Source organism: Halopelagius fulvigenes, from assembly GCF_055398025.1.
The window spans coordinates 224,552-277,431 of record NZ_AP043846.1 but is presented as its reverse complement, the minus strand read 5'-3'; the positions used below and the strand labels follow the sequence as shown (position 1 = coordinate 277,431).

Here is a 52,880-nt window from a genome sequence, read left to right as displayed (position 1 = left end):
CCCTCCTCGAAGTCGTCGAGGGGGGTCGTGAGCGGAACAAGGCCGAGTCGAAGCCCGATCATCTCGTCGAACATCACCGACGAGTTCTCGACGAACCGGACGGTGTCGACGCTGAACGTCGGCACGTCCGCGATCATTGCTCGGCGGATGCCGTTCGCGACCGCCGGGGTGAGACCCCGAACGAGGAAGCGGGCCGCTCGCTCGTCGCGTTCGATGAACTCGACCTCGAAGTCGTTTGCCATGGATTATCTTAGAGTCGGCTGTTTTTCGGCGCTCGGGTCCCGTCGTGCGGGATGGGCGTCACGTCCTCGATGCGCCCGATTTCGAGTCCGGCGCGGGCCAGCGCGCGAATCGTCGCCTGCGCGCCGGGGCCGGGGCTCTTGTTACCGTTGCCGCCGGGGCCGCGCACGCGAACGTGGAGACCCTCGATGCCGGCGGCTTTGACTTCCTCGGCCACCGTCTCGGCCATCTGCATCGCGGCGTACGGAGACGCCTCGTCTCGGTTCTGCTTCACCACGGTACCGCCGGACGACTTCGCGATCGTCTCCGCGCCCGTCTGGTCGGTGATGGTGATGAGCGTGTTGTTGAACGATGCGTGGACGTGGGCGATACCCCACTTGTCTTGGGTGTTCTCAGATTCGCTCATGTGTTACTCCTGTCCCTCCGCGCGTGCGGGGTGAAGGTCGTCCGAGAGCGGACTCGTCTCGTCGAACGCCACTCGGTCCTCTTCGACGGCCTCGACCTTCTTCGAGGGCGCGGTGACGCGGGCGTCGCCGACGACCACGTGGCCGTGGGTGATGAACTGCCGCGCCTGCTGGGGCGTCTGCGCGAGGCCCTTGCGGTACGCGACGGTCTGGAGGCGGCGTTCGAGGATGTCGGTCACGTCCAGTCGCAGGACGCGGTTGATGTTGTCGTCCTCCGAGAGGATGCCGAGGCGGCGGAGGCGGTCGAGGAAGTCCTCGCCCTCCTCCTCCGCGACGTCTAAGTCACCCTGCGCGTCGCCGATGAGGCGTCGCGCCTCGCGGCGGTAGTCGCGCAGTTCGGACTGCGCGCGCCAGAGTTCCTCTTTGTTCTTCAGGCCGTAGCGGCCCAGAAGGTCGGACTCCTGAGCGATACGCTCGCCCTGCCACGGATGGTTCGGCGTCTCGTAGAACTTGGTGTTGTTACCAGTCGCCATTATTCCTCGTCACCCGCTGCTTCCTCTGCCTGTTCTTCTTTGATAGCCTCGACGTTGACGCCGATGGTCCCCTCGGAACGTCCGGTGGACTTCGTTCGCTGTCCGCGAACCTTCTGTCCGCGCTTGTGACGGACGCCCCTGTAGGAGCTTATCATCTTCATGCGGTTGATGTCGTGGCGGCGTGCCTGTTCGAGGTCCGACCCGGTTTCGTGGCTGGTCTCTCCGCTGTAGAAGTCTTCGCGGCGGTTGACCATCCACTCGGGGGCGTGGTTATCGTAGTTCTCGACGGCATCGACGACCGAGTCGATTTCCTCTTCGTCGAGAAGACCGAAGGTCGCCGTTCGGTCCACACCCGCGGCGTCGACAATGATACGCGCCGTGCGCTTGCCGATACCCTTCATGTCTGTCAGACTCCGCTCTACCGATTTCGTTCCGTCAAGGTCCGTCTGACCTATTCGGACGAAGTATCGGAGGTTTTCCTCCTCGTCGGGAGCGTCGTCCTGTGGTTCTTCTGCACTCATGACTGGAAAGTCGCGATGAGCGTTGCGGCGGGGATTCGAACCCCGGAGGCATTAACGCCACTGAGTTAGCAACCCAGCGCCTTGGGCCATGCTTGGCTACCGCAACACGGTCATTCACTTTCGCCCGTACGGACTCGGGGCGTCCGCCCCTACAGTGTATCTATCGCAGTCGAAACAAAACGTGGTGATTACTTAAGCATCACGATACCCCGCCGGGGGTGGCACCGGGCGACGGACCCGCCGCGGCGACGGCGTTCCCGCCTCTCGTCCCCGTGCGCCGCGCTACCTCGACGCGGGCGTGCGCCGGGTTCGACGGACCGCAGAACCGCTTTACCCTTCGCGGGCGTATATAAGGCGATGAGCACGGACACCGCCCCCTCGAACGCCGAGACGCCGACGAAGCCCGTCCACGTCGAGAGCGAAGCTGAACTCGACGCCCTCGTTTCGGAGCACGAACTCGTCCTCGTGGACTTCTACACGAAGGGCTGTACGCTCTGTCAGAGCATCGAACCCGTCTTGGGGAACGTCGCGCGCGCGAAGGAGGTAGTCGTCTCGTTGTGCAACCCGCGCGAGGACCTGTCGCTGGTGGAGCGATTCTCCATTCGGAGCGTCCCGACGCTGGTTCTGTTCGAGGACGGCGAGGAAGTCGGGCGACTCGCGGAGGGGTTCCAGGGCGCGCAGGCCATCGTGGACTTCATCGACGAAGGGACGTCGGCGGACCACGGGGCCCGGCCCGGCGACGTCGAGGACGGTCGGTCGGAGCGACGGTAGTCGGAACGACGGTTTCTTCGTTCGCGTGACGTGCGAACCGAAACGCCAGATTCGTCACCCCCACCAATGTTATGTTTTAACACACCACACACCGTAGTTCGAACGTGATGAGCTACGAGAACGACCAGTCCTATCTGGACAACCTGACGGACGGCAACAAGGACGAGACCGAGGTCCCGATAGGCGACGTACAGGACATCGAAGCGCGGAGTAACGCCATGTGGCGGTGCGGCGAGTGCGGTGAGATGGGGAGAATCCGAGACGCCCTCCCGGAACGGTGTCCGGGGTGTGACACCGCGAAGGAGGAACTGTTCTACTGGGTGGAGGATTGAACCTCGCCCCGCACTCGCCGTAATTTTCACGGACGGCTTCGACCGGAGATGCTGCGCTACTGCCTACCGACAACGGGGACGGAGAGACGCATCAGGCCCCGATGTACTCCTCGTTTACGACCCACCCGTCCTCCTCGTCCTCGACGAGGTACTCGCCGTAGTAGGGGACGCGGTTCGATACGACTTCGCGGAACGCGTCTCTAACTTCGGGCTTCGTCATCTCGCCCATCGGCCGCAGGTCGTCGTTTCGGTTCAGACAGCCCTTGAGGTAGCCCTCGTGGGTGACGCGCACGCGGTGGCAGTTCGCGCAGAAGTCGGCGTTGCCCACGGGGTCTACGATCTCGACCATCCCTTCTCCCACGTAGTAGCGGCGTCGGTGGTGCATCTCCCGCCGTTCCACCCTGTCGGCCTTCTCCTCCAACCAGTCGTGGACGCGTCCGATGTCGATGTTCCACTCCGGCTTGCCCGTCAGTTCGGGCATGTACTCGATGAGTTGCAGTTGGAGGCCGGGGTTCTCGGCGACGTGGTCCACCATCCCCTCGACGTAGCCGGCGGTGTGTTCGAAGACGACCATGTTCAGTTTCACCGGGTCCAGACCGGCGTCGAGTGCCGCCTCCACCCCTTCGATGACCTTCTCGTACGCGCCCGATTTGGTTATCTCCGCGAACGCGTCGGGGTCTAAGGCGTCTTGGGAGACGTTCACCCGCGAGAGGCCCGCTTCCTTCAACGATTCCGCGCGGCCGGGGAGGAACGTCCCGTTCGTCGTCAGCGACGTCTCCATCGAGTCGGGGGTGCGTTCGATGATCTCTTCGAGGTCCTGTCGGAGCATCGGTTCCCCGCCGGTGAACTTCACCTTCTCGACGTCGAACTCCTCGGCGACTTCGAGGAAGCGCACCACGTCGTCGGTCCCCATCTCGTCGTCGCTCGGTTCCATCGGTCCCCGCGTGTCCCCCAGTCCCTCGTTGTGGCAGTAGACGCAGTCGAAGTTACACCGGTCGGTGAGGGAGATGCGGACGCCCGTAACCTCTCGTCCGAAGTCGTCCACGAGCATATGCGGAGTCTGGCCGGCGTCGTTGATAAGTTCGCCGTCGCTCGGGGTGCGGACGTAACTGCGACCGGTTACGAACGTCCCCGATTCGGCGACCACCCGGCAGTCGTGCGAGTTGTACCGCAGACTCACTCAGTACCTTCTTCGTCCCGTTCTTCGAATACTTCCTTTGCAGCATTCATTCCGTTGAGTGCCGCAGGGAATCCCGCGTACACTGCCATCTGGATGATAACTTCGATGATCTCCTCGCGCGTGCATCCGACGTTCAGTGCCCCGTGGATGTGGACCCTGAGTTGATCCTGGGCGTTTCCGAGCGTCGTCAGGGAAGCCACCGTCGCGATTTCGCGCGATCGGAGGTCGAGGCTGGATCGCGAGTAGACGTCCCCGAACGGGAACTCGATCGTGTACCGCCCTAAGTCCGGAGCGATTTCGTCGAGACTCTCGATGACCCGTTCGCCCGCCTTCCCGTCGATTTCCTGAAGTTTCCGCCACCCGCGCTCGTATCGTTCCGAGTCCGTGTTTGAACTGGGTTTCATAGTCTATCGGTCCGCTGATTGACGGTCACGCCCGTCGTTCCACTGGTCGTACACTCCATCGTCGGCTGAACAAACGAGCGCTGTGTAGATATGGTGTCGAGACCGAAACGGGGAATCAAGGCCGAACGTTCGGTGTTACTCCCTTCTTCGCACCGACATCTGTATTAGCTATCCTCACCGTAGCCACGACATGGAACGTACCGAGGCCGAACGAGCTGAGTTCTTCGGAACGCTATTCGAGGAGTTACCGGCGCCGGAGGTCGATGTCGATGCGAAGGCCGATTTTTTCGAGTTCCTCGGGAGGGCACATATGATAGCGATTCTTCATTTCTTCGCAGTTGATCCCGGGCCGTGGCGGTTTACGGAGCTACGCGAGCATCTCACCGTCCCACCGACAACGCTGACAGACAGACTTCGGGAGTTAACGGCCGCGGGTCTTTTGAACCGTCGGTCGTACGACGAAATTCCGCCGCGGGTGGAGTATAGCGCGACCGAGAGCGCGATCGCCCTCAGGCCGACGTTCAGGTGTTTGAGCCTCTGGGTGGAACAGTACGAGTGGGAGTACTGAGAGCAGGTCCCCTCCCGTCGTCTCGTTCGACAGCGGTTCCTCGTGGTGGCTGGACTGAGAGCGGAGTGTCTGACCCTCCCCCTTCAAAACCCTTATCGGGATTTCACCCGGACGTAGAACCATGGACGACGAAGCGGTACGCGACCGTCTCAGGGGCGTCGAGGACCCGGACCTCGGCGACGATATCGTCTCGCTCGGACTCGTCAACGCCGTCGAGGTGGACGAGGAGGCGGGCGTCGCCCGCATCTCGCTCGCCCTCGGCGCGCCGTACTCGCCGACCGAGAGCGAAATCGCCGCGGACGTTCGTGAGGCGCTCGCAGACACCGGTCTCGACGTGGAACTCACCGCCGCCGTCCCGTCCGACCTCTCGGCGGACGAGACAGTGTTGCCGGGCGTGAAGAACGTCATCGCCGTCGCCTCCGGCAAGGGCGGCGTCGGCAAGTCCACCGTCGCCGTCAACCTCGCGGCCGGACTCTCGCAGTTGGGCGCGAGGGTCGGCCTGTTCGACGCCGACGTGTACGGGCCGAACGTCCCCCGGATGGTCGCCGCCGACGAGGCGCCGCAGGCCACCGAATCCGAGAGCATCATCCCCCCGGAGCGGTACGGCGTGAAACTCATGTCGATGGCCTTCCTCGTCGGCGAGGACGACCCGGTCATCTGGCGCGGCCCGATGGTCCACAAGATTCTGACCCAACTCGTCGAGGACGTGGAGTGGGGCGAACTCGACTACATGGTGCTGGACTTACCGCCGGGGACGGGCGACACGCAGTTGACCATCCTCCAGACCCTCCCGCTTACGGGCGCGGTCATCGTCACGACGCCGCAGGACGTGGCCGTGGACGACGCCCGCAAGGGACTCCGCATGTTCGGCAAACACGACACCAACGTCCTCGGCATCGTCGAGAACATGTCCACGTTCGTCTGCCCGGACTGCGGGGGCGAACACGACATCTTCGGGACGGGCGGCGGCGAGGCGTTCGCCGCGGAGAACCAGATGCCGTTCCTCGGATCGCTTCCGTTGGACCCGGCGGTGCGAACCGGCGGCGACGGCGGCGAACCCGTCGTCTTAGACGACGACAGCGACACCGCGGACGCCTTCCGGCGGATGACCGAGAACGTCGCGGACATGGCCGGCGTCGTCCGCCGGCGCGAGGCCACGAGACGATGAGCGGAACGCACGACTCCGAGGAGGGCGAGCATCCGGAGGCGGATGACGCCCTCCCCGAGGAAGTCGCCGAGGAGGAACCCGACTGGGAGATGGCCCCCGACTCCGACGCCGAGTTCGAACCGGACGCGGAACGGCGCGCCGTCCTCCGCGAGGTGGCCGACGACGTGTACGGCGACACCTCCGAGAGCAAGCAGGTGGCGGCCATCCTCTACCGCGTCAGCGACCTGTACGACCCCGACGAGGACACCTCGCCCGAGGAGATTTACCTCAACGTCCGTCACATCATGGACATCAAAGAGCAGGGCGGCCTCCGGAAGGACTGACGCCTCCCCCCGCTTCACTTTCACCGCTCGTCCGACGCCCTCGGATGCTCCGTAGCGATTCTCCGACCGAAATTGTATCGTTTCGGGACTGAACCGCCGGATTTCACATTCACTACGCACTGCCGACGCGCATGCCGCGCCGGGCGGCCCGGAGAGGGACGCTTTTCCCCGTCGCGCCCCAGGGCCGAACGTGGACGCAGAACAGGACACGCTCGAAAATCCGTTCAACATGGACGCCGAGTGCACGAACTGCCCGGAACTCTGCGAGACTCGGACGTCTATCGCCCACGGGTACGGCGACGTGGGCGCGGAGTTCCTCTTCGTCGGGGAACACCCGAGCGAGGGGGCGGACCGCACGGGAATACCCTTCACCGGCGACGCGGAGGGCGAGAGGCTCCAAGGAGTCCTCGGGGAGTTGGGCTTCTCGCGTTCCCCGCCGGACGCCGATGAACCCGACCTCCAGAACGTCTTTCTGACGTACCTGACGCGGTGTCGGCACCCGGAACGCCCGCCGACCGACGAGGAGATACGGACGTGCGAACCGTACCTCAACGCCGAGGTGCGGATGATAAACCCCGAGATTATCGTCCCCGTCGGGCAACGCGCCCTCGAAGCGCTTGCCATCGACTACACGACGCGCCGCCCCGACAGTTTCGACGTCGACGAGGAACACGCGACGACCATCCGGGGCCGGGGCTTCGAACTCGTGCCGATGGTCGGACTCGACAGACAGACCGACGACCAGACCGACGAGTTCGTCGAACACCTCGTGGAGAACGTCTTCTCGCGGGACTACCGGCAGACGAAGGGTCGCCGCGGTCGGTAACGTCAGTTCCGCATTCGATTGCGGAGGCGGAGTCCGCCGGTGCCGGTCAAGAGAATCCCTCCGAGGACCGTCAGGTACCATCCGACTGCGGGGACGAACGTGGCGTCGAACCCGACGAGGGGAGAGAACGTCCGCAGGTAGAACGCGCAGAGAAACATCGCCGTACCTCCCGAAAGAAACGTGATGGCGGACTGCAACCGCGTTCGCGGGCGGAAAGCGAGTGCGAAGAGGGCGAGACTCGTCGCGCCGAGTACGACGAAGTCCCAACTTTCGATTCCGGTACCCATACCGGGGTAGTGTACCGTCGGGATCTCGGCGTCGGGCGGAAGCGCGGGGTTCGTTCCCAACCACCGGAGGTACGCACCTACTGCGACGAGCGTCGTTCCCACGAGTATCGGGAGGGCGTTTCGGACGGCGTGATGGGGCATTTCCGCTCGTTCAGCGAAGCATCGGTAAATCCCTTCTGTAAGCCCGCGCCGCGGTAGGTCGGTGACTGCGGTCGAAAATCAGTCGGGGACGAGGCTCACTCCGCCGACTTCTCGTCGCCCATCTCGTCGGTCGAATCGGTCGTTCCACCGGACGAATCGGTCGTTTCGTCCGGAGAGTCGGTCATCTCGTCGGACTCCTCCGCCGCCGACGATTGGACCTCGTCCATATCGACGGGGGTGTTCAACTTCTCCTCGTCTATGGCGGTGTTGAGCGTCTCCTTGTCGGTCACCGCACCGAGGCCCCTCTCGTCCACCGCGCTCTTTATCTTCCCCGCGTCGATGGCCGACGCGACGTTCTCGTCCTTCGAGTTCGTGGAGGACTTCAACGCCCGTCGCACGGCCACGTACCCGGCGAGTGCCGCCCCGCCCGACGCCACCGCCCCGGGGATGCCGTACCGTTTGTAGCCGAACTTCACCGCTTTCTTCCCTATCGTGTACGCGCCGAACATGACTCACGGTTCGTCCGTAAGACGCAAGAGGCTGGTTGCCCCCGAAGTCTACTGTCTTCGTCGCCTACCTCTTCCGGAGTGCGTGCTCTCCCGGTGGATGACCGACCGCTCGAAGTCTAGGGCGACGGAACCGTCGCGGCTCTCAGTCCACGCTGTCGGTGACGCGGATGTCGACTCCGCCGTCGCTCCAGAGGCTCACGGTGACGTTCGTGAGGTGAATCCGGACGCTCACGTCGACGCCGGACGTATCTTTGAACAGCATGTCGATGGCGTCGGGGTGGATGTGGTCGTAGAGGGGGAACTCGTCGTCCTGAAACGACGCGTTCTCGTGCGCTTGGACGGCTTCGAGTACGGCCTCGCTGAGCGAGATATCCTCGTTCTCGGGGTAGTACCGTCGGCGTTCGGGGTGGTCGTCCATGCTGCGTCTTCCCTAGGGTTCATCGCTCCACCGCCAAATTCTTCTCGGCAGATGAGATGAGCCTTCTACGGCACCGTTCGTGCTACGACCGCCAGTACGGCGTCTCCGTGCGTCGGGCCTTTCGGGTCGCGTACAGTCCGAGCGCACAGACGCCCCCGAGGACGGCGGCGGCGACGGCCAGCGTCGAACTGTCGGGCGCGCCGAGGAGTAGCGTGGCGACGGCCCCGACGCCGAGGACGGCGACGGCCGCCACGGAGACGACGGCGACGAGTCGCAGGGCGACCCCGCCGGATGTCGCGTCGCGGTTGGACATACGGTGCCTTGGCCCCGGGGAGACTTGAAGCGGCGGCTTGAAGGGCGCGCCACACCGAGGGGCGGGTATGACAGTCGTCGCCGTTCTCGCGGACCCCCCGCGGCCGGGCCTCGTCCTGCCGGAACTCGCAGAGACGAGTCCGCTGACCGAGGCCGAGGCCGCCGAACTCTACGCCGCGTTGCTGAAGGACACGATGAGCGCCGTCGAACGCTCCGGCGGCGACCTGCTGGTGAACTACCGCCCCGAGGACCTCCTGCCCGAGGCACACGCGGGGACGGGCGACTCCGACGCCGAGGCGGAGGTTCGAGCGCTCGCCGCCGACGCGCTCGAAGACCCGACCGCCGTCCGGTACGAGGTGCAGGTCGGGTCCTCCTTCTCAGCGCGCGCGGGCAACACGGCGACGCACCTCCTCCGCGAGGAGGGCGTTCAGTCCGTCGCCATCGTCCGCGGCACCGCCCCGTTCCTCTTCCGTTCGACCGTCGACTCCGCGGCGATGAAACTGCGGAGCAACTCGGTCGTCCTCGGTCCGTCGCCGCGCGGTCGGACGTACTACGCGGGGTTCTCCGAACCCGTGGACTACGCCGAGGCGTTCCGGACGCCCGAACTGGAGACGTTGGTCGCCCGCGCGAACGACGCCGGCTTGGACGCGGGGTTCATGGAGATGCAACCGTCGGTCGAACGCGGCGAGGACCTCCTGTCGGTCGTCCCGATGGTCCGCGCCCGGTGGCAGGCGAGTCGCATCGTCCCCGCCCACACCGCGGAGTTCGTCGTCGAACGCGGCCTCCGCGTCGTCGAGGAGGACGGCGCCCCGACGCTCGTCGCGGAGTGAGTCGGGCGCGCGCCGCCGAGTCCGGGACGCGTCCGTCGGTCCTCTAGGCCGACTAACGCGTCCGTTCGGGGGCCACATCGACTTTCCGCGTTCCTTCCGAACGTCCCGTATGGTCAGCTTCGGCGGCGCAAAACGGACGGGGAAACACATCGCGTCGGACTTCTCGAACAAGAACGTGACGTTCATGGCGGCGGGCATCGCCTACAACGCGTTCGTCTCGCTCGTCCCGATGTTGCTCCTCTTGCTCCTGATAGTCTCGACGTTCGGCGGCGGTCTGGAGGAGCGACTCGTCACGCTCGCACAGACATCGCTTCCGGGTCCCATCGCGGACGTCATCACCAGCGTGTTCAGCGGCGGGTCGAGCGCCGCCGGCGCGTCGGCCATCGGGCTGGTCGTGCTCGTGTGGGGGACGCTGAAGATATTCCGCGGCCTCGACACCGCCTTCTCGGAGATTTACGAGACCGAGGGGCAGAACTCCATCGTGGACCAACTGAAGGACGGACTCGTCGTCCTCGTGGCCCTCCTCGTCGCCATCGTGGCGACGGCGGGAGCGAGCATCGCCTTCGCCTGGCTCTCGGATCAGATTCCGTACATCGGCGTCCTGACACCGTTAGTGCTCGTCGGCGGACTGCTCATCGCGTTCCTCCCGATGTACGTCCGCTTCCCCGACGCGAACCTCGGGTGGAAGGAAGCCCTCCCCGGCGCGGCGTTCGCGGCGGTCGGATGGGCGGCGCTGCAGGCGCTGTTTCAGGTGTACCTCTCGTTCAAAGGCGGCGGGTCGGAGGGCTTCTTCGGCGGCGTCATCGTCGTCGTCACGTGGCTGTACTTCTCGGGGATGGTCCTGCTCCTCGGCGCGGTGATAAACTCCGTGCTCACCGGGCAGTCGTCGGGGCGCGCCGGCGGCGTCGGCACGGGTGCGTCCGGGTACCGAACGCGGCGCGAGGAGGAGCTCGACCCCGACGAGTTCGCCCGGTACCTCACCGAACTCCGGGAGGACGTGACCGGCCACTACGAGGAGATGCGGCCGACAATCGGCGGCGAGGACGACGAGCGACGCCCCCGCCCGCGCGGCGAAGTGAAGCTGATAGAGCAGTCCAAGCGCGACGGCGACGACGAGGAGTGGTCCGTCGCGTTCCGTTGGCGGAGCCCGGCCGACGGGTCGGACCGGGAACGGACGCCCGCGCCCGCGGACGACTGAGGAAGTCGCCGTGACAGTCCGACCGAAGACGGGGGAGGAGGGCCTCGAAGAGAGGTATCGGGGACCACCTATCCCGATCGGATTTCCGTCGTGCGATATCCGCAGAACGAACCCGGTCAGTACGGCTCGAAAGAAAAGACGTCCGATATCACCGTTTCAGACACCGCTTATGGAACTTCCTCGACGCGCGTCTCGCACGTTGAGCAGGTGTCTTTGTCGATGGCGACGTACACCGACTCGCAGTCCGGACAGCGAAACAACGATACCGCTGACTCCTCTTGCGGTGCTTCCGGGGTACTTCCCGGGGTCGCTCGTTCCCCGGGGCCTCCGAACCATCCGCCGACCGAGTCCACCCACTTGGAGATGGCCTTCACGGTCACTCACCGCCCGGTACCGTCGGCCGGAGGTGCGCCCGAAGCTCGTCCGTTCGGTCCCCGAGCGTCACAGTTCGATCCTCGGCGTCGTACTCGACGAACTCCGAATCGGCCATCTTCGGGAGGTGGTTGTGCACGAGGGAGATTTCGACGGCGTCCCTCTCGCCACCCCGACGGTCGAGGTCGGTGAGGGAAGCCTCCCACTCGACGAGTTCCGTCGCCAACGTTTCGACGGGTACCGGCATCTCGACGGTCAGTAGGTTATCGAGCACGAACCGGCGTCGCGGGTTGGACAGGACGTCGAAGAGTTCGTCCTGATGGTCGCCGCCCGCATCGAACTCCGATAGGTCCCTGTCTGAGAGCTCAGTAGTCACGTCTAACCGGAGTGCCCTCGTCCGGATAACTGTTATTCTGCGTATATATTGAATGTTGCTAAAATAGCAGTCCGTGGTGCTCAGATCAGGTTTACCACAGTCTTCTGTGCGGCGACTCGCATTTTCGAACCTCGAAGAGGCGCTTTCCACAGGGGCGGATCGGGGGTGGGTGTTCACTCGCCCTCGTCGTCGCCCTGCCCGTCGTCGTAGGGGTCGGTGAAGAAGAAGTGGTTGAACGGTTGTACTCGTCGCTGACGGAGGAGTTCCGAACTCTCTATCGAGAGTCCGATTTCGTGCATCGCGTCGGTCATGCGGACGGTGTCAGACGTGTTGACTCCGACGGCTTCGACGAACAGGTTCCGCCGGCCGGTCAACGTCTCTCGAACGTCCACGACGCCCCGGATGTTGAGTACCTGTTCGACCATCTCCGACCGGTCCGTCGGCGGTGCCGAGCAGACGAAGAGTATCTGAAGGGGGAGATTCGCCTTCTCGTAGTCGATTTTCGGGTGGTAGCCTTCGATGATTCCGTCGGATTCGAGTTCGTTGATTCGATTCCGAACGGTGCTGGCGGAGACGTCCACCTTGTCGGCGATCTCCTGGGCCGTCCGATTCCGGGCGTCGAGTTGGAGTTCGTGCAGGATACCCCTATCCACGTTGTCAAGTTCGACCATGCCGGAGTCATCGACTGCCACGCTAATAGAGCCTCGCCGTAAACCGTATCAGGCCGTATCGTCGGTTCAGCGGCGGATTCTCCGCTCGATCCGGTACCTCACTCGCTCGTCGGGGTACTCCCGCGTCGGGGATGAGAACGACACCTTCAACTTTTTCGGGCTTAGACATGAGTACACACCTCGACGGTGGCGATTCCTCGACTTTCGAGGCCGTCCAATCGTGCCTCGATGGTCCGAGCGGTCGTCACCGGTGTCGTGGTTTGAAGCCGCGAAATCGCATGACAGTGCCGAGGTGCGAACATATCAACCCGGTGGGATGGCGGAGTGGACTAACGCGCCTGCCTTGAAAGCAGGTGGCCTTCGGCCTCCTGGGTTCAAATCCCAGTCCCACCGCATTCTAACGCGAACTATCCAGCGATCACCTCGTGTGCTCGCCTCCCCGTGAGCGTCTGACTGCTTGTACGACTGGATTCGACGCAGGGAGCGACGCGGTCCGAGAGGGCCGCGCTTCGCGTGACACTCTCCCGCAGATGCGTAACGGCTTTGAGTTGGCCTTCCAACAGGGAGGTATGGACTGGCCACACGACCCGGACGGCGAAGCGGGGTCAGAGGGAATGCGGAAGTTCGGCCACGCGATAATCGCGAAGAAGATAGACGAAGAGGAGGACTTCCCCCTCTCGCGTGACGAGTTCGTCGCCGAGTACGGCGACGACCCCATTCGCATCGACTACGAACGAGTCGTCCCGATGCGCGAAATCTTCGACCACGTCGAGGAGGAGGAGTTCGACGACTTCGTGGAGTTCCATCAGGCGCTGGGCCGCGCGATGCGACGCGAGGGGTACTGGTTCTACGAGGGTTCCGAGGCGTTCGTCTGAAGCGCGACGGGCGCGCGACCCTCGACTGCGTCGCCGAACCGCCGTGAGCGACGGGTGTCGGCGGACGACGCTCGCGCCGCGTCTGCGGTACGGACGCTCACTCTTCGTCGAGGGAGACGCGGTCCGCAATCTCCCTCTCGGGCGACGTGCGCTCCCAGTTGCGGGGAGCGTCGCCGCCGACTTCGGCCTGCACCTTCTCCTCTAGGAGGTTGACGGCGACGCTGTTTGCCCCCTCGGGGATGATGAGGTCGGCGTGCTTCTTCGAGGGTTCGATGAACTGTTCGTGCATCGGTTTGACCGTCGAGAGGTACTGGTCGATGACGCCCTCCAGATCGCGGCCCCTGTCGATGACGTCGCGTTGGATGCGCCGGAGGATGCGGACGTCGGCGTCCGTCTCGACGTACAGGCGGAGGTCGAGCATCTCGTTTATCTCCTCGTCGTAGAGCGCGAGGATGCCTTCGAGGATGACGACGTCCGTCGGTTCGACCCGAACCGTCTCGTCTCTCCGGTTGTGTATCTCGAAGTCGTACTGCGGCATCTCTATCGCTCTGCCTTCGAGGAGCGTCGATAACTGCTCGCGGAGCAGTTCCCACTCGAACGCCGAGGGGTGGTCGTAGTTGACCGACTCGCGTTCTCGGACGTCGAGGTGGCTCTGGTCCTCGTAGTAGTTGTCGAGCGGAATTCGCGTGACCGACTCACCGACGTTCTCGGTGATGAGTCGCGCCACCGTCGTCTTCCCCGCACCGGTCCCGCCGGCGATACCGATGACGAACGAGGGGATGGTCATCGGTGGAGAACGCGCGGCGAGCGGTTTGAACGTGGTGGTTCGCCGCCCGTCCGAGGCGTGCGGACACGCGACCCGGGGACGAAATGATAACGTATAGTCATTTTGGCCGGATGCCCACTATTCCCTCCGAGAAGGGTAGAATCGCCCGATCTAGGTACATCAAGGGGTAATTTTATAAACGGGTAATGCCTTTGCGTGCCACATGGCACGTGATATCGTACGACGAGATTTCCTGAAACGAGTCGGCGCGGCGGGCGCCGTGGGAGCAGCGGGGCTATCGGGCTGTATCGGAAGCCCGGGCGGAAGCGGCGGTGGCGGCGGTGGCGGCGGTAGCGGCGACGGCCCGAACGGCCTCGTCGTCATCGGCTACCCCGAGAGTGGTATCCAACTGTTCCGCGACTATTACAGCGCGAGCGACGGAGACGAGAAGATTCTGGTCCCCGACGGGCTTCGCGACGGCGCGATGCCCGGTCAGGTCGGCAACGACATGGCGAACGTCACGGGTACCGCACCCGCAGCGGGCGGCCCGAAGCAGGAGGCGTTCACCTCGATGTTCGAAGAGGAGTACGGAAGTGCGCCGGGCGTGTTCACGGCGCAGTCGTACGACTCGGTCGCAATCCTGTTGCTGGCGAACGCCGCCGCGGGGGAGAACAGCGGTTCGAAACTGAAAGAACAGATGCGGCGTATCGCCAACCCCGGCGGGATGGAAGTCGGTCCGGACAACTTCGTCGAGGGGATGGAGGCGGCCGCGAACGGCGAAGATATCAACTATCAGGGCGCATCCTCGTCGACCAACTTCGACCAGAACGGCGACCCGGCGTCTGCGGCGTACTCCATCTGGAAGTTCGCTCCGGACGAGAACAGCACGAAGACCGTCGAGACGCAGAACTTCGAAGGCGAGAACCCCGAAGGCAAGGGCCCGTCCGCCGACAGCGGACCCGGCGGCTCCGACCGCCAACTCTCCGTCGGCATCCTCCTGCCCGAAACGGGTGACCTCGCATCCGTGGGCCAGCCGATGATTCGGGCCGCGCAGTTGCCGGTCAAGCAGGTTAACGACGCGAATCCCGCGGGCCTCTCCGCGAACGCCAAAATCGAGGACACGCAGACGTCGCCCGACGCCGGCATCTCGGCGGCGCAGTCGCTCGTGAGCGCCGGCGTCCCGGGCGTCTGTGGGTCGGCGTCCTCCGGCGTGAACGTCCCCGTCTCACAGGAGGCGTTCATCCCGAACGAAGTCGTGGGCTGTTCGCCGTCCTCGACGGCGCTGTCGGTGTCGAACCTCGACGACAACGACTACATCTTCCGGACGGCGCCGTCGGACTTCCTGCAGGGCCGCGTCATGGCGCAGGTCATGTCCGAACGCCTCGGAGCGAGTTCCGTCTCGACGCTGTACGTCAACAACGACTACGGCCAGCAACTCTCGGAACGCTTCGCCAGCGTGTTCAAAGACCAGTTCGACGGCGAGGTGTACCACCAAGTCGCGTTCAACATCGGCGAGTCCTCCTACTCGTCGGTCATCGAGAAGGCCCTGTCGCCGCCGGAGAACTGAGCGGCGAATCGAATCCGATCTTCTTTCGACGTACCGCACCCAGCGACGGCTACGTCCGAGTTTTCGACCTCACTCGACATCGGGTGCGAGACGAACGGAGGCGCGGAACCGACCGAGAAAGAGCGAACGCGACGGACGCGCTTACCCGCCGAGGAAGTCCCTGCGGACCCGTTCGTCGCCGAGCAACGCGTCGCCGGTATCGACGTAGCGGTTCCGCCCGTTCGCGAGGACGTAGCCGCGGTCACAGCGCCGAAGCGCCTCCTTCGCGTTCTGCTCGACCATCAGGATGGCCGTACCGTCGTCGTTGATGGCGTCGATGCGGTCGAACATGTCGTCCACCAGGTCGGGTGCGAGGCCCGCCGACGGTTCGTCGAGCAAGAGCAGGTCGGGTTGGAGCATCAACGCGCGCCCCATCGCCAGCATCTGCTGTTGCCCGCCGGACATCGTGCCCGCCTTCTGGTCGCTCCGTTCTTCGAGGATGGGGAAGCGGTCGTACACCGCCCGCACGGCGTCCCGCGGCACCTCGTCGAGGATGTACGCGCCCATCTCCAAGTTCTCCTCGACCGTCAGCGAGGAGAACACGTTGTCGTTCTGCGGGACGTAGCCGATTCCCTTGTGGATGATGTCCTCCGGTTCGAGGCCGGTGACGTCCTCGCCGTCGAACGTGACCGTCCCGCCCATGTGGGTGGTGAGTCCGAAGACGGACTTCATCATCGTCGATTTGCCCGCGCCGTTCGGACCGACGATGGTGACGTACTCGCCGTCGTAGACGTCCATGTCCACGTCGGTGAGAATCTGTAAGTCGCCGTAGCCGGCGTCCAGGTTTCGGACTTCGAGGAGGGCTTCCTCCTCCCGCGGCGTCGCCTCCGTCTCGACGGCGACGTCGTCTGCGCTCATACGTCCCCTCCGAGGTACGCCTCGATGACGTCTTCGTTCGCTTTGACCGCCTCGGGGTCGCCCTCCGTGAGGACGCGCCCCTGGTGGAGGACGATGACGTGTTCGCAGTTCTCCATGATGAGGTCCATGTCGTGTTCGACCAGGAGGAAGGTGTAGCCCCGTTCGCGGAGTTCGTGGATGTGGTCGAGGAGTCGCCGTTCCAACGTCGGATTGACCCCCGCGAACGGTTCGTCCAAGAGCAGCATGTCCGGGTCCGTCAGCAACGCGCGCGCCATCTCCAGCAGTTTGCGCTGCCCGCCGGAGAGGTTCTCCGCGTACTCCTCGGCGATGTGGTCGATGTCGAAGAAGTCCAACACCTTCCAGACGCGTTCGAGGAGCTCTTCCTCCTGTTCGATCACGTCGTCGCGCACGCCGGGCGTGACCGACCGCCACAGTTTCTCGCCCCGTTGGGCCTTCGGCGCGAGCATCATGTTCTCCAAGACGGTCATCTCGCCGAGTTCGCGGGCGATTTGGAACGTCCGGACCATCCCGCGGTTCGCTATCCGGTGCGGTTCGAGTCCCGTCACGTTCTCGCCGTTGAACGTGACCGTTCCCGAGTCGGGCTTCAGCATGCCCGTGATGAGGTTGAACGTCGTGGACTTGCCCGCGCCGTTCGGGCCGATGAGGCCGGTGAGGGTCCCGCGTTCGACCTCGAAGGACGCGCCGTCCACGGCGGTGATGCCGCCGAAGGACTTCCGCAGACCTTCGACTTTCAGCGGGTACTCGGTCGTGACGTCCGGGCCGGTTCCGAGGTCGAGGGACGCCGACCCGGTCGCCGCCGCGGCGTCGTCGGGGTCGGCTTCGCGCCCGCGTTCGGTCTCACTCATCGCTCTCACCCCCATCCGATACGGCCGTCCGAGACGTCTTCGGCCTGCTGAGCGGGATGCTCGCGGCCGTCTCCTTGCGGTGGCCCATGAGGCCTTCGGGGCGGTTGTGCATCAGCCAGATGAGGACGAGACCCATGATGACGAGTTGGAGCTGTCGGATGCTGTCGATGGTGTAGAGGACGAACGGAAGCGGGTCGAGGTTCGAGGCGAGGGGTGCGACCGCCGGCCCAAACCCGTTCGGCGCGTTCGACGCCGGGAGCACCATCTCGACGAGGTTCTTGAAGTAGCGCGGCCCCTGATAGAGGACGGCCGCGAATATCGCGCCGCCGAGGACGCTGCCGGTGTTCGACCCCGCGCCGCCGATGATGAGCGCTATCCAGACGAAGAACGTCACGCGCGGGCGGAAGAAGTTCGGCGTCACCGCGCCCTGCGTCATCAGCCAGAAGATGCCGGCCAACCCCATCAGGGCGCACCCGAGCATGAACGACTTGATTTTGAACTGGTCGGTGTCCTTCCCGAGGGAGTTCGCCACGTCCTCGTCCTCGCGGATGGCCTTGAGGACGCGGCCGAACGGCGACTCCCCGGTCCGCTTCAGGAGCCAGTAGTACCCCGCGACCATCGCCAAGAGCACCGCGCCGTAGACGAGTCCGTCCACGACCGGTTTCGGGTTATTCAGGCCGAGCGCGGTTCCGAACGCGCCGACGAAGCCGAGGTACGCGTCCCACAGGCCGAAGAACGAGAAGAACGCCCGGATCGGGCCGGTGTAGTTCAGGATGAGCCCCGACCCGCCCCCGAAGCCGACGCGGTTGCCGAACAGTTGGAACTGCTGGAACTCGCCGGAGAGAAACGAGAAGCGGACGATTTCCGACATGGCGATGGTGACTATCGCGAGGTAGTCCGCGCGCAACCGAAGCGCCGGTAAGGCGACCACCAACCCGAGAAGCGCGGCGGCGAGCATGCCGGCGAGGACGCCGACGATAAGCGGTAGGCCGAGTCCGCCCACCTGCGCCGCGCCGCCGCCCTCGTACACCGGCTTCGAGACGAGAGCCATCACGTAGACGCCGACGGCCATGAAGCCGACGATGCCGATGTTGAACTGCCCGGTGTACCCCCAGTGGAGGTTCAACGCGAGGCTCAGCATGGCGAACACGCCGACGTAGAACGTCAGCACGGCGATGGTGTTGAGTTGGCCGCGGAGCGAGTAACCGAGAGCCACCCCCACGGCGACGTACGCGGCGTAGACGACCGCCAGCGACGCGAGGATGAGGCCCGCGTCGCCGCCGGGCACCCGGTCGGTGAAGTCCGCTCGGACGCTCATGCCGTCGACCTCCCGCTAAAGAGACCTTCGGGCTTCACGAGCAGGATGAGGATCATCACGACGAACGCCGCCGCCCGGGCGAAGGCGGAGGGTATCCAGATGACCGACAGCGACGCCGTGAGACCGATGACGAGTCCGCCGGTGATGGCCCCGTAGACGGAGCCGATGCCGCCGAGGATGACCGCGGCGAAGATGAGAAGCAAGAGTAACCAGCCGTCGTTGAAGCCGAGCGTCCCCTTCCAGAGGATGAACGTGTAGCCCGCGACGCCGGTGAGGGCACCGCCGATAATCCACACCGAACGGACGACCCGTTCGGTCGGGATGCCGGTGACGCGCGCGAGGTCCTCGTTGTCGGACATCGCCCGCATCGCCTTCCCGAGTTTCGTCCGCTGGAGGAGCAGATGCACGGCGAGCATCAGTCCGCCCGCGACGACGGCCAGCGTCAGGTCGTGCATGTTGATCCTGACCGCGCCGTCCACGAAGTACAGCGAGAACGACGGCGGTTGAGCGGTCGTGCCCCGCACGTCGGACCCGAAGACGAACTGTATCAGGTAGCGGAGCGCGAACGCGACGCCGATACTGGTGATGAGAAGGGTGATTCCGTCCTCGTCTCGAATCGGTCGGAAGACGGTTCGGTCGACGAACAACGAGAGCGCGACGGTGAAAACGCCCGCCACGAGCAGTCCGAGAACGATGGCCAGCGGCGTAGAGACGATGCCGATGTCGAGTGTTCCGCCGTAGACGGACCCCCCGGCCCCGACGAGGAGGAGTGCGCCGACGTCGGCGCGTCCGAGTCCGGCGACGAGGTACGTCGTCGCCCACCCGGAGAACGCCCCGGCGGTGATGTAGTCGCCGTGAGCGAAGTTCGCGAAGTTCAGGATGCTGTACGTCATCGACAGTCCGATACCCGCCAGACCGATAACCAGTCCGCGCATCACCCCGTCCCAGACGAGAGACCCCACGTCGCTGAATGCGGTTCGGCCAGTCGCCAGGCCGACAAGTAGGTCCAGCGCCAACAGAACGGCGACGAACCCCACTGCGAGGGCGAACGGGCGGTCCACCGCGAACCGGCGTCCGCGCGAGTATGTTTCAGCAATCCCCATTGATAACTATCCTCACGCTATGTGCGAACGTGATTGAGTGATAAGTCTTTCTTCACACGTTGGAAATTCGCGGTAAAATGTGACAGCAGCGAGCGAGGAACGCGGAAATCGCCGCACTCGCGGGCGGCAACAGGGAGTAGTTCTATCGCACCCGCGCACCAACCGGGGACCGATGAGGGAAGCCGACGAGGGGTCCGCGCCGAGCTCCGCAGTCGTCGACCGGCCGTCGATGGAGGAGGTAGACGCCGTCGCCGACATGTGGGTGGACCTCGCCGCGAGTCAGCGGGCGTACCGGTCGCACATCCGCGGCCCGGAGAACAGAGGGACGATTCGGGACGCGATGGCGCGGCACGTCGTCACCGACGGCCTGCGGGTCGCCCGAATCGACGACGAGATAGTCGGCTTCGTCATGTTCGGCCTCGAACGCGGCGAGTACGTGCAGGACGTGACCCGCGGCGTCGTCCGAAACATCTACGTCGAACCGTCGGCGCGGAACCGCGGCGTCGGGTCGAAGCTGCTCTCGACAGCAGAGCGGGAACTCCGCGACGCGGACGCCGACGCGATAACGCTGGACGTGATGGCCGGAAACGAGGAGGCGCGGCGCTTCTACGAACAGCACGGTTACAGCCCCCACCGCGTAGAAATCGAGAAACGGGTCGAAAGCGATACACACTCAAAGGAGGACTGACTATTCGGAGTCGCGCCAGGGGAGCATGGGCGGTTCATGCACTCGACTTGTAATCGAGACTTCGCGGGTTCGAATCCCGCCCCTGGCTCTTCTGTCCGAGCGACAGCGAGGACGAAACGTCAGACGCGGATTCGTGACCCGACGAGACGTGCCTCGCTCGTCTCCTCGCACCTTCGCTTCGGACGGAACCTTCTCGACCGGTGTGCCGCCTCCGTAGCCTGCGCGACGCCCTCGAAACGGGATTCGCCGAACGAGGTCGCCTTCGATGCGTTCGCACGCGTCGGCGAGCAGTTGCTCGCAGAGAGCAGTATACTAGTGGTACCACCTATCGCTTTAGTCCGCCGGTTTATGTGCGTGCATCGAAACGACACGGGAGACGGAAGATGGACGAGACTGACGTCTCCGAGGACACCCTCGTAGCGTACTTTACCGTCCTCGGCCGCGAGCGTCGCAGGGCCATCGTGAAAGTGGTCGCGGAGGAGGACCGTCCGCTGGACCTCGTTCTTCTCGCGGGGTGGATCGCCGGAACGGAGGACGTCGAACGGGTGAAGAAAGAACTGCACCACCTTCATCTCCCGGAGTTGGACGCGGCGGGACTGGTCGACTACTCCTCGGAGGAGCCCTCATCAGACCGACGGACGGAACGTCGGTGGCTTACAGCCTCCTAGAGTGCTTCTCGTGAAGTCGCGGCGTGTACGCCCACGCAGACCGGGAGGACGTCTCTCCGAACACCGTGCGCAACAGCGTTCCGAATCGAGCCCTCACACCCCCCAGAACGCGACGATTCCGACCACCGTCACCACCGAGAGGAGGAGTTGAAGCGGCAGGCCGACGCGGAGGTAGTCGGTGAACTTGTAGCCGCCGGGACCGAAGACGAAGAGGTTCGTCTGATAGCCGATGGGCGAGAGGAACGCCGTCGAGGCGGCGAACGTCACCGCGAGGACGAACGCGAACGGGTTCGCGCCGATGCGGGCGGCCACGTCGGCGGCGACGGGAATCATGAGGACGACGCTCGCGTTGTTCGAGATGAGTTCCGTGATGAGTCCGGTGGCGAGGTAGAACGTCCAGAGGACGCCGATTATCGGAAGGAACCCCGCGGTGGACGCGACGAGAGCGCCGACGAACGCCGCGCCGCCGGTCTGTTCGAGAGCGATGCCGAGGGGGATGACGCCCGCCAAGAGGAAGATGACGTTCCAATCGACGGCGTCGTACAGTTCGTTCGGCTGGAGGACGCCGAGAGCCACCATGGCGACGACGCCCGCGAGTGCGGCGATGACGATGGGTAGAATCTCGGCCGCCGCGAGGACGACGACGGCGAGGACGACGGCGACGGCGTGCGGAATCTTCTCCGTCTCGTACTGGGGGTCCTCGGCTTCGAGCGCGAGGATGAAGTCGCGGTTGCGCGAGAGGCGGTCCACGCTGTCCGGTAGCGCCTGCACGAGGAGCGTGTCGCCGGGTCTGATGGTCGTCTCCTCCAGCCGTTCGTGGACGAGTTCTCCCCGCGTGCGGAAGGCGAGCACCGTCGCGTCGTACCGCTCCGCGAAGGAGGAACTGCTGAGCGTCTCGCCGACGAGCGCCGACCGCGAGGGGATGACGACCTCGAACAGCGTCGATTCGCCGCTCGCGGTGTCGAAGTCGACGGCCGTGGGCGTTTCGGCCAGAGAGAGGCCGTCCATCGACATGAGGCGGCGGAGCGTGTCGCGGTCGGTGCGGAGGCGGAGGCGGTCGCCCGACCGAATCGTCTTCCGGGCGAGGGGGTCGCCGAACCACCGGCCGCCGCGGACGAGTTGCAGGACGTCGGCGTCGGCGAGGGTCTCCTCGGTCGCTTCGGCGACGGTGCGGCCCGCGACCGGAGCGTCCTCGCCGACGACGACGGCGACGAGGTAGTCCGCCACCTCGTACTCCTCGATGTAGCTCTCCTCGGGCGGGACGCGTTCCGGGAGGAGTCGGTGGCCGACCGTCACGAGGTACGTTCCGCCGACGAGGAGGACGATGGCTCCGAGGCCCGTGAACTCGAACATCGAGAACTCGTGCAGTCGGGGGTACTGCGCGGAGAGTCGCCCGGCCACGTCGCTGGCGAGGATGTTCGTCGAGGTGCCGATGAGCGTGAGCATCCCGCCGAGTTGGGAGGCGAACGAGAGGGGGATGAGCAGTTTCGACGGGGACGTTCGGCCGCCGTGCGCGATGTCGGAGACGACGGGGACGAGCATCGCCACCACGGGCGTGTTGTTGATGAACCCGGAGGGGACGCTCCCCACGGCGACGGTGGCGAGGACCTGCCGAAACCGGTCGCTCCCGGCGAAACCGGAGAGTCGCCGACCGAGTCGCTGGACCGCACCCGACCGGGAGACGCCGGCGCTGAGGATGAGCATCGCGAGGACGGTGATGGTCGCCTCGTTGGAGAACCCCGAGAGTCCCTCCTCCACGGAGATTCGGGTCCACGGCTCCAACACGACGAGCGAGACCAACACGAGAATCGCGGTAACGTCAACAGGGAGCAGTTCCGTCGTGAAGAGCACCAACGCCCCGAGGACGACGGCGAACACCACCACCGTGCCGACGGTCACGTCCGGCGTCGGTTGGAGGGGGAAAACCGCGGTCAGAAACACACAGAGTGGACGCCGCCCGGACGCAACAGCGTTATTGCGAATTTCGCTGACGGTAGCGAAACGCGACTGAAACGGGACGGAAACGCGACGATTCCGGCCGCGGGTCAGCGGTTCGAGTGGTCCCTGTCCCGCGGGGCCAGAAGGATGAGCGCGCCCGGAATCGAGAGCGCCATCAGTTTCATCGGGTTCTGCCGGATGTCGAAGTTCGGGTCGAGCGGTTCGCTCTGGAGGTCCGTGATGCGGAGACAGGAGTAGTAGACGACCACGTGCGTGATGACGTACGCGAAGACGCACGGGACGATGATGGGGTAGCGCACGCCGAACTGGCCGGCCAGCACGTCGAACAGTATCGCGGTGACCGAAGAGACGGCGACGAAGTCGCCGATTTGGAGGGTGACGCCGGTGAAGGCGGTCACCACGCTATCGACGAGAGAAGTCGTGTACGGTGTGTAGACGAACGCCGTCACGACGCTCAGTCCTACGAGACAAGCGCCGGCGACGAGGCCTACTATCGGATACACGTACTCCATTCTCACAGTGTCGAACTATTCGACAGAATATAGTGTTTCCTCTCTGCTATCAGAACTGAATTTCGGGCTCATTCGTCAGGGTCGCTCATCGTCGACTGCGTCTCAGAACAGTTCGCCGGGGCCGTACAGTCCACTACCGTCACCTGAGTCTCCCTTCTGACCGATCAGGTAGCCGTCGTCGGACCATCCGTTTCTGGTGCCGTTCGCGCCGTCCGTCTCGTTCGTCTCGGTCGTCTGAGTCGCCTCGGTCGTCTCGGTCGTCTGAGTCGCCTCGGTCGTCTCGGTCGTCTGAGTCGCCTCGGTCGTCTCGGTCGTCTGAGTCGCCTCGGTCGTCTTGGTCGTCTGATTCACCTCAGTCGCCTCGGTCGTTTGAATCGCCTCAGTCGCCTCGGTCGTCTGATTCACTTCAGTCACCTCGGTCGTCTGAGCCGCCTCAGTCACCTCGGTCGTCTGATTCACTTCAATCGTCTCGGTCGTCTGAGTCGCCTCGGTCGTCTGGTTCACCTCAGTCGTCTCGGTTGTACCGTTCGTTTTGATCGTCTCGGTCGGCCGGCCGGGTACGCTGTGGTTTCCTCGGCGGCTATGGTTAGCGGGTGTCTCGCCTGATAAATCCGGCGCCTCGACCGTCAGGTTGTCGCTGTCGTTTTCGCCGTCGAACCGGCCGGGAACGGCGTCGGTACTCGAACCGCGGTCGGATTCGTTCGTTGAGGGCTGTCCGCGTTCACCCGAACGGCCGGGCGCGCCGTCATGACCGTTACGGTTACCGTTGCCGGTTCGCTGCTCCTTCTTGTCTTCGTCGTCCGCGAGTCCGTTACCGACGTTCGATCCGGCGACGCGCTTTGCGATGTCGGACACCTCGTCCCCGGAGAGGTTGCGCGCCTCGGTTCGCAGTCGTTCGACCTCCTCGGAGCCGATGCCGTTCGCCCGCTTCACGTCCGCGGGCAGTTCCTGCGCCGCGTCGGACGACCGGTTCAGGAGGCGCTGAAGCGACCGTATCTCCGCAGTCAGTCGGGCCGCCTGCGCCTGGTACCGTCCCCGCGAGAGGTTCCCCGCCTCGCGGGCCTCGCGGAGTTCGCTCCGCCGTTCTCGAAGCGTCTCGAGACGCTCTCGGCTCTCGTTCAACTGGTCTGCGACGACGCGAGCCTTCGAGTCGTTGCTCGCCGCACTCGCCACGCGGTGGTCGAACGACCGAGAGTCGAGTTCGCCGTCGATTTCAGCCCGCTGGACGGCGAGGATGCCCGCGAGTTGCTCGCCGGGCGCGATGCCGTCGGACCCGTTCTCGCCCGCCGAGTCGTTCGCCGTCGTCATCTCGTTCGCGCCGGTGTCTGTCATCGCGTTCCCCGTCTCCGTCGTCTCCGTCGTCGTCGCACTCGTCTGCGTCGAAGTCGCTTGGGTTCCGGCGGCGGCGACGCCGGCCGGAACGGTTGCGACGACGACGAGTACGGCCACGAGGAGCGCAGTCACTCGCCTCATCTCGTCTCTCCGTACTAGCCGGACGGACATATACACCGACTATCTTCGTCCGGATTTAGCCCCAATCAAGCGGAGTTGAAGGTCGCCGCCGTCGCGCGATTTCCGGGTGTTAAAATCAGGCTGTTGACGTAAACAGTCGAAAGGTTTTTACCTGGGCCCGGGGCCGGCGTCCTCGTCGTCCGCCTCGTCGCCGTCGTCGTCCGGCAACACGAGGACGTTCTCGCGGCCGAGTCGGAACGCGTCGAGCGTCCCCTCGTCTCGCATCTTCCGGACGACTTGGCTCGTCTTGGCGTCGGTCCAATCCAACGTCTGTGCGACCTCCTGCTGTTTCAGCCGACCGTCCTCGTGTTCGATGAGCGCCAGCACGCACTCCTCGTTGCTCAGCAGTTCGTCCTCCCACGGCATCTGTCTCTCGTCGCTCCCGCCCTCGTCGCCTTCGGAGGCGTCGTCGCTCTCGCGGGCGCCCCCGTCGTCCTCGTCGGACGAATCGTCCGCCGCGGGGGGAACGTCGGCGTCGGTACCGGCGCGTCCGCCGACGGCCCCGCCGTCGTCCGTCGCGCCGCCGGGCGTCGCGCGCGTGCGCGAACTATCCGCTTCGGCACCGTCCTCGCGTCGGCGATACAGCATCCACCCGCCCCCGGCGACGACGCCGACGACGAGGAGCGCGAATCCGCCGATGACGGCGATATCGTTCCCGGAGGACGCGCCGTCGCCGCCGCCGGTCGGCGTCTCCGAGGGCGACGGGGACCCGGCCGACGGCGACTCGGCGAGGAGAAGCGTCGGTTCGCCCGGGCCGAAGTCGAGGGGACCGTTCCAGGCGACGGTCCGCGTCCGCCGGTCGTTCGGGTTGGGCGACACCGACTCGACTTCGTACCCCTCGGGCCACGTCATGAGCAGCGACGTTTCGCCGTCGAGGAAGAAGCCCGCGAGGGCGTCGCCCGCCCGAATGCGTCCGTCCTCGACAGCGGCGAAGTTCGTCCACGTGAACGAGTACGTGATGATGCCGTACTCCTGCGGCAGTTGCTGTCGGGACGTGGAGACGCTGACGTTCCCGACGCTCATCTGTCGCCCGGTGGCGTTCTCGGCCGTCGCAGCGGTCGCCTCCATCCGCGACCGGAACTCCGAGACGTAGGCCGATTCGTTCGCTCGGATGTCGCGTTGGACGGATTCGAACGCCTCGGTCTTGTTCTCCTCGTCCAGTCGGACTCGGTACTCGACTTCCCACTCCGCGGTGCCGTCGGGTTGGAGGGCGACGCGGAGGGAGACGTCGTCGGGGGCTATCTGCGTCCCCGCGATGGTCGCCGTCGATTGGGCGGACGCGGGGTTCGGGACGCCGCCGAAGACGAGGGCGACGGCGAGGAGAACGACGAGAGCGCGCGTCGTTCGTGATTCGGGACGAGTCATTTCGGCGGAAATCGAACGGGGGGGAACAAACCACTTCCGCAACGGAACGACCGGCGACCGAGAGAGGGAGGAGAACGGACGATAAGGGGTCGAGAGTGTCACACCAGCGACAAGATGTCCGACGAACCGAAGAGGCGCCTGCGTCGTCTCGCGTCCGTCTAACACGCCCGCAGAATCGCTCATCGGCGCTCTCGGCTGAGACTCGGCGCCGTCTATTGAAAGCGGGGCGAAGTTTTATAGCAAACAGGTATAAGAGATTAGACGTCCCATGCCCGAGTGTCAGAACTGTGGTTCGTTCGTGACGCCCGCTTACGCGCGCGTTTTCGCCCCGACGAACATGGACGACCCCCGCGTCTGTCCGTACTGCGACGATATGGTTAGAGACGGTGCGGACGTGAGAAAGGCCCGTTCTCCGCGAAACTCCTGACGCACTCCGTCAGGCGATTCGGTACCGTTCGGCGTCCTGATCGACGAGTCCTCGCTCGCACAGGGTGCTGAGGATGCTGTACAGGGAGAGCTTCTTCATCTCCAATCCCTTCTGTAGGTCCGTTATCGACGCGTCGCCCTGCGTCGAGAGATAGAGGTAGACGAGTTTCGCCCGGGGCGACTCCAGTTCCGCGGGGATCGTCGAAAGACCTGTGCCGGAGGACGAGTCGGAGTGGATGGACCGTTGCATAGTTGTTACCGACCGATTGGGTTCGACGATAATAAAACCAATCCACGACGATTGTCGAAAGGACGGAATCGGAAAACGTGGGGGAGCGGCCGTCTCGACGGTGAACTCCGAAACTGTCAGGGATATTCACGGTCGAACCGCGGTCGTTCGTCCGTCCGATTTTCGACTACCGACGAGAGTCGGTTCGACGGGGGTCCGGCAGCGGCGGGGAGTGGCGGTCGGCGGGGAGCGGAGACGAGCAAAGACGAGCGAAGCGAGTCCGAACGCGCCCGGCGGAAGTGGAAGGGGCGGGAGTCGAACCACGCGAAGCCGTGCTCCGGGCGGACCGCGGAGCGGTCGCCGTCGGAGACGCTCTACCACTGAGCTACCCTTCCTGTCTCGGAGTACGTGGGAGCGACACAAATAGCCTCGGTGGGTCGGGCGACGGTTCGGTCGGGCGAGGACGAAACGCCCCGGAGAGGGAGAAAGGCGGGTTCAGTAGCTCCGAACCTTCGGCTCGTACGTCTTGCTCTCGCCCTCGAGGATGACCGGGCGGTACCACAGTTCCGGCGTCCCGTCGTTCCACGAGAGCATCGTGTGCTTCAGCCACTCCTCGTCGCGTCGCTCTTGGGCCTCCTTGCGCCAGTGCGCGCCGCGGAACTCCTTGCGGGCGAGCGCGCCGAGCGTGATGGCCTCGGCCACGTCGAGGATGTTCTGCATCTCGATGGTCTGGACGAGGTCGGTGTTGAACGTGCGCGACTTGTCGGCGACGTAGACGTCCTCGTAGCGTTCGCGCGCCTCGCGGATGTCCCGGAGCGCCTGCTTGAGGCCCCCCTCCTCGCGGAAGACGTTGACGTTCCGCGTCATCGACATCTGGACGTCCGCGCGGATTTCGGCCTGCTGGATGCCCTCGTCCTTCCCGAGGAGGTACTCGATGCGCTCTCTCTCGGCTTCCAGCGCGCGTTCGACGTAGCCCTCGGGCGTGAGCGAGGAGGACCCGCCGGACGCCGCCGCGCCGCCGTCAGAACGCGGTTCCGACGAGGATCGCGAACCGTCGGTTCGCTCACCCCCGTCAGCGACGACGTCGCCGCCGGACGACACCGCGCCCGGTTCGACGGGCGTATCGACTTCGCCGCGTTCCCACTCGCCGCGCTGACCGGTCTGTATCTCCGCGTCCTCCATCTCTCGGCCCGCGGCGTGGTAGCCGGCGCGCTTGCCGAAGACGATGAGTTCGGGGAGGGCGTTGCCGCCTAAGCGGTTCGACCCGTGGACGGAGGCGCAGGCGCACTCGCCGGCCGCGTACAGGCCGTCGATGCACGTCTCGCCGTTCTCGTCCGTCTCGATGCCGCCCATCGCGTAGTGCTGGCCGGGCTTGACCGGCATTGGTTCTTCGAGGCCGTCGACGCCCTCGAAGTCCTCCGCGAGGTGGAGGATGTTCTCCAGACGGTCGAGGATGCGCTCCTCGCCGAGGTGGCGCATGTCGAGGTGGACGTACTCGTCCTCGATGCCGCGGCCCTCGTTGACCTCCGTCAACTCGGCGCGCGACACCACGTCGCGGGAGGCCAGTTCCCCGGCGTTGTTCGCGTACCCGTACTCGAACATGAACCGCTCGCCGTCCTCGTTGTAGAGGATGCCGCCCTCGCCGCGGACGCCCTCGGAGATGAGAACGCCCGTCGAAGGCAGGGTGGTCGGATGGAACTGGATGAACTCCATGTCCTCGATGGGGACGCCCGCGCGGTACGCCATGGCGACGCCGTCGCCGGTGTTGGAGACGGCGTTCGTGGTGTGGTCGTACACCTGCCCGAGGCCGCCCGTCGCGAGGATGACCCCGTCGCGGGCGCGGAAACCCGACACCTCGCCGGACTGGATGTCGTAGGCGACGACGCCGTGACACGTCCGCTCTTCGGGGTCCGCCTCGTCGGTGACGGCGAGTCGCGTGACGTACCACTCGTCGTACACCTGGATGCCCCGTTTGACCAACTGTTCGTACATCGTGTGGAGCAGTTGGTGGCCCGTCTCTGCGCCCGCGTACGTCGTCCGTGGGAACGAGAGGCCGCCGAACGGCCGCTGAGAGACGGTTCCGTCCTCCTCGCGGGAGAACGCCATCCCCCAGTGTTCCAACTGCATCGTCTCCTTGGGACTCTCCTTGCAGAGTGCCTCCACCGCAGGGGCGTCCCCGAGGTAGTCCGAGCCTTTCATCGTGTCGTACGCGTGGTCCTCCCACGAGTCACCCTCTCGGATGGCCGCGTTGATGCCGCCCTCGGCGGCACCGGTGTGGCTTCGGACCGGGTGGAGCTTCGAGACGATGGCCACGTCCGCTCCTGCTTCCTGCGCCGCGATGGCCGCGCGGAGGCCCGCGCCGCCCGCGCCGACCACGATAACGTCGTGTTCGTACATGGTGTGAGTTTGTGTTTCGTTGTTGAGGCTGGTTCGACTCGGCTATCTCACCAGAACTTCAGGTTGCTCTTGACGGCTTCGCGCTTCAGCTCCTGGATGTGCTCCGTCAGCGGGATGTCCTTCGGACAGACGGTGCTGCAGGAGAACTGGGTCTGACAGCGCCAGACGCCGTGTTCCTGTTCCAGAATCTCCATCCGGTGCTGCTTGATGTCCTCGCCCTCGCGTTCGTCCATCGTGAAGCGGTACGCCTTGTTGATGGCCGCCGGGCCGAGGTACTCGTTGTCGCCCGCGGCGATGTTACAGGAGGACATACACGCCGCGCACCAGATGCAGCGCGTGGACATCTTGACCTTCTCGCGGTTCTCTCGGGACTGCTTCTGTTCCGCCAGTTCGTCGTCCGGCAGGTCGTTCGTCTGGAAGTACGGCTCAACGGCGTGCATCTGGTCGTAGAAGTGCTCCATGTCCACGACGAGGTCCTTCACGACTTCGGCGTGGGGGAGCGGTTCGACGCGAACGGGCTCGTCGAGGTCCGACAACTGGGTCTTGCACCCGAGTTTCTGACGCCCGTTGATGAACAGGGCGTCGGACCCGCAGATGGCCTGCCGACAGGAGTGCCGGAAGGTCAGACTCGAGTCGTAGTTGTCCCGCGCGTACATCAGCGCGTCGAGGACGGTCATCCCCTTGTGGTAGGGGACGTAGAAGTCGTCGAAGCGAGGCTCCTGCTTCCCGGCGACTTCGGGGTCGTACCGGAACACCTTCAGCTGGTACGTGTCCTCGTCGTCCGGGGATATCTCGGACTCTTCTTTCTGGCGCTGACGCTCTCGAGCTTGGGCCCGGTCGCGCTTCTGCCGCATGCGCTCTTCCTGAGCGACGGAGGTTTCCGACTCCGCCGCGGACGATTCTTGCTCGGACTGTTCGGGAACTTGCGTGCTCATGTTAGAACGGAAGGATGGTGATACCGGCCCATGCGTTCGCGGTTCGGATGCCCTGCACCACGAGGAGGAGACTCGCCGCGACGAGCGTCCACTTCACGGCCGTCTTGCGCGACCCGGTGAGTCCCTGGTTGACGAGGGCGTTGAAGACGCCGTTGACCCCGTGGAACGTCGCTGTCACGAGGAACAGCACCATAAGCGAGTAGTACGTCCACGTCTCCATCCGCGCCGACGACATGGCGAACGTCACCTCGTCCGCGTGGTGGACGAAGTGAAGCAGGAAGAAGTGGAACGCCAGGACGACCACGAGGAACGCGGCCGTGATTCGCTGCCAGAGCCACCGGCGCCCGCCGCGTTCGAACGAGGAGTAGCGTTCCGCCATCTCAGAACACCCCCGCGACGAACGTCGGGACGCTGGCGACGACTATCGCCCCCGTCAGTATCAGCGACGCGTAGAAGCTCTTGTCCTGCGATTCCAGCCCGACGCCGAGGTCCACGAACAGGAGACGAAGCCCGTTGAGGATGTGGAACACCGCCACGGCGAGGAGTCCCACTTCCATGATACGGACCACCAGGAGACTCTCCAGCGTCCGGATGGTGGTCGTGTACGCATCCGGGCTCTGAAGCGCCGTCGAGAGGACGGCGATGTGGGTGAACAGGTAGCCCACTAACACCCAGCCCGTGAACTTGTGGAAAACCCAGGCCCACATACCAGCTGAGAACTCCCGCCACCGGCCGAAGTCCTCGATGAGGCCCCGATTGTAAGACTGACTCATGCTCTCGTGAGTCTGGGTACTGGTATCGTATAGAACTTACGTGTACGGACGCGCGGGAGGGGGGCCCGAATCGGTGGACGGCATCGGCCACTCTCGCCCGCGTCGCGCCGTCGTTTAAGTCGTCGGCCGCGCGCGACGCCGCCGGCGACGCGACGCCGCCGTCACGACCGGGCGTCGGCCCCGTGCGGGGACTGCTCCCGCTCGACGACGCGCCGAACCGGTTCTTCGAGTTCCACGAGGTGGCAGAGCGGGTTCCCCGGGTAGACGACCGGGTTTTCGAGGACGCCGACGAGAAGCCCCGTGAACGGCGCGTCGATGGTGACGTTGTCGTCCTTGAACGGGTTGGTGATGGTGCAGATGCGGTCGCTCTCGTGGACGAGAGACCCCCGGTCGTGGTGCATGTCCACGATGCCGCCCGCGTCGGCGCGAATCCACGTCTTCTCGTTCGCGTCGTCGATGACCGTCTGCCACCCCGGCCACCGGACGACGGTGGTGTCGCGCAGGCCGTACTCTGCGAACACCGACTCGACGCCCGCGAGGGCGTCGTCGATGAGTTCGCGTTGGAACCGGTGGGCCTCGCCCATCTCGATGGTGATGGTGGGGATGCCGACGCGCGTCGCCTCCGTCCGGAGGACGCCGTCGCTGCCGGTGCTGTCGATGATGACGTTCGGCCCGTACGCCCGCGCGAGTCGTTCGACGCCGGGGTCGGACATGTCGGCGCGGACGTGCAGCATGTTCGTCCGGCCCCGCGTCGAGGTGTGGAAGTCGAGGCCGAAGTCGCAGGGCGCGATGAAGTTGTCGAAGATTCTGGCGGCCATGCGCTTCGCGCTCGTGGAGTCGTGCTTACCGGGGAACGATCGGTTCAGGTCGCGGTCGTAGATGGGGAGATACCGCTGCTGCGCGAGGAAGCCGGGGACGTTCATCACGGGGAGGCAGACGAGCGTCCCCGCGAGGTCCGAGAGGTCCCACTCGAAGGCGACTTCGCGGACCACTTCGATGCCGTTTAGTTCGTCGCCGTGGGCGGCGGCCGAGAGGAACACCGTCGGTCCGGGCCGTTCGCCGTTGATGATTGTAACCGGGATGCGGACGGGGTCACCGAGGTACGTCTCGCTGATACCGTACCGGATGTTCTGAGTCTCGCCCGGCGCGACCTTCCCGCCGTTGTACGTGAAGGTCACATCGTCGCTCATACCCGGTCTCCGGGTGGGTGGTACATAACGCTCCCGCACCGCGCGTCGGCGTCGCGCCGGGAACCGAACCTGTTCGTCCGCACGGTCGGACGCGCGCGACGGTTCGGGTTCGGCCCCCGGAGTTAGCGGTCCGACGATCTGCGTCTCTCTCGCTGACGGATCACTTCACCGGCATGCCTTTGAAACAGCGGTATGTTACTGACGTGTATGTCTACGGACGGAGACGAAGTCCGAGTGGGTGTACTCTCTCTCCACAACAGCAAGGAGACGAAGGCGATACTCAACGCGGTCGACGATCTCGGCCACGAGGGGTTGTGGCTGCGGCAGGAGAACACGGCGATAAGCATCGAGGGCGGCGAGGTGACTATCGAACCCGACGTGGACATCATCGCGAACCGCCTCCTCCTCTCGAACACGGAGGAACCGGCGGAACTGCTCGGTCTCGCCACGACGTTCGAGCGAATCCGTCCGATGCTGAACGAACCCGCGAACGTGCTGACGGCGATTCACAAGTTCGCGACGGCGGCGACGCTGGCGAACTGGAACATCAAGGTGCCCGACGCCCTGCTCGCGCTCTCGAACGAGAAGCTGAACGCCGGCCGCGAACGGTTCGGCGACGTCGGCGTCTACAAGAGCGCGATCGGCACCCACGGCGGCGGCACGTGGAAGGTGGACCTCACGGAGACGGTCAACCCGAAGGTCGGCAACAGGCAGGCGTTCCTGCAGGACCTCATCGAACGCGACGCGGACAAGCACCGCGACCTGCGCGTCTACATCGTGGACGGCGAGATAATCGGCGCGATGTACCGCTACGCCCCCGACGGCGACTGGCGGACGAACGTCGCCCTCGGCGGCGACGTCCTCGACGCGACCGACGAGATGCCGAAGGAGGCCCGCGACACCGCTCTCTACGCAGCGGAGGTCATGGACTTGGACTACGTGGGCGTGGACCTCGTGGAGGGCGACGAGGGCTGGTTCGTCCTCGAAGTGAACCCCACGGCCGGGTTCAAGGGGCTCCACAAGGCGACCGGGAGGAGTCCCGCCCCGTACATCGCCAAGACCGCGATCGAACGCGCGGGCGGCGAGGTGGACGACGACCGGGTGGAGGAACTCACCGCGACCCTCGACGACTCCCGTCCCGCCAGCATGCCCCGCGTGGACCCCTCCGCCGAGGGGGAGACGCCGACCATCGGCTACATCGAGGAGATAATCGTCTCGGGGACGAGCGGTTCGAAGCAGACGCTCGCGAAGTCCGACACCGGCGCGACCCGGACGAGCATCGACACGTCGCTGGCGGCGGAAATCGGCGCGGGGCCGATAAAGAGCATGACGCGCGTCCGGTCGGGGAGCCACAAGTCCGGGAAGGCCCGCCCCGTTGTGGACCTCGTCATCGGCATCGGCGGGACCCAACACACCGTGACCGCGAGCGTCGAAGACCGCTCGCACATGGACTACCCGATACTCCTCGGGCGGGACATCCTCGAACACTACCGCGTCGACGTGCGCCGCCGCGCCGACTCCGGCGGTTCGAAGGACGACGACGAACGCGAAGAGGAGTACTTGGAGTAAGACGCTCGCGGGTCTCGGCGGACGCCCCGGCCTCGACGGGACGCTGGGGTGGGGTGAACGGCATTTACGTCTGCGCGACATACGGGCCGTCACCACATGCAGACGACACCGTGGAAACAGACGCTCCTCGACGACCCCGTGATGGCGGACCTCGTTCGGCGGCACGGAGACGTCGAACTCGCCCCCGCGGAGGACGAGTTCGAACGCCTCTGCGTCGCCATCGTCAACCAACAACTCTCGACCGCCTCGGCGAAGGCCATCCGAAAGCGCGTCTTCGCCCTCCTCGGCGACGTGACGCCGACCACTATCCTCGCGGCCGACGCCGACGAACTCCGGGAGGCCGGCCTCTCCCGGACGAAAGTCGAATACCTGCGCAACGCCGCGGAGGCGTTCCGCGAACGGGACTTCACCCGCGAAGCCCTCGCCGAGTACACCGACGAGGAGGTCATCGACGCCCTCACCGAAATCAAGGGCATCGGCGAGTGGTCCGCCCACATGTACCTCATCTTCACCCTCGGCCGGGAGGACGTCCTCCCGTTGGGCGACCTGGCGGTTCGGCGCGGCATCGAGGAACTGTACGGCGCCGCGGACCGCGCCGAGATGCGCGAAATCGCCGAGTCGTGGCGTCCGTACCGGTCGTACGGGACGCTCTACGTCTGGGAACACTACGAGAGTTGACGGGGTGAGCGTTCGCACGTGACCCGCCGCGACTCCCCAACCGGCGGACCGAACGACGGGCGGGGCGAACGGTCGGTGACGCTCTCGACGGGCGAAACCGTCTCGCTCCCCCTCTCGACGGAGGGGACCGTTCTCGGGGCGGTGTTCTCGGCGCGCCGCGACGGCCTCCGGGAACTCCTGCCGGCGGGACTCGAACCGATTCGGGTCGCACCTCGCCGCGCCGCGGTGACGTTTCTGAGCGCGTCGTACCGCCGCGTCGGCGACGGGACGATAGCGCCGTACGACGAGTTCGCCGTCGTCGTCCCGGCGGTCCACAAACCGACCGCGGTCCCGTTCGCGTCGTTACTGCGGCGGGGCGCGAGCGGGTACGTCTGGTTCCTCCCGGTGACGACCGACCCGGCCAGAGCCCTCGGAACCGACGTGTGGGGGTTCCCGAAAGTCGTCGCGGACATCTCCCACGAGGACGACGCGTCCCGGCGGCGGACGACCGTGACCGTCGACGGCGAACGCCTCCTCGCCTTCGAGGCGAAGCGCCCGAAGGCGGTTCGCCGGCGGGAGTCGGGCGGCGCTTACTCGGTCGAAGGCGGACGACTGCTCCGCGCGCCCGTCGAGGTGGACGGAGACGTCGGCGTCTGGCCGTACACCGGCGCGGCGTCGGTCGAGTTCGGCGACCACCCGCGGGCGAGACGGCTTCGCTCGCTCGATATCGGCGGCCGGGCCCTCGCGCGGTTCGTCGTGGACGGCGAGACCGTCTTCGCCGTCGGCGAACCGGTCGAACCCGCGAGATGACCCGACTGAAAATCGTCACATCGGCCGATTCGCGGGGCAGCGATTCCCTCCCCGACTATTTCAGTAAAAACGATTAATGAACTGACTACGGGTTTTCTTTTTACCCGAGGGAAACGTTGAAACCCCGAGCAAGAGAGGATACGCGCATGGAGATAGACGACGTCAACAGTATCACGGTTCTCGGCGCGGGCAGCATGGGCCACGGTATCGCCGAAGTCGCGGCGCTCGCGGGGTACGACGTCAACCTCCGCGACATCGAGGAGGAGTTCGTCCAGAAGGGGTACGACCAGATAGAGTGGAGCCTCGGCAAGTTGGCCGAGAAAGAGCAGATATCCGAGTCGGACGCCGACGCCGCCCTCGAACGCGTCACGACGTACGTGGACCTCGCGGAGTCCGTCTCCGACGCGGACGTCGTCGTCGAAGCGGTGCCGGAGAAGATGGAGATAAAGAAGGACGTGTACACGGAGTTGGAGGCCGCCGCCCCCGAGCGAACCGTGTTCGCGACGAACACCTCCAGCCTCTCGGTCACCGAACTCGCGGAGGTGACCGACCGACCGGAGCAGTTCTGCGGGATGCACTTCTTCAACCCGCCGGTCCGGATGCAACTGGTCGAGGTCATCTCCGGCGCGGAGACGGCCGACGAGACGATGGACCTGATAGTCGAGTTGGCCGAGGAGATGGGGAAGACGCCCGTCCGCGTCCACAAGGACAGCCCGGGGTTCGTCGTCAACCGCATCCTCGTCCCCCAGATGAACGAGGCGGCGTGGATAGTCGAGTCCGGCGACGCCACCGTCGCCGAAGTCGATTCGACGACGAAGTACGGCATCGGCCTCCCGATGGGCACCTTCGAACTCGCCGACCAGGTCGGCATCGACGTGGGCTACCACGTCCTCGACTACATGAACGAGGTTCTCGGCGACGCCTACGAACCGTGTCCCCTCCTCGAAGAGAAGGTCGAAGCCGAGGAACTCGGGAAGAAGACCGGGAAGGGGTTCTACGACTACGAGGGCGGCGAGGGCGCGCAGATTCCCTCCGACGAGGTGCGCGAGGACGTCGAACGACGCCTGATGGCCGTGATGGCGAACGAAGTCGCCGGACTCGTCCAGAACGACGTGGCCGACGCCGAGGCCATCGACCGCGCCGTGATGCTCGGCGCCGGCTTCCCCGACGGCCCGGCGAAGATGGCCGACCGGGCGGGCCTCGGTTCGTTGGTCGAGACGCTGGACGAACTCCACGAGGAGACGGGCGCGGCGCGGTACGAGGCGGTCGAACTGCTCCGCGAACTCGGCGAGTCCGGCGAGGGCTTCCGCGGGGGCGACGCCGGCGAGGAGTCCGAAGGACACGACTACGAGACGCTCTCGGTGGAGGTTCGCGACAACGTGGGTCACGTCGAACTCGACCGCCCGCACCGGATGAACACGATCAGCGAGGAACTGCTGGACGAACTCTCGGCCGCGATAGACGCGTTGAACGACGACGACGGCGTTCGCGCCATCCTCCTGTCGGGCGCGGGCGACCGGGCGTTCTCCGCGGGCGCGGACGTGCAGTCGATGGCTAGCGGCGGGGGCCAACCCGTCGCCGCCGCCGAACTCTCCCGGAAGGGCCAGCGGACGTTCGGGAAACTCGAACAGAGCGACAAGCCCGTCCTCGCGGCCATCGACGGCTACTGCCTCGGCGGCGGGATGGAACTGGCCACCTGCGCCGACCTCCGCATCGCCTCCGAGCGCTCGGAACTGGGGCAACCGGAGCACAACCTCGGCCTGCTTCCGGGGTGGGGCGGCACCGTCCGCCTCCAGCGTATCGTCGGCGCGGGGCGGGCCAAGGAGATTATCTTCACCGCCGAACGCTACGACGCGGAGACGATGCGCGAGTATGGCTTCCTCAACGAAGTCGTCGGCAACGGCGAACTCGACGACCGGGCGTGGGAACTGGCCCGCGACCTCGCGTCCGGCCCGCCCATCGCCCAGCGATACACCAAGCGCGCGATGCGGAGCGGATGGGAGAGCGCCGACGCCGGACTGGAAGTCGAATCGCAGGCGTTCGGCCTCCTCTACAACACCGACGACCTGATGGAGGGCGTCACGGCGTTCATGGGCGACCGCGAACCCGAGTTCGAGGGCAAGTAAGAGGTTCACACCCTCGGCGGGCCGGGAACGGAATCTTTAAACAATTCTGCGAATGACGAAAGAGTGCAGGCTCGGTTGGTGTAGTCCGGCCAATCATCTTGGCCTTTCGAGCCGAGGACAGGGGTTCAAATCCCCTACCGAGCACTTCTCTCGGAACAACCGCCCAAGCAGCACGTCTCGTCGCGCTGCGACGGCTGTGTGGAGTGGATGCGCGACAGGGGATTTGAGCCAGCGAGCAAATCGAAGATTTGCGAGTGAGGTACAAATCCACTACAGGCCCTCCTCAGGCATTCTACGTGCCGATATCGACCGTCGCATGGACAACGACAAAACCGTGCGTAACACCGAGTCGACTCGGCGGAAGCCGTACCCCGACGCCGTACAGACTTGACGGGTCGGAAAATACGTGATCAAGAGGTCACCTGCCACCAGTGACGGTTTCGGAACTCGCCCGCGGTATCGTCGACGGTTCGAATTCGATTTTTGATTTGAGGACGCTTCGTATCGGGCGAGTTGACGGTGATACGTTCGTTTCCGACGACGATATTCGCGGGGTCGCCACGAGAACCGTTTCGGATCTCGTAATCGGTAATTCGCAGATCTACCGACAGAAAGCGGATCAGAGAAGACAGAGCGAGCGAATCCCCGCAGGCACTGTCCCAACGGTCTCCCAGTCGTCGTCACGTTCTACGATCACCCGCCCTTCGTTCGTCCCCGCGACGAGGTGAATGTCCGAAGACGCCCACGCGAGTATCACTTCTTGCGGCGCACCGGGGTAGGACACAGACGCGAACGTTTCGCCGTCGTTTTCGGAGACGAACATGGCCCCGTCCGCACCGGACTCGCCCTCCCACGTTCCCGGCGATGATCGGGCTGCGGCGGCGTACAGTCGTCCGTTGCGAATAGTCGCCTCGCGGAAGTATCGATGCGAGAGTTCCTCGTCTAACCGTGTCCACGAGCGACCTGCATCTGTCGTTCGATAGAGCCCATCACCGCACGAGGCGATGTATTCCTCGTCATCTCGGATCAGCACGTGGTGAACGTCGTCTTGAACGCCATCACGTCGTTCTGCCCACGTTTCGCCGCGGTCTTCACTGACGTGGACGCCGCCGACTTCGACGCCCGCAATAACTCGATTCGGCGTGTCGGGATGAGCGCCTAAGCTTCGGATGTGGGCCTCGTTGCGATGGCGAGGAGTGTACCATTCGTCGCGCGAAGGTAACTCCTGAAACCCTTCGAGCTCACGCCACGAATCACCGTCGTCCTCGCTAACGTAGAGATGGGCTGGATGCGTTCCCGTGTAAAGGCGTTCGTTGTCCGGACTGACGAGAACCGAATAGACCTCGTTCTGCGGGACGCCCTGATCGGACCAGGTTTCGCCCCCGTCCGTGGAACGGTAGAGTCCCGTCTTCGAGCACGCGTAGGTTCCGTCGGCCCATTCGAACTGTTGGACTCGCATTACTCGGCCAGCGTCCAACACTTGGCTCGCGTCGTTGAAATGGATATCCGAAACACGATACACGCCGTCGTTGGTTCCGAGCAACAGTGTCATGAGTGGGTGTTGGTTCCAGCTGACTGTCAATTTATGGGGGAGGCCGTTTCGTGGCATGAGAGCGTGCTGTACCGCGCCAAAACGTCGGCAATTGCGTGATGCTTGTGTCGCTCTCAAGCGGAGTGGGTGACCGGTTCCTTTCTGGGAATCTGTGGCTCTCAGACCAAGCAAGTTCCTCCACAAAGTCACTCACGCTGACGAGGCTGAAGATGCGGACAGGGGACGTGAGCCAGCGAGCAAATCTTCGATTTGCGGGTGAGGTTCGAATCCCCACCGACGGCCACACTCGTTTTCAGTCTGACCCGCGGTGTGTACGGTACCGTGGTCGACGTTCTGGGACACGTTGCGATGGGCCTCCTGTGGGCGGTTCCGGCGTGGGCGTTCCCGGGGAGGCGGCTCAGTCTCGCGTTCGTCGGCGTCGTCCTGCTGACGGTGATGGTTCCCGATATCGACCTCTATCTCCCCGGCGTCGTCCACCACGGGCCCACGCACACCGTGCTGTTCGTCGGGACGGTCGCCCTCCTCGGAGGCGCGGTCCTCGCGCCCCTCGCGGGGCCGACGCTTCGGCGGTGGTGGCGTCGAGACGCCGGCAAAGTGCCGTCGTCGTCGACGGTGTACCTCTTCGTCGCGGGGGGCCTCCTCCTCGGCGGCTTGAGTCACCTGTTCATCGACATGCTGTCGGCCGGGGCCGGCGGGAACCCGCCCTTGGAACCGCTCTGGCCGTTCGTCGTCCGGTCCATCTCCATCGACTTCATCTACTACAGCGCGTTCGTCTGGAACGGCGGCCTCCTCGCGGCGGCACTCGCGATTCACATCGCCCTCTACCTGCGCGAGACGGCCAACACCGAACGCTCGAAGCGAACGTGACGCCGCGGCCCGCGGCCGTCGGCGACCCGAGGTCGGTTCTCGCGGAGTCCCGCCGAGCGCAACCGGAGCGATCGGTTCCGTTCACGGAAATCCACACATATATACGAGGGAGCTTCTGCAACGGCGACAGGCGGTTTTTCCGCTTCCGGACGAGTTCGCAAGCCCGACGGGTTGCGGTTTAGGGGATGGTTTATATCAACCGCCAAAATATGTACAGGTACATTGAGGGGAGGGAAGATGTGTTAGAGACCGAGCGGTTGTTTACGCAGGTGGCCGACGACGATAGTCTGACGAAAGACGACATCTTCTCGATGCTGAGCAACCGCAGGCGTCGTCTGGTCCTCCACCACCTCCACCGCCAGTCCGGAACCGCGTCGGTTCGGGAACTCTCCCAACAGGTCGCAGCGTGGGAGAACGGAGTCTCGACGGACGAACTGAAGTACAAACAGCGAAAGCGGGTGTACACGTCGCTCCACCAGACGCACCTCCCGAAACTCGACGACATCGGCGTCGTCGTCTACGACCGAGACAGGGGGACGGTCGAACTGACGGAACGGGCGGGCCAGTTGGAACCGTACCTCAACATCCAGAGCGAACCCACGGAGTCGTGGTCCGTCTACTACCTCGCGCTCGCGGGCCTCTCCGCGCTCATCGTCTTCTTCGCGTGGGTGGGGTTCTTCCCGTTCCCGATGCTCCCCGACATCGTCTACGCCGGCGTCGTGACCGTCGTCTTCGCGGCGTCGGCGGCGGTACACACGTACCAGGTCCGATCGGCGACGGTTGACCCCGACTCCGCGCCGCCGGACTCCGCCCGCCCGAGTCGGAACCCGCTCGACGAAACGGTCGCCGACGGCGGCGAAGACGGAGGCGACTGAACCAACGACACGTTCAAGAGCGTTCGCCGCGCCGTCGAAGACATGGCCACACGTCGGACGCGGGCCGTCCTCGGGGGTGCGACGACCGTCGCCGCCGTCGCCACCGCCGGCAGCCTCTACTTCAGCCTCGGACTCGGATTGGTGCCGTGCGACCTCTGTTGGTATCAGCGGATCCTGATGTACCCTCTCGTCGTCGTCCTCGGCGTCGCCGCCGTCGAACGACGGTCAGAGGTGTACCGAACCGTGCTCCCGTTGTCGGGACTCGGCACCGTCGTCGCCGCGTACCACGTCTACCTCCAAGTCGCGCCCGGCGGGGGGACGTGTTCGCTCGGCGGCGGGTGCGCGTCGATTCAGTACGCGATGCTCGGCGGACTGCTCACGATTCCGCGCCTCTCGCTGATAGCGTTCGTCCTGATAACGGGACTCGTGGCGACGCTCGCGTTCGCTCGCGAGGACGCGTGGGCGGCGGACGCCCGGCGAAGCATCTCGTAACGGCCGACGGCGCCCCCTTCTCGGCGCTCACTCCTGCAGTCGGTGGAGGAGCGAACTCCGCTGGTCGAGCAGTTGGTACGCCGCCGAGAGGACGACGAGAACGAGAAACGCGGCGGCGACGAGCGTCGGGTCGAGTGCGGCGAGCGTCGGGACGCCGACGGCCTGCCCGAGGACCGACAGGAGGCCGAGGACGCCGACGCCGAGGTAGTACTCCGCCCACGAGATGCCGTACTTCGGGACGACTTCCATGTAGACGGCCACCTCGTCCGCGCCGTCGGCGATGGCGACTCGCTTCTCCTCGTCGTCGTACGTCACGATTCCCAGTTCGTCGAGTTTCGGGAGGTGCGTCTGGTGGAGCGACACGTAGACGCTCTGTCTGACGTTCCGCGGCGGCGGCGACTCGCCGGACTCGATGCTCGCTATCAGCTCGGCCAAGTCGGCGACGGACTCCTCGCCGCTGTCGTCGCGGAGACGTTCGATGACCAGCCTGCGCCGGTCGTTTCTAAGAACGTCGTGTATCTCCGCCTCGCCGAGCGTCGCTCCGTCTCCGTCGTCCGTCGCCCCCCGCGACTCGACCCCTCCCGCAGGCATGTTCGGCTCAGAGTCTCGTCGCCGGGGTTAAGAATATATCCTATACTGACATTCACCCGGTAAGACAGGAGTCGGGGAGACGGGAGAAGATCGGTCGGACTACGACAACCACTCGTCGGGTTTGGTGTCGTAGTCAATGTCGGTCGCTTGGATGCGCTCCTCCAGTTCCGGGTCGAGGTCGTACGTCTCGAACGCCGACCCGTCGTACCGGATGCGCTTTCCGACCTCCTTGGGGACGGGTTCGCGGTTGCGGCGGCGGGCCACCTCCACCTCGTGTTCGTCGAACTCCTTGACGATGGTCATGAGGTTGACCGGCCGACCCCAGATGTCGTAGAGGCGTTCGAGGACGCCCTTCGCCTGCCTGACGTCCAGCATGATGCCGTTGTACTGGTGACCCAACAGCAGTTCGTTGCGGTTGTGGAAGTTGCCGTCGTAGACGGCGATGGTGGGCTTCCCGAAGTTCGTGAACTGCAGGAGCAGCTTCTTCTTGACGTCCTCGTAGTCCACGCTGGCGACGCGGAACTGGTCGGTCGAGCGCGTGAACTCGTAGGTGAAGTAGTTGTTGTCGGTGACGAACTCCTGCGTGAGGAACGCGTCGAGGAACGTCACGTCGTTGTGGCTCTCCCGAATCTCGCGCATCCGGTCCCAGCCGGCGGCGTAGTCCACGTCGTCGAGTGCCTCCTCGACGGTGTCGTACTGCTCGTCGTCGAACATGTACCGCGACAGCTGTTCGAGCTCGGACCGGCGGATGCGTCGGAGGAACCCGCGGTTCTGCGGCTTCACGAGCGAGAAGTGTCGCTCCGCCAGCCCCTCGTACGTCAGCACCTTCCACGGGTACGTCTCGACGTCCACGTCACCAGACTGCGTCTGGTGGCCCGCCGAGGTGTCCTCGGCGACGTCGCCCGAGAGGGCGGCGTCGAGGGCGGACCAGTCGATGCGCGGGTCGCCCTCGTCGAGTTCGGCGAGTTCGTCCAGCGTCTCCGGGCGGACGGAGTCGATGGCGGGGTTCGGCTGGATGAGCTCTTGGACCTCCCCGAAGTCGATGACCTCGTGGAAGTTCCGCCACGTGACGCCCTTCACGCGGAGCAGCTTGTCGGCCACCTCGCTGCGGTTCGTCGTGTTCTCGATGTACTCCCACAGCTCCTTCCCCAGCTTGTAGGGGTTGAGGCCGGGCGACCCGAGGACGCGCGCTTGGTGGTCGGCGTACGTGATGAACTCGTCCGTGCCGGCGAACTGTTCCTCGCCCATCATGAGCGACTCCCAGTAGGCGGCCCAGCCCTCGTTCATCACCTTCGTCATCTTCTGAGCGGCGAAGTAGTACGCCTCCGTGCGGAGCATGTCCAGCACGTCCTTCTGCCACGGTTCCATCTCGACGGCCTTGCCCTCCTCCTCGTCGTAGCGCATGCCGTGTTGGCGGACGAACGCCAGCACGTCCTTGCGCGGTTCGTCGAGTTTGGCGGCCTCCGCTTCGGCCTCGGCGAAGTCGTCCAACCACTCCTCGTCGAACACCTGCCGGCGCACGTCCGAGGAGATGTCCATGTCTTCGAGGCGCTTCCGGAGGTCCTCGGGTTGGACGCGTTCGCGTCCCTCTAAGGCGTCCGCGAGGGTCCGGTGTTGGTCGATGGTGTCTTCGAGACAGAGCGCGGCGTCGATGAACCGTTCGACCTCCTCGCGGTCTATCTCGGGGTCCTCCATGTACTTCTGGATAGCCTCGCCGTGGCGTTCGAGCATCGCCGCGGCGTCGAGTTCGGTGTCGCCGACGAACATGCCGAACCAGTCGTTGTTGCGGAAGAAGTCCGCGTGCGCCTCGACGTGGGTGATGACCGCCTTCTGGTCGGCCAGCGAGTTCGACTCCTGCAGGAAGGCGTGGCTCGGGTTGTCGTTGTTGACGATCTCGAACGCCTTGCCCATGCCGAACTGGTCCTGCTTGCGCTGGCGGTCGTACGTCATGCCCCACCGCCAGTGCGGGTAGCGCCGTTGGAACCCGCCGTAGGCGATGAGTTGGTTCATCTCGTCGTGGTCTACGACCCAGTAGTTGACCGGGTACGGTTCGAGTCCGAGTTTTCGCGCAAGGTTGCCCGCCTCCTCGACGGGTTCCTCCAGCGACTCTGCCTCGCGCCGCGCGGTCAGTCTGAAACGTTTCGTGCTCATTCTTGCTCCGTGCTCAGTATCTCGTATATCGCGTCCATCACGTCCTCCGGCGAGGAGACGTACGAGACGACGACGTTGCCTTGGTCGCTCAACGAGCGCTCGACCTCCTCGGCGTGCGTCGCGTTGATGGCGGTGCCGCCGGGTTGCGTCTCGACGTACGCGTGGAGGTTCGCGTCTATCTCGCGCATCCGGGGGATGACGTTCTCCGTCGTGTCGTTCGAGGAGTTCTCCGAGTCGCCCGCCGCGAAGACGTAGCGGTTCCACTCGCTCCACGGGTACTGCTCGTCGAGGATCTCCTTCGCGAGGTCGTACGCGCTGGAGATGCGGGTACCGCCGCCGGAGCGGATGCCGAAGAACTCCTCGCGTTCGACCTCCCACGCGTCGGCGTCGTGGGCGATGTAGACGAACTCGGCGTTGTCGTACTTGCCCGTGAGGTACCAGTCCAGCGGCGTGAACGTCCGCTCGACGAGTTCGCGCTTGCGTTCGCGCATCGACCCCGACACGTCGCGGATGTTCACCACGACGACGTTCTTCTGCTTCTTCTCGATTATCTCGGGGTGGCGGTAGCGCTCGTCCTCCTGTCGGAACGGCACGTCGCGGAGTCCCTCGCGGCGGATGCGCTGGAGCGTCGTCTGGCGTTCGACGTTCTCCTCCATCTCCTCGAAGGAGCTCCACTTCCCGCGTTCGTCCTCGTCGATGTCGTCCCACTCGTTGTTTATCCACGCGTGGGAGACGAGGATGTTCTGCTCGCGGCACCACCGGTAGACGGACTCGGGCGTCTCGCCCTCGACTTTCATCGCCTCGCGGACGAACTCGTCGTCGAAGTCCATCGACAGCTTGCGCTTCAACCCCTCCTTGAACAGGCGCTCGAAGTCGAGCGTGCTGTTGGGGCCGGTGCGCGTCACGTCGGTGAAGTCGCCCTCTATCTCCTCGATTACCTCCTTGCCCTTCGGTTCGAGGTCGAGGCCGAGCTCCTCGTCGAGCTGCTCGGCGAACTCCTCGGGGTCCATCTCGTAGTACTCGTGCTCTGCGCCCTCCTCGCCCGGGTCGCCGTCCTCGTCGCCGTCGCCGTCCCCGTCGCCGGGTTGCGGCGGACCGACGGGTTGGCCGACGTCGGGCGTGTCGCCTTTCCCCTGTCCGACGCCGCCCTGGTCGAGGCGGTCGTACTTGAACTCCGGGAGGTCGACGACCTTTATCGGTATCTGGATGCTCTCTGGTCCCGACCCGCCGAGGTTGCCGTAGCTGATGAACTCTTGGAGGTCTTCGCGGCGTTCCTCGCCGACTTCGCGGAACCGTTCGAGGTCTTCTCTCAGTCCCATCTGTAACGCACCTCGCGCATGACTGCGCGACTCGTGAGCTCGGCCGACGCTTCCGTGTACCCGGCGTCGACCATCCGCTCTATCGTGTTTTCTTTCACCTGTTCGGTCTCCGTGTTCGCCGGCGGGTCGTCCCACTGTGCGGGGTCGAAGTCCTCGAAGAGGCGGCGAACGTCGTCCCAGTCGTGCGACTCCAGCACCGCGCGGATGACCGGAATCTCCGAGAGCTCCACGTCCTGGACGGTGAATCCCTCGTCACGGTTCTCCCACGCGTAGCGGTTCAGCGCCGTGATGACCTTCTCGCGGCGGAACTCCTCGACGGTCGAGGAGGGGGTGTTGCCGGCGTACGCGCTCTCGTCGAATCGGCCGAGGTGTTCCGTCTCGAACAGTTTCATGATGAGGGGGTCGGGGTCGACGGGTCCGCGTTCGGTCTCCACCTGTTCGTCCGCCGCCCACGCGTACACGTGTTCGACGTACTGCTCGACCGTCTCCTGTTCGACGTTCTTCTCCGCGAGGACCGCCGACAGCACGTCCTCCTCCTGCCTGTCGAGGATGTACTCCTTGACGAGTGCGACGCGGCCCTCGTACTCGGCGCGTTCCGCGCGCGAGAACACTGGGGCGTCGTGGAGGCCCTCGGCCATCGCGTCCAAGACGTCCTCGGGCATCACTACCCCGCCCACGTCGAGGTGGGGGTGGTGTCTGTCCCTGTCGTCGTGGAGGAGGTCGGCGATGATATCGCGGGTGAACGTCACGGGGATGCCGTGCGTCCCCTCGGCGTCGGAGTCGAAGTCGAACTCGTCGATTCCGACGCGGGTGTCGCCCTCCTGGATGTAGCCCCTGTCGAACAGGAGCGCCTTGTCCACGATGTCGTACTCGCCGGGCACGTCCTCGGATTCGAGGCGCGTCACGACGCTGTACATCGCGGCGGCCTCGACGGCGTGGGGCGCGAGTTCGCGTCGCCGTATCGACCCCGGTCCCTCGCGCACGTCGAGGAAGACGGGCTGCTCGATGCGCTCCCGTATCTCCTCTTCGTCCTCGATGTCCCAGACCGGCCGCTGGTTCGTCAGTTCGCGGTGGATGAGCTCCGTCTCCAGAGAGAGGTTCGTCAGGTACCGGAACTCGTGTTTGTCGAGGCGGCGCTTCAGCGCCTTCAACGGGTCGCGCCCGTTCCTGTCGGCGTACTTGTCGAGTTCGACGTCGAGGTCCGGGTTCGAGATGATGACCATCTGGGTGTCGATGTCCATCCCGATTCCCTTGTCGAGCTTCACGTGCCCCTCGTCGGGGACGTTCAGCAGTTTCTGGAGCAGGTCGGCGTGCTGGGTGGCGTCCTCGACGATCGTCAGGAGGCTGTTACCCTGCGAGAGCACGCCGTCGTAGCTGAACGCCTGCGGGTTCTTCCGGCCGCGGGAGTCGAGTTCGCGGAGCATGCTCGGCATCCACGACCCGACCAGTCGCTCCTTGGGCGTGCCGTCGTCCTCCGAGTGGAGGACGCCGATGCCCTGCCCCACGTCCACGACGTAGTTCTTCACGCGCAGGTGTTTCGGGTCGGTGACCTCGCTGAACAGTTCGCGCTTGCCCGCGCGGCGGTACATCTCTTCGAGGTAGTCGTACGCCTCCCGGCAGAACGGGTCGAGGCTCTCGTTCAGCGACACCGGGATGTGGTCGCCGCCCCTGTCGTTCAGGTCGGCGAGCAGTTCGCGCTTCACGTCGTCCGGGAACACCGACAGCGGGTGCGACTGCACCGGACTCTCGTACCAGTCGTCCTCGCGTTGCTCGTCGGCGTCGCCGCCATAGGAGAGGCCGCGTGTGTCCGAGGAGGCGGCCGCGACGTTCCACTCGACGGTGTAGCGGCGGCCGGCCTCAGTCTTCGAGTACTCGCGGAGGCCGTTGACGAGACAGCGCTTCAGCTCCGACTTCCCCGTCGCCGTGGGACCGTCGAACCAGATTATCTTCTCGCCCTTCCCTCGCTCGGCGGCGATGGTCCGCAGGTCATCCACGAACCGGTTGAGCACCTCGGTGTTGCCGAGGATGGCGTGTTCGCCGTCGTTGGCGGGGTCGTCGAAGAAGCGGTAGCGCTGTCGCTCCTCGCCCTCCTCGATCACGGTCCGCGTGCCCTTCGACTCGATGGCCTCGACGAGGTACTTCGAGGCGTGGGAGGCGATAGACGGCTGTTCGAACGCCGCGTCGACGTACTCGCCGAGGCTCATCGGCTCCTCGTAGGTGCCGCGGAGGCGTTCGTCCGCCCGACGGATGTAGTTCTTCTTCGGTCCCATTACTGTATCACGCCTCGAGTTCGCTCTTTGCGACTTCTGCACCGGCGAACTCGAGCACTTCGCGGGCTCCCTCGCGGGAGTAGCCCTGTTCGACGAGGGCGTCTATCCACGCGTTGCGCTCGTCGTCGTCGAGCTCGTTCGCCGACACCAACGCCGAGAAGTTGATGTTGTGCTTCTTGTCCTCCCAGAGCTTGCGTTCGAGGGCGCGGCGGAGTCTGTCGTTGTCCTGCGGGTCGAACGCCTGCCCCTCGCGGGCGCGCCGCGAGACCCAGTTCGACACCTCTTGGCGGAAGTCGTCCTTGCGGTCCTCGGGGATCTCCAGCTTCTCCTCGACGGAGCGGAGGAACTTCTCGTCGGGTTCCTGTTCGCGGCCGGTGAGCTCGTCTTGGACCGTCGAGTCGTCGATGTACGCCATGACGTGGTCCATGTACTTCTCGCCCTGCCGCTGGATCTCGTCTAAGTCGTACGCCAGGGCGTGGCGGACGTCCTCGATGGCGCGTTCCTTGTACTCCTCGCGCACCATCTCGAGGTAGCGGTGGTAGCGTTCGAGGTTGTCCTCGGGGATCGAGCCGTGGTTCTCCAAGTTCTCCTCGAAGTGGCTGAAGACGTTCAACGGCGAGAGGTACGACCGACCGCGGTGGGTCGAGTCCATGATGGCCTCGGCTATCTCGTCGCCGATGAAGCGGGCGGAGATGCCCTCCATCCCCTCGGCGATGTCGGCCTTCGACTCGCCCTCCTCGCGGAGCTTCTTCACGTCCACGTCGTCGGCGTCGTCGATTTCGCCGTTGTAGGCTTTCGCCTTCTGCGTGAGCGTGATGTTGCTGCCGTCGGGTTCGACGATGCGGGTGAGGACGCCGAACAGGCCGGCCATCTCCAAGGTGTGCGGTTCGATGTGCATGTCCGGAACGTCGGCGTTCCGGAGCATCTTGCGGTAAATCTCCGACTCCTGCTCGTACTCCAGGACGTACGGGAAGTCGATGCGCTTGGTCCGGTCGTTGAACGCCTCCATCTTCTCGTCGCCCTTCTTCTCGCGGTACTCGGGCATGTTCGTCCGGCCGACGATGACCTGGTCGATGTCGATGCGCGGGTTGTTCGAGGGCTTGATGGTCTGTTCCTGCGACGCGTGCAGGAAGTCGTAGAGGAACTCCCGTTGCAGCTTCAGCAGTTCCTCGCCGGAGAACAGCCCGCGGTTGGCGTTACAGAACGCCCCGGAGTAGTCGAACGCGCGGGGGTCGGACTCGCCGTACACGGCGAGTTTCGAGTAGTTGACGTCGCCGGTGAGTTCGGTCTCGTCTTGGTTCTTCTTGTCCTTCGGTTCGAACGTCTCGACGCACTGGCGCTTGTTCTCGGAGGCGACGAGGCGGATCACCTCGACGTGGTTCTCCAACACCTGCTGTAAGTCGTCGTCGTAGTACGCCAGCAGGGTGTCCATGTAGAACTCCGACGCCGGGTCCAGCGCCTGGTCGTTGCGGATGGTGTACGGCGCGTCGAGCTGCTCGTTGAGGCGCTCGATTATCACGTCGCGCTGCTCCTGCGGAATCAGCACGAGCGGGTCTTGGTTCATGGGCGACTGCACGACGGCGTCCGCGGGGTCTTGGTCGCGGATGACGTCGGTCAGGTTCGTCCACCGGAAGGTGTACATCCGACCGTCGTCGCGCATCGTGTAGTCCTCGAAGTAGCGGCGGACCATCCAGTCGAAGTGCGACTTCCCGGAGCCGACGGGGCCGAGCAGCAGTTTGATACGCTTCTCCGGCCCGAGGCCGCGAGCGCCCGACTTCACCTTGTTCACGAACTCGTGGATGGACTCGTGAACTTCGCGGCCGTAGAAGGTGTTCTCCCCGTCGTGTATGGGGTCCTCCGAGGCCATCAGGTACTCGACGACGCCGGCTTCCTCGTCGTAGGCGGTGCCGTAGTGGTCGAACATGTCGGCAACGCGCTGGTGCGCGTTGCGAGCGATTCTGGGGTCGTCGTAGACCTCTTGCAGGTACCAATCGAAGCTCTTAGCCTCGCGGAGGTCCGCGGGCACGGAGTCTTTGTAGTGCTTGCTCAGGTCTGCGAGGGTTTCGATATCACCGTTCATTGTTGATAGACGGAGTCCCGAGGGACTGAGCGACCGTACGCCCGCGACGCGCCCGGAGAGCGTCGCAGCGAACGTTGGTAGACGCCGGCGAGCGACGCTCAGCGCCGGAGCTCTCGCTCCCGGTCGTCTGAGTTCGGCTCGTCGAAGTCCGGTTTCGTGGCATGCTTGTCCATACCACCCTCCTCGAACGCGCGACGGGTCTGCGACGGGCGACGGCGACGAGTCGACGAATAGCGACAGAACGTCTGGGGTTCGGCGGACGGTTCGGAGAGGGTCGGTCGCTCGGTCCGGTCGACCGAGACTAAATGTGTGTGAGTGAGCGACATACATAAGTCTTTCCGCGAGTAATTTTTGCCGTACGTCTAAATGCGGCACCTGAGCGGGGTGAACCCTCAGAATCTTCCCACAGTTCGGTTCCTTTATGTCTGACAGGAGTCCGACGGGGTGGGCGAACGGGCGACCGAAGGGGTGTTCCCCGTCCGCCGCCAACGGACGCGTATGAACGCCGACGACACCGCAGACGCCGCCGCGGAGGGCGACGCCCCCGCGGGGTGGACGCTGTGGAACGACGAACCGGGCGGGCGGCGAATTCTCGTCTACCGGCCCGACGTGTTCAGGGAGGGGGAGTTCCCCGCCGAGTGCCTGCCGACCATCTTCGTCTCGAACGGGTCGCGCGCGAGGCGTCCGGGGGCCGCCCAACTGGCGGGGACGACGTGGAACGTGACGCTGTACCTCGAACCGCAGGTGGAGGCGGCCCCGGAGACGTACGATAGCCGGGACGAGGCGGTGGCCGCCGCGGAGGAACTCGCGCGGCGGTTCGACGCCGGCGAGGTGGACTACCGGTCGCTGTATCAGGTGCCGCGCGAGGAGTACTTCGAGAGACTCGACGAGTTGACCGGGCGGGACGCACAACGTTATGCGGACGGCTCGACTAGTGACGACGAATGACGAAGGTCACGCTCATCGGGGACCGCCTCGCCGACGTCGGACGCGAGTTCGTCTACGAGGGTCCGTCCGAACTGTGCGAAGGGTGCCCGTACCGCAAGCAGTGTCTGAACCTCACAGAGGGGACCCGCTATCGGGTGACCGACGTCCGGGAGAACGCCCAACTGCTCGACTGCGCCGTCCACGACAGCGGCGTCCGAGCGGTCGAAGTCGAACCGGCCCCCGTGACGGCGAACGTCGCCACCAAGGGGTCCTACGCGGGGAGCAAAGCGCGCCTCGAAGGTCCCTGTCCGCACACGCAGTGTCCGAGCCACGAGTACTGCGTTCCGGACGGCGCGGCGTTCGACGAGGAGTACCGCATCAGCGAGGTCCTCGGCGACCCGCCGCACGAGGTCTGTCACCTCGACAGGGACCTGACGATGGTCGAGTTCGCGCCGAAAGAGGAGTAACCCCGTCCGCGCCGGAGGGAACGCGGGGCGAGAGCGAAGGAAAGGGGAGCGAACCGCGGCGACTCAGGCGAGCGTTCCGACTTTGTCCGCGGCGTAGCCGAACACGTCCTCGTAGCCGTACGCCGAGAGCAACACCGGGTAGAAGTCGCGGTCGGCGGTGAACTCCCGGTCATCCGCCGCCGCGAAGCGGTCGCCCGCCTCGACGAGTTCGAAGTTGTCCACGAACACCTCGTACTTGTTCGCGGGTTCCTTGGGGATGCGTTCGAGCATCCGGTACACCGACACCTCGTCGGCGTTGCGCCGTTCCAGGGAGACGGGCGATTCGGCCCCTTCTTCCAACGGCGCGGCGAGGACGCCCGTCGCGGCGAGGAACGCCCGGACGAGCCAGTAGGCGTTCTCGGCCGCCTCCTCGGTACCCTGCAGACCGCACTCGACGTCGATGTTGTGCGTGTGGTCGATGAGGCGGCCGCCGACGAACTCGGCCGTCTCGACCAGTTCCTCGATGGGGAGGTGCGGGCAGATGGCGCGCGAGGCGGCCCCGACGGTGTCCACGAGCGCGAACGGTCTCCCGTACGACTGCGTGGAGTGAAGCGAGAGCGTCGTGCAGTCGCGGACCTCCCGAAGCACGTCGTGCGCGAGGCGGCGTTCGTGGCTGTCGGCGTTCGGGTCGCCGGGGAACACGCGGTTGAGGTCCTCCTCGAGGTAGCGGACGTTCGCTTCGAGGGCCTCCTCGTTGGCGACGATGAGCTTCACCGGACGCTCCACGTCGGGTTCGGTTTCGATGAAGCGCTCTATCGCCCGGACGCCGCAGGGTTCGTCGCCGTGGATAGTTCCGACGACGGCCACCTCCGGCTTTCCCTCTCCCAGTTCGTAAATTCGCATGGAGACATTCAAACGGCGGAGCGGGAAATGGGTTAAGATTCGGGCCGATACGCGCCGACGCGCTAGTGGAGTCGCTCGACGTACTCGTAGTCCACGTCGTACGCCTCCGGCCGTTGGTCGTCTATCGTGATCTGCCAGCCGTGGAGCGCAGTCGGGTCTTCGAGCGCCGATTCGAGCGTCCCGCGCACGTCCGCGAGGTCCACGCCGTAGAAGTCGTCGGGTATCCCCCGGAGGTACTGCAGCGCGGTGGTGAAGAGCGACCGCATACCCGCGTCGTTCTCGAAGTCGAAGTGCTTGTACGCGCCGGCGGCGACCTGGACCATCCCGTGGAGGAACGCCGATTCCGCGCTCCCGGATCCGTAGTTGTACCACTCGTCTTCGAAGCAGTCGTGGCTCTCGTGGTAGTCGCCGGAGTTGAACAGGCGGACACCGTGTTCGACCGCGCGGCGGAGCGTCGCGTGCTCCCACACGCGGTCGTCCGTTCGCCACCCCGTCGGATTCCCGAGCGGCGGGGCGACGCTCGGGTCGCGGGTGTGTTCGTCCATACCGTCCTTCCGTTCGTGAGCGACGTAATCCCATCGCTCGAACGGGTCGGCCGAGCGGCGACGAAGCGCGGCGAGGCGGCGCACCGGGCCAAGGGCTATGGTTCCCGTCGTTCATCGTGTCGGTATGGCTACGACCGGCGAGCGTCTGGCGGAGGTTCCGACTGCGGCGGTGGACTGGGCGGCGGGAATCGCGGGGGTCGTCGAGGAGAATCTCCCCCGCGCGGCCGTGTTCGTGTTCATGTTCTTGGGCGTCGGGTTCGCCCCGTTCGG

58 protein-coding genes and 5 tRNA genes (2 of these 63 running past the window's edge) are annotated in these 52,880 nt (G+C 65.1%); 26 read left to right on the top strand and 37 right to left on the bottom strand.

Annotated features, from left to right (window positions below; translation table 11 throughout):
• From ACZ522_RS05740 to ACZ522_RS05720, 5 genes are all read right to left on the bottom strand, one after another.
• A protein-coding gene (locus tag ACZ522_RS05740; RefSeq protein ID WP_379694136.1) for a DNA-directed RNA polymerase subunit D crosses the window boundary here: on the bottom strand, nt 1-242 show its start. 541 nt of this gene lie to the left of the window's left edge; only the first 242 of its 783 coding nucleotides appear in the window; it begins with the start codon at nt 240-242; its stop codon lies beyond the left edge, outside the window.
• 8 nt (nt 243-250) lie between these two features.
• A complete protein-coding gene (locus ACZ522_RS05735; RefSeq protein WP_379694139.1) occupies nt 251-646 on the bottom strand; it encodes a 30S ribosomal protein S11 in 396 nt (131 codons plus the stop codon).
• Nucleotides 647-649: 3 nt separating this feature from the next.
• Nucleotides 650-1,177 (bottom strand): 30S ribosomal protein S4, encoded by a 528-nt coding sequence (locus tag ACZ522_RS05730; protein ID WP_379694142.1) that lies wholly within the window; start codon nt 1,175-1,177, stop codon nt 650-652.
• Nucleotides 1,177-1,698, bottom strand: coding sequence for a 30S ribosomal protein S13 (locus tag ACZ522_RS05725; RefSeq protein WP_379694145.1), 522 nt, complete (start codon nt 1,696-1,698; stop codon nt 1,177-1,179). Before ACZ522_RS05725 ends, ACZ522_RS05730 begins: the two co-directional genes overlap by 1 nt.
• Nucleotides 1,699-1,718: 20 nt before the next feature.
• A tRNA-Ser gene (locus ACZ522_RS05720) sits at nt 1,719-1,804 on the bottom strand.
• A 251-nt stretch (nt 1,805-2,055) separates the two neighbouring features.
• On the opposite strand from ACZ522_RS05720, the gene ACZ522_RS05715 reads away from it, so the two are divergent.
• Both ACZ522_RS05715 and ACZ522_RS05710 read left to right on the top strand, forming a co-directional pair.
• Nucleotides 2,056-2,469: a thioredoxin family protein gene (locus ACZ522_RS05715; RefSeq protein ID WP_379694148.1), complete on the top strand. Its 414-nt coding sequence runs from the start codon at nt 2,056-2,058 to the stop codon at nt 2,467-2,469.
• Between the two features lie 107 nt (nt 2,470-2,576).
• Nucleotides 2,577-2,801 carry a DUF7130 family rubredoxin-like protein gene (locus tag ACZ522_RS05710; protein WP_379694151.1) on the top strand — a complete coding sequence of 75 codons (225 nt, stop codon included), beginning with the start codon at nt 2,577-2,579 and terminating at the stop codon, nt 2,799-2,801.
• 91 nt (nt 2,802-2,892) lie between these two features.
• Here ACZ522_RS05710 and moaA read toward each other — a convergent pair whose 3' ends face one another.
• Together moaA and ACZ522_RS05700 are read right to left on the bottom strand one after the other, a co-directional pair.
• Nucleotides 2,893-3,852 (bottom strand): GTP 3',8-cyclase MoaA, encoded by a 960-nt coding sequence (gene moaA, locus ACZ522_RS05705; RefSeq protein ID WP_379694572.1) that lies wholly within the window; start codon nt 3,850-3,852, stop codon nt 2,893-2,895.
• Between the two features lie 125 nt (nt 3,853-3,977).
• Nucleotides 3,978-4,385, bottom strand: a complete 408-nt coding sequence (locus ACZ522_RS05700) for a carboxymuconolactone decarboxylase family protein (RefSeq protein WP_379694154.1) — start codon at nt 4,383-4,385, stop codon at nt 3,978-3,980.
• 190 nt (nt 4,386-4,575) lie between these two features.
• Between ACZ522_RS05700 and ACZ522_RS05695 the strand changes: the two genes are divergently transcribed.
• From ACZ522_RS05695 to ACZ522_RS05680, 4 genes are all read left to right on the top strand, one after another.
• A complete protein-coding gene (locus tag ACZ522_RS05695; RefSeq protein ID WP_379694156.1) occupies nt 4,576-4,953 on the top strand; it encodes a winged helix-turn-helix transcriptional regulator in 378 nt (125 codons plus the stop codon).
• A 121-nt stretch (nt 4,954-5,074) separates the two neighbouring features.
• The gene (locus tag ACZ522_RS05690; RefSeq protein WP_379694158.1) at nt 5,075-6,121 is read left to right on the top strand and encodes an Mrp/NBP35 family ATP-binding protein; all 1,047 of its coding nucleotides are present in this window, start codon (nt 5,075-5,077) and stop codon (nt 6,119-6,121) included.
• Nucleotides 6,118-6,444 (top strand): hypothetical protein, encoded by a 327-nt coding sequence (locus ACZ522_RS05685; RefSeq protein WP_379694161.1) that lies wholly within the window; start codon nt 6,118-6,120, stop codon nt 6,442-6,444. The genes ACZ522_RS05690 and ACZ522_RS05685 overlap by 4 nt, the downstream gene beginning before the upstream one ends.
• Nucleotides 6,445-6,673: 229 nt before the next feature.
• Nucleotides 6,674-7,270, top strand: coding sequence for a uracil-DNA glycosylase (locus ACZ522_RS05680; protein WP_379694575.1), 597 nt, complete (start codon nt 6,674-6,676; stop codon nt 7,268-7,270).
• A gap of 2 nt (nt 7,271-7,272) precedes the next feature.
• Here ACZ522_RS05680 and ACZ522_RS05675 read toward each other — a convergent pair whose 3' ends face one another.
• From ACZ522_RS05675 to ACZ522_RS05660, 4 genes are all read right to left on the bottom strand, one after another.
• On the bottom strand, nt 7,273-7,698 hold the full coding sequence (locus ACZ522_RS05675) for a hypothetical protein (protein ID WP_379694164.1): 426 nt from the start codon (nt 7,696-7,698) through the stop codon (nt 7,273-7,275).
• A gap of 95 nt (nt 7,699-7,793) precedes the next feature.
• Nucleotides 7,794-8,207: a hypothetical protein gene (locus ACZ522_RS05670; protein ID WP_379694166.1), complete on the bottom strand. Its 414-nt coding sequence runs from the start codon at nt 8,205-8,207 to the stop codon at nt 7,794-7,796.
• Nucleotides 8,208-8,349: 142 nt separating this feature from the next.
• Nucleotides 8,350-8,625 (bottom strand): HalOD1 output domain-containing protein, encoded by a 276-nt coding sequence (locus tag ACZ522_RS05665; protein WP_379694169.1) that lies wholly within the window; start codon nt 8,623-8,625, stop codon nt 8,350-8,352.
• Nucleotides 8,626-8,707: 82 nt separating this feature from the next.
• Nucleotides 8,708-8,938, bottom strand: a complete 231-nt coding sequence (locus ACZ522_RS05660) for a hypothetical protein (RefSeq protein WP_379694172.1) — start codon at nt 8,936-8,938, stop codon at nt 8,708-8,710.
• Nucleotides 8,939-9,005: 67 nt separating this feature from the next.
• On the opposite strand from ACZ522_RS05660, the gene ACZ522_RS05655 reads away from it, so the two are divergent.
• Together ACZ522_RS05655 and ACZ522_RS05650 are read left to right on the top strand one after the other, a co-directional pair.
• Complete coding sequence (locus ACZ522_RS05655) at nt 9,006-9,767, top strand: hypothetical protein (protein WP_379694173.1); 762 nt, start codon at nt 9,006-9,008, stop codon at nt 9,765-9,767.
• A 109-nt stretch (nt 9,768-9,876) separates the two neighbouring features.
• Nucleotides 9,877-10,965 carry a YihY/virulence factor BrkB family protein gene (locus ACZ522_RS05650; RefSeq protein WP_379694176.1) on the top strand — a complete coding sequence of 363 codons (1,089 nt, stop codon included), beginning with the start codon at nt 9,877-9,879 and terminating at the stop codon, nt 10,963-10,965.
• Between the two features lie 376 nt (nt 10,966-11,341).
• Here ACZ522_RS05650 and ACZ522_RS05645 read toward each other — a convergent pair whose 3' ends face one another.
• Nucleotides 11,342-11,713 (bottom strand): DUF7344 domain-containing protein, encoded by a 372-nt coding sequence (locus ACZ522_RS05645; RefSeq protein WP_379694178.1) that lies wholly within the window; start codon nt 11,711-11,713, stop codon nt 11,342-11,344.
• Between the two features lie 173 nt (nt 11,714-11,886).
• Nucleotides 11,887-12,405 carry an Lrp/AsnC family transcriptional regulator gene (locus tag ACZ522_RS05640; RefSeq protein ID WP_379694181.1) on the bottom strand — a complete coding sequence of 173 codons (519 nt, stop codon included), beginning with the start codon at nt 12,403-12,405 and terminating at the stop codon, nt 11,887-11,889.
• A 289-nt stretch (nt 12,406-12,694) separates the two neighbouring features.
• Between ACZ522_RS05640 and ACZ522_RS05635 the strand changes: the two genes are divergently transcribed.
• Together ACZ522_RS05635 and ACZ522_RS05630 are read left to right on the top strand one after the other, a co-directional pair.
• Nucleotides 12,695-12,777, top strand: a tRNA-Ser gene (locus ACZ522_RS05635).
• Nucleotides 12,778-12,953: 176 nt separating this feature from the next.
• Nucleotides 12,954-13,259 (top strand): DUF5785 family protein, encoded by a 306-nt coding sequence (locus ACZ522_RS05630; protein ID WP_092533898.1) that lies wholly within the window; start codon nt 12,954-12,956, stop codon nt 13,257-13,259.
• A gap of 97 nt (nt 13,260-13,356) precedes the next feature.
• Here ACZ522_RS05630 and udk read toward each other — a convergent pair whose 3' ends face one another.
• On the bottom strand, nt 13,357-14,046 hold the full coding sequence (gene udk / locus ACZ522_RS05625) for a uridine kinase (protein WP_379694184.1): 690 nt from the start codon (nt 14,044-14,046) through the stop codon (nt 13,357-13,359).
• A gap of 202 nt (nt 14,047-14,248) precedes the next feature.
• Here udk and ACZ522_RS05620 point away from each other — a divergent pair, with 202 nt between their 5' ends.
• Nucleotides 14,249-15,592, top strand: a complete 1,344-nt coding sequence (locus tag ACZ522_RS05620) for an ABC transporter substrate-binding protein (RefSeq protein ID WP_379694187.1) — start codon at nt 14,249-14,251, stop codon at nt 15,590-15,592.
• A 141-nt stretch (nt 15,593-15,733) separates the two neighbouring features.
• On the opposite strand, the gene ACZ522_RS05615 is transcribed toward ACZ522_RS05620, so the two are convergent.
• From ACZ522_RS05615 to ACZ522_RS05600, 4 genes are read right to left on the bottom strand one after another with little or no spacing between them, the layout of a single operon-like run.
• Entirely contained in the window at nt 15,734-16,489 is a 756-nt protein-coding gene (locus tag ACZ522_RS05615; RefSeq protein WP_379694189.1) for an ABC transporter ATP-binding protein, read from the bottom strand.
• Complete coding sequence (locus tag ACZ522_RS05610; RefSeq protein ID WP_379694192.1) at nt 16,486-17,355, bottom strand: ABC transporter ATP-binding protein; 870 nt, start codon at nt 17,353-17,355, stop codon at nt 16,486-16,488. The genes ACZ522_RS05615 and ACZ522_RS05610 overlap by 4 nt, the downstream gene beginning before the upstream one ends.
• Nucleotides 17,348-18,673 (bottom strand): branched-chain amino acid ABC transporter permease, encoded by a 1,326-nt coding sequence (locus tag ACZ522_RS05605; RefSeq protein WP_379694195.1) that lies wholly within the window; start codon nt 18,671-18,673, stop codon nt 17,348-17,350. Before ACZ522_RS05605 ends, ACZ522_RS05610 begins: the two co-directional genes overlap by 8 nt.
• Nucleotides 18,670-19,608, bottom strand: a complete 939-nt coding sequence (locus ACZ522_RS05600; protein ID WP_379694577.1) for a branched-chain amino acid ABC transporter permease — start codon at nt 19,606-19,608, stop codon at nt 18,670-18,672. The genes ACZ522_RS05605 and ACZ522_RS05600 overlap by 4 nt, the downstream gene beginning before the upstream one ends.
• Before the next feature lie 340 nt (nt 19,609-19,948).
• Between ACZ522_RS05600 and ACZ522_RS05595 the strand changes: the two genes are divergently transcribed.
• From ACZ522_RS05595 to ACZ522_RS05585, 3 genes are all read left to right on the top strand, one after another.
• The gene (locus ACZ522_RS05595; protein WP_379694198.1) at nt 19,949-20,464 is read left to right on the top strand and encodes a GNAT family N-acetyltransferase; all 516 of its coding nucleotides are present in this window, start codon (nt 19,949-19,951) and stop codon (nt 20,462-20,464) included.
• A gap of 14 nt (nt 20,465-20,478) precedes the next feature.
• Nucleotides 20,479-20,552: transfer RNA gene (locus ACZ522_RS05590), tRNA-Thr, on the top strand.
• 295 nt (nt 20,553-20,847) lie between these two features.
• The gene (locus ACZ522_RS05585; protein WP_379694201.1) at nt 20,848-21,132 is read left to right on the top strand and encodes a DUF7344 domain-containing protein; all 285 of its coding nucleotides are present in this window, start codon (nt 20,848-20,850) and stop codon (nt 21,130-21,132) included.
• 93 nt (nt 21,133-21,225) lie between these two features.
• On the opposite strand, the gene ACZ522_RS05580 is transcribed toward ACZ522_RS05585, so the two are convergent.
• The 4 genes from ACZ522_RS05580 to ACZ522_RS05565 all read right to left on the bottom strand — a co-directional run bounded on the left by ACZ522_RS05580 (nt 21,226) and on the right by ACZ522_RS05565 (nt 26,480).
• Complete coding sequence (locus ACZ522_RS05580; protein WP_379694203.1) at nt 21,226-23,073, bottom strand: SLC13 family permease; 1,848 nt, start codon at nt 23,071-23,073, stop codon at nt 21,226-21,228.
• 104 nt (nt 23,074-23,177) lie between these two features.
• Nucleotides 23,178-23,603, bottom strand: coding sequence for a DUF8133 family membrane protein (locus ACZ522_RS05575; RefSeq protein ID WP_379694205.1), 426 nt, complete (start codon nt 23,601-23,603; stop codon nt 23,178-23,180).
• A gap of 102 nt (nt 23,604-23,705) precedes the next feature.
• Nucleotides 23,706-25,076, bottom strand: coding sequence for a DUF7096 domain-containing protein (locus ACZ522_RS05570; RefSeq protein WP_464391799.1), 1,371 nt, complete (start codon nt 25,074-25,076; stop codon nt 23,706-23,708).
• 147 nt (nt 25,077-25,223) lie between these two features.
• Nucleotides 25,224-26,480, bottom strand: a complete 1,257-nt coding sequence (locus tag ACZ522_RS05565) for a helix-turn-helix transcriptional regulator (protein WP_379694209.1) — start codon at nt 26,478-26,480, stop codon at nt 25,224-25,226.
• 268 nt (nt 26,481-26,748) lie between these two features.
• On the opposite strand from ACZ522_RS05565, the gene ACZ522_RS05560 reads away from it, so the two are divergent.
• The gene (locus tag ACZ522_RS05560; protein WP_464391798.1) at nt 26,749-26,907 is read left to right on the top strand and encodes a DUF7563 family protein; all 159 of its coding nucleotides are present in this window, start codon (nt 26,749-26,751) and stop codon (nt 26,905-26,907) included.
• A 9-nt stretch (nt 26,908-26,916) separates the two neighbouring features.
• On the opposite strand, the gene ACZ522_RS05555 is transcribed toward ACZ522_RS05560, so the two are convergent.
• From ACZ522_RS05555 to ACZ522_RS05525, 7 genes are all read right to left on the bottom strand, one after another.
• On the bottom strand, nt 26,917-27,156 hold the full coding sequence (locus ACZ522_RS05555; protein ID WP_379694212.1) for a TrmB family transcriptional regulator: 240 nt from the start codon (nt 27,154-27,156) through the stop codon (nt 26,917-26,919).
• Between the two features lie 279 nt (nt 27,157-27,435).
• Nucleotides 27,436-27,530 (bottom strand) — tRNA-OTHER (locus tag ACZ522_RS05550).
• A gap of 100 nt (nt 27,531-27,630) precedes the next feature.
• A complete protein-coding gene (locus ACZ522_RS05545; protein WP_379694214.1) occupies nt 27,631-29,532 on the bottom strand; it encodes an FAD-binding protein in 1,902 nt (633 codons plus the stop codon).
• 47 nt (nt 29,533-29,579) lie between these two features.
• The gene (locus tag ACZ522_RS05540) at nt 29,580-30,467 is read right to left on the bottom strand and encodes a succinate dehydrogenase/fumarate reductase iron-sulfur subunit (RefSeq protein WP_379694216.1); all 888 of its coding nucleotides are present in this window, start codon (nt 30,465-30,467) and stop codon (nt 29,580-29,582) included.
• Between the two features lies 1 nt (nt 30,468).
• A complete protein-coding gene (locus tag ACZ522_RS05535; protein WP_379694219.1) occupies nt 30,469-30,846 on the bottom strand; it encodes a succinate dehydrogenase/fumarate reductase transmembrane subunit in 378 nt (125 codons plus the stop codon).
• Between the two features lies 1 nt (nt 30,847).
• Nucleotides 30,848-31,240: a succinate dehydrogenase, cytochrome b556 subunit gene (sdhC, locus tag ACZ522_RS05530; protein WP_379694221.1), complete on the bottom strand. Its 393-nt coding sequence runs from the start codon at nt 31,238-31,240 to the stop codon at nt 30,848-30,850.
• Between the two features lie 161 nt (nt 31,241-31,401).
• On the bottom strand, nt 31,402-32,430 hold the full coding sequence (locus ACZ522_RS05525) for a succinylglutamate desuccinylase/aspartoacylase family protein (RefSeq protein WP_379694223.1): 1,029 nt from the start codon (nt 32,428-32,430) through the stop codon (nt 31,402-31,404).
• A 207-nt stretch (nt 32,431-32,637) separates the two neighbouring features.
• On the opposite strand from ACZ522_RS05525, the gene ACZ522_RS05520 reads away from it, so the two are divergent.
• The 5 genes from ACZ522_RS05520 (at nt 32,638) to ACZ522_RS05500 (ending at nt 37,736) form a co-directional block, all read left to right on the top strand.
• On the top strand, nt 32,638-33,999 hold the full coding sequence (locus tag ACZ522_RS05520) for a putative ATP-dependent zinc protease (protein ID WP_379694225.1): 1,362 nt from the start codon (nt 32,638-32,640) through the stop codon (nt 33,997-33,999).
• 96 nt (nt 34,000-34,095) lie between these two features.
• Nucleotides 34,096-34,677, top strand: a complete 582-nt coding sequence (locus ACZ522_RS05515; RefSeq protein WP_379694228.1) for a DNA-3-methyladenine glycosylase family protein — start codon at nt 34,096-34,098, stop codon at nt 34,675-34,677.
• An 18-nt stretch (nt 34,678-34,695) separates the two neighbouring features.
• Nucleotides 34,696-35,466 carry an acetoacetate decarboxylase family protein gene (locus tag ACZ522_RS05510; RefSeq protein ID WP_379694230.1) on the top strand — a complete coding sequence of 257 codons (771 nt, stop codon included), beginning with the start codon at nt 34,696-34,698 and terminating at the stop codon, nt 35,464-35,466.
• A 146-nt stretch (nt 35,467-35,612) separates the two neighbouring features.
• Nucleotides 35,613-37,592 carry a 3-hydroxyacyl-CoA dehydrogenase/enoyl-CoA hydratase family protein gene (locus ACZ522_RS05505; RefSeq protein ID WP_379694232.1) on the top strand — a complete coding sequence of 660 codons (1,980 nt, stop codon included), beginning with the start codon at nt 35,613-35,615 and terminating at the stop codon, nt 37,590-37,592.
• A 69-nt stretch (nt 37,593-37,661) separates the two neighbouring features.
• Nucleotides 37,662-37,736, top strand: a tRNA-Glu gene (locus ACZ522_RS05500).
• A gap of 475 nt (nt 37,737-38,211) precedes the next feature.
• On the opposite strand, the gene ACZ522_RS05495 is transcribed toward ACZ522_RS05500, so the two are convergent.
• Nucleotides 38,212-39,144, bottom strand: coding sequence for a WD40/YVTN/BNR-like repeat-containing protein (locus ACZ522_RS05495; RefSeq protein WP_379694234.1), 933 nt, complete (start codon nt 39,142-39,144; stop codon nt 38,212-38,214).
• A 321-nt stretch (nt 39,145-39,465) separates the two neighbouring features.
• Here ACZ522_RS05495 and ACZ522_RS05490 point away from each other — a divergent pair, with 321 nt between their 5' ends.
• The 3 genes from ACZ522_RS05490 to ACZ522_RS05480 all read left to right on the top strand — a co-directional run bounded on the left by ACZ522_RS05490 (nt 39,466) and on the right by ACZ522_RS05480 (nt 41,378).
• Nucleotides 39,466-40,011, top strand: coding sequence for a metal-dependent hydrolase (locus ACZ522_RS05490; RefSeq protein WP_379694236.1), 546 nt, complete (start codon nt 39,466-39,468; stop codon nt 40,009-40,011).
• A gap of 239 nt (nt 40,012-40,250) precedes the next feature.
• A complete protein-coding gene (locus ACZ522_RS05485; protein ID WP_464391797.1) occupies nt 40,251-40,886 on the top strand; it encodes a DUF7344 domain-containing protein in 636 nt (211 codons plus the stop codon).
• A 42-nt stretch (nt 40,887-40,928) separates the two neighbouring features.
• On the top strand, nt 40,929-41,378 hold the full coding sequence (locus ACZ522_RS05480; protein ID WP_379694240.1) for a disulfide bond formation protein B: 450 nt from the start codon (nt 40,929-40,931) through the stop codon (nt 41,376-41,378).
• Between the two features lie 27 nt (nt 41,379-41,405).
• Here the strand turns inward: ACZ522_RS05480 and ACZ522_RS05475 are convergent, their stop codons facing one another.
• From ACZ522_RS05475 to ACZ522_RS05455, 5 genes are all read right to left on the bottom strand, one after another.
• Nucleotides 41,406-41,969, bottom strand: a complete 564-nt coding sequence (locus tag ACZ522_RS05475; RefSeq protein ID WP_379694242.1) for a DUF7344 domain-containing protein — start codon at nt 41,967-41,969, stop codon at nt 41,406-41,408.
• A gap of 99 nt (nt 41,970-42,068) precedes the next feature.
• Complete coding sequence (locus ACZ522_RS05470; protein ID WP_379694244.1) at nt 42,069-44,120, bottom strand: SpoVR family protein; 2,052 nt, start codon at nt 44,118-44,120, stop codon at nt 42,069-42,071.
• Nucleotides 44,117-45,439 carry a YeaH/YhbH family protein gene (locus ACZ522_RS05465; RefSeq protein ID WP_379694247.1) on the bottom strand — a complete coding sequence of 441 codons (1,323 nt, stop codon included), beginning with the start codon at nt 45,437-45,439 and terminating at the stop codon, nt 44,117-44,119. The genes ACZ522_RS05470 and ACZ522_RS05465 overlap by 4 nt, the downstream gene beginning before the upstream one ends.
• The gene (locus ACZ522_RS05460) at nt 45,430-47,709 is read right to left on the bottom strand and encodes a PrkA family serine protein kinase (protein WP_379694249.1); all 2,280 of its coding nucleotides are present in this window, start codon (nt 47,707-47,709) and stop codon (nt 45,430-45,432) included. The genes ACZ522_RS05465 and ACZ522_RS05460 overlap by 10 nt, the downstream gene beginning before the upstream one ends.
• Before the next feature lie 7 nt (nt 47,710-47,716).
• Entirely contained in the window at nt 47,717-49,789 is a 2,073-nt protein-coding gene (locus ACZ522_RS05455; RefSeq protein WP_379694251.1) for a PrkA family serine protein kinase, read from the bottom strand.
• Between the two features lie 498 nt (nt 49,790-50,287).
• Here ACZ522_RS05455 and ACZ522_RS05450 point away from each other — a divergent pair, with 498 nt between their 5' ends.
• Nucleotides 50,288-50,737, top strand: coding sequence for a DUF5820 family protein (locus ACZ522_RS05450; RefSeq protein WP_379694253.1), 450 nt, complete (start codon nt 50,288-50,290; stop codon nt 50,735-50,737).
• Complete coding sequence (locus ACZ522_RS05445; protein ID WP_379694255.1) at nt 50,734-51,183, top strand: UPF0179 family protein; 450 nt, start codon at nt 50,734-50,736, stop codon at nt 51,181-51,183. Before ACZ522_RS05450 ends, ACZ522_RS05445 begins: the two co-directional genes overlap by 4 nt.
• Before the next feature lie 63 nt (nt 51,184-51,246).
• Here ACZ522_RS05445 and ACZ522_RS05440 read toward each other — a convergent pair whose 3' ends face one another.
• Both ACZ522_RS05440 and ACZ522_RS05435 read right to left on the bottom strand, forming a co-directional pair.
• Nucleotides 51,247-52,065: a M14 family metallopeptidase gene (locus ACZ522_RS05440; protein WP_379694257.1), complete on the bottom strand. Its 819-nt coding sequence runs from the start codon at nt 52,063-52,065 to the stop codon at nt 51,247-51,249.
• Nucleotides 52,066-52,127: 62 nt separating this feature from the next.
• Nucleotides 52,128-52,610, bottom strand: a complete 483-nt coding sequence (locus ACZ522_RS05435) for a DUF309 domain-containing protein (RefSeq protein ID WP_379694259.1) — start codon at nt 52,608-52,610, stop codon at nt 52,128-52,130.
• Between the two features lie 124 nt (nt 52,611-52,734).
• On the opposite strand from ACZ522_RS05435, the gene ACZ522_RS05430 reads away from it, so the two are divergent.
• A protein-coding gene (locus ACZ522_RS05430; RefSeq protein WP_379694261.1) for a hypothetical protein crosses the window boundary here: on the top strand, nt 52,735-52,880 show its 5' portion. 181 nt of this gene lie beyond the right edge of the window; 146 of the gene's 327 nt are visible here — the first part of the coding sequence; it begins with the start codon at nt 52,735-52,737; the stop codon falls past the right edge of the window.

Excerpts from the sequence above, each read along its gene's own strand:
- ACZ522_RS05515 (WP_379694228.1), top strand. The coding sequence starts at position 34,096 with ATGCAGACGACACCGTGGAAACAGACGCTCCTCGACGACCCCGTGATG.
- ACZ522_RS05495 (WP_379694234.1), bottom strand. The coding sequence starts at position 39,144 with ATGACACTGTTGCTCGGAACCAACGACGGCGTGTATCGTGTTTCGGAT.
- ACZ522_RS05700 (WP_379694154.1), bottom strand. The coding sequence starts at position 4,385 with ATGAAACCCAGTTCAAACACGGACTCGGAACGATACGAGCGCGGGTGG.
- ACZ522_RS05525 (WP_379694223.1), bottom strand. The coding sequence starts at position 32,430 with ATGAGCGACGATGTGACCTTCACGTACAACGGCGGGAAGGTCGCGCCG.
- ACZ522_RS05710 (WP_379694151.1), top strand. The coding sequence starts at position 2,577 with ATGAGCTACGAGAACGACCAGTCCTATCTGGACAACCTGACGGACGGC.
- ACZ522_RS05440 (WP_379694257.1), bottom strand. The coding sequence starts at position 52,065 with ATGCGAATTTACGAACTGGGAGAGGGAAAGCCGGAGGTGGCCGTCGTC.
- ACZ522_RS05615 (WP_379694189.1), bottom strand. The coding sequence starts at position 16,489 with ATGAGCGCAGACGACGTCGCCGTCGAGACGGAGGCGACGCCGCGGGAG.
- ACZ522_RS05660 (WP_379694172.1), bottom strand. The coding sequence starts at position 8,938 with ATGTCCAACCGCGACGCGACATCCGGCGGGGTCGCCCTGCGACTCGTC.
- ACZ522_RS05685 (WP_379694161.1), top strand. The coding sequence starts at position 6,118 with ATGAGCGGAACGCACGACTCCGAGGAGGGCGAGCATCCGGAGGCGGAT.
- ACZ522_RS05575 (WP_379694205.1), bottom strand. The coding sequence starts at position 23,603 with ATGGAGTACGTGTATCCGATAGTAGGCCTCGTCGCCGGCGCTTGTCTC.
- ACZ522_RS05545 (WP_379694214.1), bottom strand. The coding sequence starts at position 29,532 with ATGTACGAACACGACGTTATCGTGGTCGGCGCGGGCGGCGCGGGCCTC.
- ACZ522_RS05665 (WP_379694169.1), bottom strand. The coding sequence starts at position 8,625 with ATGGACGACCACCCCGAACGCCGACGGTACTACCCCGAGAACGAGGAT.
- ACZ522_RS05470 (WP_379694244.1), bottom strand. The coding sequence starts at position 44,120 with ATGAGCACGAAACGTTTCAGACTGACCGCGCGGCGCGAGGCAGAGTCG.
- ACZ522_RS05435 (WP_379694259.1), bottom strand. The coding sequence starts at position 52,610 with ATGGACGAACACACCCGCGACCCGAGCGTCGCCCCGCCGCTCGGGAAT.
- ACZ522_RS05540 (WP_379694216.1), bottom strand. The coding sequence starts at position 30,467 with ATGAGCACGCAAGTTCCCGAACAGTCCGAGCAAGAATCGTCCGCGGCG.
- ACZ522_RS05610 (WP_379694192.1), bottom strand. The coding sequence starts at position 17,355 with ATGAGTGAGACCGAACGCGGGCGCGAAGCCGACCCCGACGACGCCGCG.
- moaA (WP_379694572.1), bottom strand. The coding sequence starts at position 3,852 with ATGCTCGTGGACGACTTCGGACGAGAGGTTACGGGCGTCCGCATCTCC.
- ACZ522_RS05455 (WP_379694251.1), bottom strand. The coding sequence starts at position 49,789 with ATGAACGGTGATATCGAAACCCTCGCAGACCTGAGCAAGCACTACAAA.
- ACZ522_RS05560 (WP_464391798.1), top strand. The coding sequence starts at position 26,749 with ATGCCCGAGTGTCAGAACTGTGGTTCGTTCGTGACGCCCGCTTACGCG.
- ACZ522_RS05570 (WP_464391799.1), bottom strand. The coding sequence starts at position 25,076 with ATGAGGCGAGTGACTGCGCTCCTCGTGGCCGTACTCGTCGTCGTCGCA.
- ACZ522_RS05465 (WP_379694247.1), bottom strand. The coding sequence starts at position 45,439 with ATGGGACTGAGAGAAGACCTCGAACGGTTCCGCGAAGTCGGCGAGGAA.
- ACZ522_RS05535 (WP_379694219.1), bottom strand. The coding sequence starts at position 30,846 with ATGGCGGAACGCTACTCCTCGTTCGAACGCGGCGGGCGCCGGTGGCTC.
- ACZ522_RS05585 (WP_379694201.1), top strand. The coding sequence starts at position 20,848 with ATGGACGAGACTGACGTCTCCGAGGACACCCTCGTAGCGTACTTTACC.
- ACZ522_RS05695 (WP_379694156.1), top strand. The coding sequence starts at position 4,576 with ATGGAACGTACCGAGGCCGAACGAGCTGAGTTCTTCGGAACGCTATTC.
- ACZ522_RS05680 (WP_379694575.1), top strand. The coding sequence starts at position 6,674 with ATGGACGCCGAGTGCACGAACTGCCCGGAACTCTGCGAGACTCGGACG.
- ACZ522_RS05650 (WP_379694176.1), top strand. The coding sequence starts at position 9,877 with ATGGTCAGCTTCGGCGGCGCAAAACGGACGGGGAAACACATCGCGTCG.
- ACZ522_RS05725 (WP_379694145.1), bottom strand. The coding sequence starts at position 1,698 with ATGAGTGCAGAAGAACCACAGGACGACGCTCCCGACGAGGAGGAAAAC.
- sdhC (WP_379694221.1), bottom strand. The coding sequence starts at position 31,240 with ATGAGTCAGTCTTACAATCGGGGCCTCATCGAGGACTTCGGCCGGTGG.
- ACZ522_RS05630 (WP_092533898.1), top strand. The coding sequence starts at position 12,954 with ATGGACTGGCCACACGACCCGGACGGCGAAGCGGGGTCAGAGGGAATG.
- ACZ522_RS05555 (WP_379694212.1), bottom strand. The coding sequence starts at position 27,156 with ATGCAACGGTCCATCCACTCCGACTCGTCCTCCGGCACAGGTCTTTCG.
- ACZ522_RS05445 (WP_379694255.1), top strand. The coding sequence starts at position 50,734 with ATGACGAAGGTCACGCTCATCGGGGACCGCCTCGCCGACGTCGGACGC.
- ACZ522_RS05690 (WP_379694158.1), top strand. The coding sequence starts at position 5,075 with ATGGACGACGAAGCGGTACGCGACCGTCTCAGGGGCGTCGAGGACCCG.
- ACZ522_RS05565 (WP_379694209.1), bottom strand. The coding sequence starts at position 26,480 with ATGACTCGTCCCGAATCACGAACGACGCGCGCTCTCGTCGTTCTCCTC.
- ACZ522_RS05450 (WP_379694253.1), top strand. The coding sequence starts at position 50,288 with ATGAACGCCGACGACACCGCAGACGCCGCCGCGGAGGGCGACGCCCCC.
- ACZ522_RS05520 (WP_379694225.1), top strand. The coding sequence starts at position 32,638 with ATGTCTACGGACGGAGACGAAGTCCGAGTGGGTGTACTCTCTCTCCAC.
- ACZ522_RS05475 (WP_379694242.1), bottom strand. The coding sequence starts at position 41,969 with ATGCCTGCGGGAGGGGTCGAGTCGCGGGGGGCGACGGACGACGGAGAC.
- ACZ522_RS05730 (WP_379694142.1), bottom strand. The coding sequence starts at position 1,177 with ATGGCGACTGGTAACAACACCAAGTTCTACGAGACGCCGAACCATCCG.
- ACZ522_RS05460 (WP_379694249.1), bottom strand. The coding sequence starts at position 47,709 with ATGGGACCGAAGAAGAACTACATCCGTCGGGCGGACGAACGCCTCCGC.
- ACZ522_RS05655 (WP_379694173.1), top strand. The coding sequence starts at position 9,006 with ATGACAGTCGTCGCCGTTCTCGCGGACCCCCCGCGGCCGGGCCTCGTC.
- udk (WP_379694184.1), bottom strand. The coding sequence starts at position 14,046 with ATGACCATCCCCTCGTTCGTCATCGGTATCGCCGGCGGGACCGGTGCG.
- ACZ522_RS05480 (WP_379694240.1), top strand. The coding sequence starts at position 40,929 with ATGGCCACACGTCGGACGCGGGCCGTCCTCGGGGGTGCGACGACCGTC.
- ACZ522_RS05670 (WP_379694166.1), bottom strand. The coding sequence starts at position 8,207 with ATGTTCGGCGCGTACACGATAGGGAAGAAAGCGGTGAAGTTCGGCTAC.
- ACZ522_RS05620 (WP_379694187.1), top strand. The coding sequence starts at position 14,249 with ATGGCACGTGATATCGTACGACGAGATTTCCTGAAACGAGTCGGCGCG.
- ACZ522_RS05605 (WP_379694195.1), bottom strand. The coding sequence starts at position 18,673 with ATGAGCGTCCGAGCGGACTTCACCGACCGGGTGCCCGGCGGCGACGCG.
- ACZ522_RS05715 (WP_379694148.1), top strand. The coding sequence starts at position 2,056 with ATGAGCACGGACACCGCCCCCTCGAACGCCGAGACGCCGACGAAGCCC.
- ACZ522_RS05675 (WP_379694164.1), bottom strand. The coding sequence starts at position 7,698 with ATGCCCCATCACGCCGTCCGAAACGCCCTCCCGATACTCGTGGGAACG.
- ACZ522_RS05600 (WP_379694577.1), bottom strand. The coding sequence starts at position 19,608 with ATGCGCGGACTGGTTATCGGTCTGGCGGGTATCGGACTGTCGATGACG.
- ACZ522_RS05505 (WP_379694232.1), top strand. The coding sequence starts at position 35,613 with ATGGAGATAGACGACGTCAACAGTATCACGGTTCTCGGCGCGGGCAGC.
- ACZ522_RS05595 (WP_379694198.1), top strand. The coding sequence starts at position 19,949 with ATGAGGGAAGCCGACGAGGGGTCCGCGCCGAGCTCCGCAGTCGTCGAC.
- ACZ522_RS05735 (WP_379694139.1), bottom strand. The coding sequence starts at position 646 with ATGAGCGAATCTGAGAACACCCAAGACAAGTGGGGTATCGCCCACGTC.